The 57,671-nt window shown below is 47.5% G+C and carries 52 protein-coding genes and 2 riboswitches (2 of these 54 cut by a window edge); of the genes, 1 reads left to right on the top strand and 51 read right to left on the bottom strand.

Annotation, left to right across the window (positions count from 1 at the left end; translation table 11 throughout):
• The 50 genes from RUW00_RS01860 to RUW00_RS01615 all read right to left on the bottom strand — a co-directional run.
• On the bottom strand, positions 1-22 hold the start of the coding sequence (locus RUW00_RS01860; protein WP_095271941.1) for a precorrin-2 dehydrogenase/sirohydrochlorin ferrochelatase family protein. It extends 467 nt beyond the left edge of the window; 22 of the gene's 489 nt are visible here — the first part of the coding sequence; it begins with the start codon at positions 20-22; the stop codon falls past the left edge of the window.
• Positions 3-788, bottom strand: a complete 786-nt coding sequence (locus RUW00_RS01855; RefSeq protein ID WP_280145086.1) for a sirohydrochlorin chelatase — start codon at positions 786-788, stop codon at positions 3-5. Before RUW00_RS01855 ends, RUW00_RS01860 begins: the two co-directional genes overlap by 20 nt.
• Positions 789-1,562 carry a uroporphyrinogen-III C-methyltransferase gene (cobA, locus tag RUW00_RS01850; protein ID WP_007409740.1) on the bottom strand — a complete coding sequence of 258 codons (774 nt, stop codon included), beginning with the start codon at positions 1,560-1,562 and terminating at the stop codon, positions 789-791.
• Positions 1,563-1,686: 124 nt separating this feature from the next.
• A complete protein-coding gene (gene cysC / locus RUW00_RS01845) occupies positions 1,687-2,280 on the bottom strand; it encodes an adenylyl-sulfate kinase (RefSeq protein WP_007611313.1) in 594 nt (197 codons plus the stop codon).
• Positions 2,281-2,293: 13 nt separating this feature from the next.
• The gene (gene sat / locus RUW00_RS01840; protein WP_039063057.1) at positions 2,294-3,442 is read right to left on the bottom strand and encodes a sulfate adenylyltransferase; all 1,149 of its coding nucleotides are present in this window, start codon (positions 3,440-3,442) and stop codon (positions 2,294-2,296) included.
• A gap of 48 nt (positions 3,443-3,490) precedes the next feature.
• The gene (locus tag RUW00_RS01835; RefSeq protein WP_315956447.1) at positions 3,491-4,555 is read right to left on the bottom strand and encodes a sulfate permease; all 1,065 of its coding nucleotides are present in this window, start codon (positions 4,553-4,555) and stop codon (positions 3,491-3,493) included.
• Positions 4,556-4,567: 12 nt separating this feature from the next.
• On the bottom strand, positions 4,568-5,269 hold the full coding sequence (locus RUW00_RS01830) for a phosphoadenylyl-sulfate reductase (RefSeq protein WP_003154369.1): 702 nt from the start codon (positions 5,267-5,269) through the stop codon (positions 4,568-4,570).
• Positions 5,270-5,396: 127 nt separating this feature from the next.
• Positions 5,397-5,501, bottom strand: a riboswitch (SAM riboswitch).
• 101 nt (positions 5,502-5,602) lie between these two features.
• Positions 5,603-6,235: an orotate phosphoribosyltransferase gene (pyrE, locus tag RUW00_RS01825; RefSeq protein ID WP_303621157.1), complete on the bottom strand. Its 633-nt coding sequence runs from the start codon at positions 6,233-6,235 to the stop codon at positions 5,603-5,605.
• Positions 6,232-6,951, bottom strand: coding sequence for an orotidine-5'-phosphate decarboxylase (gene pyrF / locus RUW00_RS01820; protein ID WP_095271928.1), 720 nt, complete (start codon positions 6,949-6,951; stop codon positions 6,232-6,234). Before pyrF ends, pyrE begins: the two co-directional genes overlap by 4 nt.
• Positions 6,920-7,855: a dihydroorotate dehydrogenase gene (locus tag RUW00_RS01815; RefSeq protein WP_017417749.1), complete on the bottom strand. Its 936-nt coding sequence runs from the start codon at positions 7,853-7,855 to the stop codon at positions 6,920-6,922. The genes pyrF and RUW00_RS01815 overlap by 32 nt, the downstream gene beginning before the upstream one ends.
• On the bottom strand, positions 7,855-8,625 hold the full coding sequence (locus RUW00_RS01810) for a dihydroorotate dehydrogenase electron transfer subunit (protein WP_063636628.1): 771 nt from the start codon (positions 8,623-8,625) through the stop codon (positions 7,855-7,857). The genes RUW00_RS01815 and RUW00_RS01810 overlap by 1 nt, the downstream gene beginning before the upstream one ends.
• Complete coding sequence (gene carB / locus RUW00_RS01805) at positions 8,622-11,837, bottom strand: carbamoyl-phosphate synthase (glutamine-hydrolyzing) large subunit (protein ID WP_095271923.1); 3,216 nt, start codon at positions 11,835-11,837, stop codon at positions 8,622-8,624. The genes RUW00_RS01810 and carB overlap by 4 nt, the downstream gene beginning before the upstream one ends.
• Positions 11,822-12,916, bottom strand: a complete 1,095-nt coding sequence (locus tag RUW00_RS01800) for a carbamoyl phosphate synthase small subunit (RefSeq protein ID WP_007409730.1) — start codon at positions 12,914-12,916, stop codon at positions 11,822-11,824. Before RUW00_RS01800 ends, carB begins: the two co-directional genes overlap by 16 nt.
• Positions 12,913-14,199 carry a dihydroorotase gene (locus RUW00_RS01795; protein WP_095271918.1) on the bottom strand — a complete coding sequence of 429 codons (1,287 nt, stop codon included), beginning with the start codon at positions 14,197-14,199 and terminating at the stop codon, positions 12,913-12,915. The genes RUW00_RS01800 and RUW00_RS01795 overlap by 4 nt, the downstream gene beginning before the upstream one ends.
• Positions 14,183-15,097: an aspartate carbamoyltransferase catalytic subunit gene (locus RUW00_RS01790; protein ID WP_014417729.1), complete on the bottom strand. Its 915-nt coding sequence runs from the start codon at positions 15,095-15,097 to the stop codon at positions 14,183-14,185. The genes RUW00_RS01795 and RUW00_RS01790 overlap by 17 nt, the downstream gene beginning before the upstream one ends.
• 141 nt (positions 15,098-15,238) lie before the next feature.
• Positions 15,239-16,549 carry a uracil permease PyrP gene (pyrP, locus tag RUW00_RS01785; RefSeq protein WP_007409727.1) on the bottom strand — a complete coding sequence of 437 codons (1,311 nt, stop codon included), beginning with the start codon at positions 16,547-16,549 and terminating at the stop codon, positions 15,239-15,241.
• 154 nt (positions 16,550-16,703) lie between these two features.
• Positions 16,704-17,249 (bottom strand): bifunctional pyrimidine operon transcriptional regulator/uracil phosphoribosyltransferase, encoded by a 546-nt coding sequence (pyrR, locus tag RUW00_RS01780; protein ID WP_003154392.1) that lies wholly within the window; start codon positions 17,247-17,249, stop codon positions 16,704-16,706.
• A gap of 188 nt (positions 17,250-17,437) precedes the next feature.
• Positions 17,438-18,352: an RluA family pseudouridine synthase gene (locus RUW00_RS01775; protein ID WP_280145084.1), complete on the bottom strand. Its 915-nt coding sequence runs from the start codon at positions 18,350-18,352 to the stop codon at positions 17,438-17,440.
• 1 nt (position 18,353) lies between these two features.
• The gene (lspA, locus tag RUW00_RS01770) at positions 18,354-18,815 is read right to left on the bottom strand and encodes a signal peptidase II (protein WP_014417726.1); all 462 of its coding nucleotides are present in this window, start codon (positions 18,813-18,815) and stop codon (positions 18,354-18,356) included.
• Between the two features lie 101 nt (positions 18,816-18,916).
• Entirely contained in the window at positions 18,917-19,288 is a 372-nt protein-coding gene (locus RUW00_RS01765; protein WP_003154399.1) for a TraR/DksA family transcriptional regulator, read from the bottom strand.
• A gap of 149 nt (positions 19,289-19,437) precedes the next feature.
• A complete protein-coding gene (gene ileS, locus RUW00_RS01760) occupies positions 19,438-22,203 on the bottom strand; it encodes an isoleucine--tRNA ligase (protein ID WP_280145083.1) in 2,766 nt (921 codons plus the stop codon).
• Between the two features lie 341 nt (positions 22,204-22,544).
• Positions 22,545-23,039: a septum site-determining protein DivIVA gene (gene divIVA, locus RUW00_RS01755; protein ID WP_003154406.1), complete on the bottom strand. Its 495-nt coding sequence runs from the start codon at positions 23,037-23,039 to the stop codon at positions 22,545-22,547.
• 94 nt (positions 23,040-23,133) lie between these two features.
• Positions 23,134-23,904: a YlmH family RNA-binding protein gene (locus RUW00_RS01750; RefSeq protein WP_025649480.1), complete on the bottom strand. Its 771-nt coding sequence runs from the start codon at positions 23,902-23,904 to the stop codon at positions 23,134-23,136.
• Positions 23,905-23,965: 61 nt separating this feature from the next.
• Positions 23,966-24,244, bottom strand: a complete 279-nt coding sequence (locus RUW00_RS01745) for a YggT family protein (RefSeq protein WP_003154408.1) — start codon at positions 24,242-24,244, stop codon at positions 23,966-23,968.
• Between the two features lie 6 nt (positions 24,245-24,250).
• Positions 24,251-24,709, bottom strand: coding sequence for a cell division protein SepF (gene sepF / locus RUW00_RS01740; protein ID WP_007409719.1), 459 nt, complete (start codon positions 24,707-24,709; stop codon positions 24,251-24,253).
• Positions 24,706-25,398 carry a YggS family pyridoxal phosphate-dependent enzyme gene (locus RUW00_RS01735; protein ID WP_012117511.1) on the bottom strand — a complete coding sequence of 231 codons (693 nt, stop codon included), beginning with the start codon at positions 25,396-25,398 and terminating at the stop codon, positions 24,706-24,708. Before RUW00_RS01735 ends, sepF begins: the two co-directional genes overlap by 4 nt.
• Positions 25,399-25,402: 4 nt before the next feature.
• Complete coding sequence (gene pgeF / locus RUW00_RS01730; RefSeq protein WP_255247554.1) at positions 25,403-26,239, bottom strand: peptidoglycan editing factor PgeF; 837 nt, start codon at positions 26,237-26,239, stop codon at positions 25,403-25,405.
• Positions 26,240-26,393: 154 nt separating this feature from the next.
• The gene (locus RUW00_RS01725; RefSeq protein WP_003154415.1) at positions 26,394-26,645 is read right to left on the bottom strand and encodes a YlmC/YmxH family sporulation protein; all 252 of its coding nucleotides are present in this window, start codon (positions 26,643-26,645) and stop codon (positions 26,394-26,396) included.
• 60 nt (positions 26,646-26,705) lie between these two features.
• Positions 26,706-27,986, bottom strand: a complete 1,281-nt coding sequence (locus RUW00_RS01720) for an acetylornithine deacetylase (protein WP_095271906.1) — start codon at positions 27,984-27,986, stop codon at positions 26,706-26,708.
• Between the two features lie 74 nt (positions 27,987-28,060).
• A riboswitch (TPP riboswitch) is annotated at positions 28,061-28,165 on the bottom strand.
• A 4-nt stretch (positions 28,166-28,169) separates the two neighbouring features.
• Complete coding sequence (locus RUW00_RS01715; protein ID WP_007611292.1) at positions 28,170-28,967, bottom strand: ABC transporter ATP-binding protein; 798 nt, start codon at positions 28,965-28,967, stop codon at positions 28,170-28,172.
• Positions 28,968-29,095: 128 nt separating this feature from the next.
• On the bottom strand, positions 29,096-29,878 hold the full coding sequence (gene sigG / locus RUW00_RS01710; protein WP_003154420.1) for an RNA polymerase sporulation sigma factor SigG: 783 nt from the start codon (positions 29,876-29,878) through the stop codon (positions 29,096-29,098).
• 140 nt (positions 29,879-30,018) lie between these two features.
• Complete coding sequence (sigE, locus tag RUW00_RS01705) at positions 30,019-30,738, bottom strand: RNA polymerase sporulation sigma factor SigE (protein WP_007409714.1); 720 nt, start codon at positions 30,736-30,738, stop codon at positions 30,019-30,021.
• 57 nt (positions 30,739-30,795) lie between these two features.
• Complete coding sequence (gene spoIIGA / locus RUW00_RS01700) at positions 30,796-31,725, bottom strand: sigma-E processing peptidase SpoIIGA (protein WP_014417723.1); 930 nt, start codon at positions 31,723-31,725, stop codon at positions 30,796-30,798.
• 215 nt (positions 31,726-31,940) lie between these two features.
• Complete coding sequence (locus RUW00_RS01695) at positions 31,941-36,236, bottom strand: S8 family peptidase (protein ID WP_280145082.1); 4,296 nt, start codon at positions 36,234-36,236, stop codon at positions 31,941-31,943.
• Between the two features lie 272 nt (positions 36,237-36,508).
• The gene (gene ftsZ, locus RUW00_RS01690) at positions 36,509-37,657 is read right to left on the bottom strand and encodes a cell division protein FtsZ (protein WP_029973501.1); all 1,149 of its coding nucleotides are present in this window, start codon (positions 37,655-37,657) and stop codon (positions 36,509-36,511) included.
• 35 nt (positions 37,658-37,692) lie between these two features.
• Positions 37,693-39,006 carry a cell division protein FtsA gene (gene ftsA, locus RUW00_RS01685; protein ID WP_003154425.1) on the bottom strand — a complete coding sequence of 438 codons (1,314 nt, stop codon included), beginning with the start codon at positions 39,004-39,006 and terminating at the stop codon, positions 37,693-37,695.
• 549 nt (positions 39,007-39,555) lie between these two features.
• The gene (locus RUW00_RS01680; protein WP_007409710.1) at positions 39,556-40,344 is read right to left on the bottom strand and encodes a cell division protein FtsQ/DivIB; all 789 of its coding nucleotides are present in this window, start codon (positions 40,342-40,344) and stop codon (positions 39,556-39,558) included.
• A 129-nt stretch (positions 40,345-40,473) separates the two neighbouring features.
• Positions 40,474-41,385, bottom strand: a complete 912-nt coding sequence (murB, locus tag RUW00_RS01675) for a UDP-N-acetylmuramate dehydrogenase (RefSeq protein WP_015388267.1) — start codon at positions 41,383-41,385, stop codon at positions 40,474-40,476.
• A gap of 25 nt (positions 41,386-41,410) precedes the next feature.
• Positions 41,411-42,502, bottom strand: coding sequence for an undecaprenyldiphospho-muramoylpentapeptide beta-N-acetylglucosaminyltransferase (gene murG, locus RUW00_RS01670; protein WP_014417719.1), 1,092 nt, complete (start codon positions 42,500-42,502; stop codon positions 41,411-41,413).
• A gap of 116 nt (positions 42,503-42,618) precedes the next feature.
• Positions 42,619-43,719 carry a stage V sporulation protein E gene (gene spoVE / locus RUW00_RS01665; protein ID WP_003154430.1) on the bottom strand — a complete coding sequence of 367 codons (1,101 nt, stop codon included), beginning with the start codon at positions 43,717-43,719 and terminating at the stop codon, positions 42,619-42,621.
• A gap of 58 nt (positions 43,720-43,777) precedes the next feature.
• On the bottom strand, positions 43,778-45,133 hold the full coding sequence (gene murD / locus RUW00_RS01660; protein ID WP_095271887.1) for a UDP-N-acetylmuramoyl-L-alanine--D-glutamate ligase: 1,356 nt from the start codon (positions 45,131-45,133) through the stop codon (positions 43,778-43,780).
• On the bottom strand, positions 45,134-46,108 hold the full coding sequence (gene mraY, locus RUW00_RS01655) for a phospho-N-acetylmuramoyl-pentapeptide-transferase (RefSeq protein WP_007409707.1): 975 nt from the start codon (positions 46,106-46,108) through the stop codon (positions 45,134-45,136). It abuts the gene before it with no gap.
• A gap of 107 nt (positions 46,109-46,215) precedes the next feature.
• Positions 46,216-47,688: a UDP-N-acetylmuramoyl-L-alanyl-D-glutamate--2,6-diaminopimelate ligase gene (locus tag RUW00_RS01650; RefSeq protein ID WP_017417733.1), complete on the bottom strand. Its 1,473-nt coding sequence runs from the start codon at positions 47,686-47,688 to the stop codon at positions 46,216-46,218.
• A 195-nt stretch (positions 47,689-47,883) separates the two neighbouring features.
• The gene (locus tag RUW00_RS01645; protein WP_095271884.1) at positions 47,884-49,803 is read right to left on the bottom strand and encodes a stage V sporulation protein D; all 1,920 of its coding nucleotides are present in this window, start codon (positions 49,801-49,803) and stop codon (positions 47,884-47,886) included.
• 112 nt (positions 49,804-49,915) lie between these two features.
• Positions 49,916-52,060, bottom strand: a complete 2,145-nt coding sequence (gene pbpB / locus RUW00_RS01640; protein ID WP_095271881.1) for a penicillin-binding protein 2B — start codon at positions 52,058-52,060, stop codon at positions 49,916-49,918.
• Positions 52,061-52,066: 6 nt separating this feature from the next.
• Positions 52,067-52,420, bottom strand: a complete 354-nt coding sequence (gene ftsL / locus RUW00_RS01635; protein WP_003154442.1) for a cell division protein FtsL — start codon at positions 52,418-52,420, stop codon at positions 52,067-52,069.
• Between the two features lie 39 nt (positions 52,421-52,459).
• On the bottom strand, positions 52,460-53,395 hold the full coding sequence (gene rsmH, locus RUW00_RS01630; RefSeq protein WP_007409704.1) for a 16S rRNA (cytosine(1402)-N(4))-methyltransferase RsmH: 936 nt from the start codon (positions 53,393-53,395) through the stop codon (positions 52,460-52,462).
• Between the two features lie 69 nt (positions 53,396-53,464).
• Entirely contained in the window at positions 53,465-53,896 is a 432-nt protein-coding gene (gene mraZ, locus RUW00_RS01625) for a division/cell wall cluster transcriptional repressor MraZ (protein ID WP_007409703.1), read from the bottom strand.
• A gap of 125 nt (positions 53,897-54,021) precedes the next feature.
• Entirely contained in the window at positions 54,022-55,641 is a 1,620-nt protein-coding gene (gene bshC, locus RUW00_RS01620; protein WP_315956446.1) for a bacillithiol biosynthesis cysteine-adding enzyme BshC, read from the bottom strand.
• A gap of 86 nt (positions 55,642-55,727) precedes the next feature.
• Positions 55,728-56,609, bottom strand: a complete 882-nt coding sequence (locus tag RUW00_RS01615; protein ID WP_280145081.1) for a 2-dehydropantoate 2-reductase — start codon at positions 56,607-56,609, stop codon at positions 55,728-55,730.
• A gap of 162 nt (positions 56,610-56,771) precedes the next feature.
• Between RUW00_RS01615 and RUW00_RS01610 the strand changes: the two genes are divergently transcribed.
• Positions 56,772-57,254, top strand: coding sequence for an N-acetyltransferase (locus RUW00_RS01610; protein ID WP_007611262.1), 483 nt, complete (start codon positions 56,772-56,774; stop codon positions 57,252-57,254).
• A 39-nt stretch (positions 57,255-57,293) separates the two neighbouring features.
• Here RUW00_RS01610 and gerR read toward each other — a convergent pair whose 3' ends face one another.
• A protein-coding gene (gene gerR, locus RUW00_RS01605; protein WP_014417712.1) for a sporulation-specific transcriptional regulator GerR crosses the window boundary here: on the bottom strand, positions 57,294-57,671 show its 3' portion. It continues 198 nt past the right edge of the window; 378 of the gene's 576 nt are visible here — the last part of the coding sequence; its start codon lies off the right edge, out of view; the stop codon is at positions 57,294-57,296.

The raw sequence follows: 57,671 nt of genomic DNA, 5'->3' as shown, positions 1-57,671 counted from the left end.
AATTAATGTGCAGAGGCAGCATACTGTCCCCCCTTAAAATCAAACTGACCGCCGGGGTTTCGAACAGCTTCTGTCACACGGTTCAAAAACGCCTGCTTAATATGCGGGTGAAAACCTAAGTATGAAGCGAGATGAACATTTTGATTGATCGTTTGAAGCTTTTGAACTTCCCGTTCAATCTCAGTCATTAAAAGCCCGGTAAACAAAAGATATGGAACGATAAAAACGGGTGCTCCGTCATCCTCTTCAAGGCCGGCAAACACTTCTTTATAGTGCGGGTCACATGCTGTTAAAAAACAAGGGATGACTTCTTTAACAGGTGTAATCGCCTCAAGTTTTCCGGCAATCTTACTGACTGCGTTTTTAACTGCCGGATCTGTGCTTCCTCTTCCGATCAGCACCACTTTCGCCTGCTCAATGGGCACTCCGGTATCTTCAATGCGATGATGCACCGCTTTTACGACTTCATCGTCCACTCCGATCGGAACACCATATGTCACTTTTATATCGGGATGCAGGGCCGCCGCACGGGCGATTTCAGCCGGAATGTCATGTTTTGCGTGGGCAGCGGTCAACAGCAGCAAAGGCACGGCCGCAATATGAGTGGCGCCTTGTCTGACACATGCTTTAAATCCCGCTTCAATAGACGGTTCCTGCAGTTCTAAAAAACAAATTTCCTGAATGGGAGCGTCAGCGTGCGGCATGCACCCTTTTAAAAACGCCGCCGACTCTGTCTGCGCTTTTTTCAGCCTGCTTCCGTGCCCGATGTATAAAATCGCCTGCTTCATTTACAACGCCTCGCTCAAATCCAGATTTTTCTGTTCAGATGCATACCAGTCCAGTTTGCAGTGATAATTGACGACATCACCGATAACAATTAAGCTCGGGTTTTTGATTTCTTCTTTTATCACTGTGTCTGAAAGCGTGCCGACGGTGCAGACGACAGTTTTTTGCCTGTCCGTCGTTCCCCAATGAATAAAGGCTGCCGGGGTGCCGGCGTCTCTGCCGTTTTCCAGCAGCATTCTTTCAATCTGCCGGATATTTTTAATTCCCATATAAATCACCAGCGTATCAATACCCGTCGCCAGCGCTTTCCATTTTTCTTCAAAGTCGTCTTCTTGTTTATAATGCCCCGTAACGAATGCAACATTGGAGCTCGCCTCTCTGTGCGTCACGGGAATGCCGGCATAAGCAGCAGCCGCGATTCCTGATGTAATGCCGGGAACGATCTCAAACGGAATGGCGTTTTGCGCGAGAGCCTCCGCTTCTTCGCCCCCGCGGCCGAAAACAAACGGGTCGCCCCCCTTTAGCCTTACAACGGTTTTTCCTTTTTTCGCATACTTCACAAGGAAACGGTTGATCGTATCCTGTTTCATAATGTGAAAATCCGGGAGCTTGCCGCAGTAAATCAGATCCGCTTCTTCTCCGGCATACTGTAAAATCTCTTTGCTTACCAATCTGTCATATAATATAACGTCCGCTTTCTGTATGGCTTTCATTGCCTTCACCGTTAATAAGTCCGGATCTCCCGGACCGGCTCCAACGATAAATACTTTCCCCATAGCATGTCTCCCCGATCCGTTTTGAAATCTTCCCAGAACAGCCGCGAGGCCGCACTTCAGCTATTTTACCATATCCCGCCATTAGGGGGGATATCCGGCTGATTGCGCGGCCTTTTTGGACCTATTATGCTAAGCTGTTTTTCACAAAGTCAACCAGTCTTCCCGTGCATTCTTCGCGTTCACATTTGCCTGAATCAAGTACGAGCTCAGGCGCTTTCGGCTCTTCATACGGTGAGTCGATCCCCGTAAAGAACGGAATTTCACCATTTCTTGCTTTTTTATATAAACCTTTCGGATCGCGCTTTTCACATATATCGAGATCGCATTTCACGTAGATTTCATTAAATTCGCCCTCTGCCACAAGCTCTCTCACCTGATCTCTGTCCTCACGGAACGGAGAAATAAACGCCGTGATGACGATGGTTCCCTGCTGAACGAAAAGCTTCGCCACTTCCCCGATGCGGCGTATATTTTCCTTGCGGTCATCATCGGAAAAACCTAAGTCCTTGTTTAAGCCGTGGCGGATGTTATCACCATCAAGCACGATGACTTGATAGCCTTGTTCAAACAGCTCGCGCGCTGCGGCGTTTGCAATCGTGGATTTCCCTGAACCGCTTAAGCCCGTCAGCCAGAGGATAGAGCTTTTATGCTTGTTTTTCTGCTGGTATTCTTCTTTCGTTATTGAGGCTTCATGCCACACGATATCACGATTTGTCACTCTATTTTCCTCCTTAAGAAACGCCTGCTTCTTCTTTCGTTTTCAGCCCTTTAATCAACACCTCAACAACTTCAGGACGGCTGAATTCCGCCGGCGGCATGACGCCGCTCCGCAGCATTTCTCTGACCTTTGTTCCTGACAGAATGACGTGGTCTTCTCTGTCATGCGGGCATGTTTTGGCCGTTCCCATGTTGCCGCATTTCCGGCAGAAGAAGCTGTGCTCGAACTTCATCGGTGTAATCCCGAGTTCATCCGCTGTAAATTGATCAAACAGCTCTTGCGCTTCATATGTGCCGTAGTAATCACCGACGCCGGCATGATCGCGGCCGACGATAAAATGCGTGCAGCCGTAGTTTTTGCGGACAAGCGCGTGGAAAATGGCTTCTCTCGGCCCCGCATACCGCATTGCCGCCAAAAATACGCCGAGGAAAACGCGGTCTTTCGGATAATAATGATCGAGCAGCACCTGGTAGCTTTCCATTCTGACATCCGCCGGAATGTCATCTGATTTTGTTTCACCGACGAGCGGATTCAAAAACAGGCCGTCAACCGTCTCAAGCGCGGTTTTTTGGATATATTCGTGGGCGCGGTGAACCGGATTTCTCGTTTGGAAACCGACGATGGTTTTCCAGCCCTTTTCTTCGAAGCTTCGTCTTGTATCGGCAGGTTCAAATGTAAACTCGGGAAACTGCTTTGACGCTTTTTTAACTAATGTGATCGGCCCGCCGACATACGTATCACCGCGTGAAAATAATTTTTTCACGCCCGGATGCGCGGCATCATCGGTTTTATATACGTGAACGGCTTCTTTTTGTTTATCCGGCGTATAAATATCTTCGATGTCGACGACGCCGTATGTTTCTCCGCCGTAAGTCAGTTTCACCGTGTCGCCGACGGCAAGCTCAGCCGCTTTTTCTGAATCGACCGGAAGCGTGATCGGCAGGGACCAGACAACCCCGGATGCCAGACGCATATTTTCAACGACTGACACGTAATCTTTTTCTGTGAAAAATCCTTCAATCGGGCTGTATCCCCCGATCCCGATCAGCTCTAAATCAGCGAACGAAATCAAATCAAGCTCAATTTCTTTTTGGACGGATGTAAGATCATACTGCTCATTCACCCGATTAATTAATGTTCCTCCGTGCGGTGCTAAACTCATAATACACGATTCCTCCCAGTTAACAGATAAATAAACTCAGATTAATAGTTAAATGCCTCCGCCTTGTTCATGGACAGAGCGTTTCTCTTTTCGGATGGCTTTCATCAGACTGGCGGCTCCGCCAGCTGCCAAAAGCACGCTGGCCATCATAAAGATGGAATAGTAATCTCCTTTTAACAGCAGGGAGACAAGCAAATACGAAATCGACAGTGACAAAAACGGCGAAACGACCCATACTTTGAGCATCGTTTTCACGACTTCTTTATGAAAAACGTTCGGCCCGTTTTTGGCCATTCCGATACCGATAATTGATGATGATGTGACTTGCGCCAATGGGACCGGCAGACCGAAGACGGAACTGATAATGACAAGCCCCGCGCCGGTTCCTGAAAGCAGTATGCCTTCTCCGGCTGAAAATCTCGTAATCTTTTTCCCGTTGGTTTCAAGCACTTTACGTCCTAAAAGCAGAGCGCCGAGAGCGACAAAGATGCCTCCGTACAGCGTTCCTTTGGACACGCTGAGCACGCCCGCAGCAACCAGAGGGCCCACCGCATTTGCGACATTGTTCATTCCGGCTGAAAAAGCTTCCCAAAACCCCGCAATCAGCAGCACAATCCCCAAAATCTTCTGTTTCCGATTCGAAATGACTCGAATATTCAGAGAACTGAATACCTTCGAGACGAGAAACGTGAAACAGAACGCGACAAACGGTACAAGCACCCAAAAACTCACGATGACCAAAAGATGCTGTAAAAACAATATTTTGTACGCGACGCCGACACCGACAATCGCCCCGACAGTGACCTCACTCGTCGACAGCGGAATGCCGAGCACATTCGCCGTGAATAACGATAGCGCCGCCGATCCGATAATAATGCAGACAATGGTGAGCGTAATGGTTTGTTCGGGAATGATTCCGCCGCTGATCGTCTTAACAACTTCACCGCCGCCGATAACTGCCCCTGACAGGACTCCGGCCGCGCAGATGATCAGCGCATACGTTTTCTTTTTAACGGCGCCGGACCCGTAAGCGACTCCCATTGAAGCCGCGGCTCCGCTGGCTCCGATATTCATGGCAAAAAACAGGCAGAATAAAATAGCGGCTAATTCCATCGTGCAGCTCCTTTATTCATGCAGTCCGCATTCTGTTTTCGCCATGCCGTTCCATCTGCCGCTCCGCAAATCTTCCGCGGTAAATGCAGGTGAAGTGCACGGTTCACAGCCGATGCTCGGATACCCCTGATCGTGGAGGATATTGTAATCCAGCTCATGCTTGGAAGTATATCTCCAGATGTCTTTCCATGTCCAATGGATCAGCGGGCATACTTTAATCGATTGAAACTTGTCGTCTTTATTCAGGAAATTCGTATTCGCCCGGCTCGGCCCTTGATCCCGGCGAAGACCGGACAGCCATGCCGGATGCCCCGCGAGCGCTTCTCTTAACGGCAGAATTTTTCTGATGTAGCAGCACTGGTTCGGTTCTCTTTCCCACAGTTTATCTCCGTGAGCCTCGGCCTGTTCTTCAAGAGTAAGGCTTGGCTTTTTCAGGATAATGTTCAGTCCCGGGTAACGCTCTTTCACTTTTTCGATCGTTTCATATGTTTCTTTAAAGTGAAGACCCGTATCGAGAAACACGATTTCCGCGTCTTTCTTTACTTTAGAAATTAAATCGATCAGGACGATGCCTTCAATCCCGAAGCTGCACGCGTAAACAAGCTGGTCTCCGTAGTGGCCGTATGCCCATTTTAAAACGGACAGCGCGCCTTTATAGGAATCGTCTTCCGGAAATGTAATCGCCGGCTCTTCCCATGTGTCATACGTTAGCATTTTTTCTTTCCTCCTCCCGGAGACAATCAAACAGCTGTTGTTTTCTGCCGGTTGTCTTATCCCTCAATCTTTTTTTCATATAAAAAACTTTCAATCCAGCGGAATGAAAGACAGTGACCCGGTATAGCCCTTATCTTCAAAATGCTGTGCATTTTTCTGGATGCGGCACCTTGCAATTCACGCAGGTTGCCGGGCGTCATCGGTCCAGTCCCTCAGCCGCTCTTGATAAGCTTTTTAGATTTGTACTAAATTTTAGCACAATTCTAACAGAAGTCAACCCGAGTTTTTTGATAGGAATAATAAAACAGGCCCTGAGGCCTGTTTTTATTGTCATTATTTTTTAAACCAATCTTTTGACTCGGGATTCAATTTCCATGATTTCAGTTTCTCAATGTCATCTGAATGAATCGTTCCGTTTTCAAGCGCGACTTCAATCAGCGTGTCATAATCCGTTAACGAGTAATAAGGAAGACCCGCTTTTTTAAAGGCTTCTTTTGCTTTCGGCAGTCCGTATGTAAAAATGGAAATGACACCGAGGACTTCCGCGCCCTCTCTTTGAAGGGCCGCCGCAGCTTCAAGCACGCTGCCCCCGGTAGAAATCAAGTCTTCAATCACGACTGTTTTTTGTCCTTTCTTAATGGCGCCTTCTATTTGATTTCCTTTGCCGTGCGCTTTCGGTTTGCTTCTGACGTAGCACATCGGCGCGCCTGTACGATCTGCGAGAAGCGCAGCATGCGGAATGCCCGCCGTTGCAGTGCCCGCGATCATCTCCGCCTCGGGGAAATGCTCTTTCAGCAGTTTGCCGAGCCCGTCCGCCACATCATTTCTCACTTTTGGATACGACAATGTCAGACGGTTGTCACAATAGATCGGTGATAAAATGCCGCTCGCCCACGTAAACGGCTCATTCGGGCGTAAAAAGACAGCTTCAATGTGTAATAGATGTTTTGCGATAGCCTGTTTCATCGGCGAACGCCCTCCCATTCCAGTTTAATTGCTTCATATGCTTTAACGGGGTTTTCCGCTTTTGTAATTGAGCGGCCCACGACGATGGCTGACGACCCGTTTTCTTTCGCAAATAACGGAGTCGCCGTCCGGACTTGATCGTCAGCTGCGTCACTGGCCGTGCGGATGCCCGGTGTGACTGTCAGAAATGAAGGCCGGACCGCTTCATAAATGGCTTTTGTTTCATGTACCGAACATACCACTCCGTCCAGCCCGCACTCTTCCGCCATTTTGCCGTAATGCACAACCGTTTCTAACAGCGGCTTATGCAGCAGAAGCTCTTCCTTCGCCACCTGCTCTGAAGTGCTGGTCAGCTGAGTCACCGCGATTAAAGACGGTCGTTTTCTGCCTGCCGGCGTGCCTTCTTCAAGCCCCTCTAGGGCCGCGCGCATCATGCGTGCGCCCCCTGCCGCATGCACATTGACGAGATCAACGCCGAGGCCGGCAAGCCGCTTCATCGCTTTATTGACCGTAGTCGGGATATCATGAAGCTTTAAATCTAAAAATATATCACAATTCCGTTCTTTTAATTGGTGAATGATGGCGGGGCCTTCCTGATAAAAAAGTTCCATCCCCGTTTTGACAAAAAGCCTTTCCTTTTCAAACAAGTCTAAAAACGTTAAAGTCTCTTCCCCTGATGCAAAATCAAGCGCGATGATGGGCAGGTTGTTTTTCATGTTTCCAGCTCCTTCCGATGCATTCACTTACAGATTGAAAGCCGTGTTGGCGCAGCACACGGGGGAGCTGTTCTATGATTTCCGGGCAGACGAACGGATTGACGAAGTTCGCCGTGCCGACGGCAACTGCACTCGCTCCCGCAAGAAGAAATTCTAATGCATCCTCTGCGGTCTGAACGCCGCCCATCCCGATAATCGGGATTTGAACGGCCTGGCTGACTTCGTATACCATCCGGATGGCGACCGGTTTGATCGCCGGGCCTGACAGTCCGCCCGTTTTATTTGCTAAGATCGGCCGTCCCGTCTTGAGATCGAGCCTCATCCCGATGAGTGTATTAATCATCGTCAGACCGTCAGCACCGGCCGCTTCAATCGCTTTGGCAATTTCGGCTATGTTTGCGACATTAGGCGAAAGCTTCACATACACAGGCACTGCAGAAACTTCTTTCACCGCTTTTGTCAGTTCGGCCGCCATGACAGGATCAGTGCCAAAAGCAATCCCCCCCGTTTTGACATTCGGACATGAAATGTTAAGCTCAAGCGCATGCACATTCGGCGCTTGGCTGATGTGCTCGGCCACTTCTTTATAGTCGTCCACCTGAGAACCGGCGACATTTGCGATAATCGGCGTGTCAAATTGTTCGAGCCAAGGCAGCTCATGATTGAGCACATGCTCAAGGCCGGGATTTTGCAGTCCGATGGCATTCAGCATTCCCGCGCTTGTCTCCGCCACTCTCGGCGTAGGATTTCCGAAGCGGGCTTCGTTCGTCGTGGCTTTAATCATAATGCCTCCGAGGCATGATAAATCGTAAAATCCGGCATATTCTTTCCCGAAACCGAAACATCCGGAAGCGGGGATGATCGGATTTTTCAATTGGAGACCCGGCAGATTCACTTCTAACATTACAGCGCCACCTCCTCAGCTTTAAATACCGGCCCGTCAAGGCAGACCTTTACATAGGATGTATCGCTTTCACCCGTGCGGCACACGCAGGCGAAGCAGGCCCCGATGCCGCAGCCCATCCGCTCTTCCATCGAAAGGTAAACCTCTTTATGGCCGTACTGCTGCTTCAGAGCTTTCAGCATCGGTGTCGGTCCGCAGCTTAGCAGGACATCGAATTCGAGCTGCTTTTCACGGATGATATCGGTGACAAATCCTTTCTCTCCATATGTTCCGTCAGCCGTCGCCACATAGGTGTCTCCGTACGCACGACATTCCTGTTCGTAAAAAACATCCTTTGCTGATTGAAATCCAAGCACATGAATGACGTTTACGCCTTTTTCCGTCAGGCGCTTTGACAGTTCCTGCAAAGGCGGAACCCCGACTCCGCCTCCGACTAACAGCGCGGTTTTGCCGGGTTCAATCCGCCGGACGGGGAATCCGTTGCCGAGAGGGCCGAGAACGTCTATCCTCCCGCCCTCTTTTTTCTCGGACAAAAGACGCGTTCCCTCACCGTCAGCTCTGTAGATAACGGATACTTCATTCGCGGCGAAATTGACGTCCGCAATGCTGAGCGGTCTTCTTAATAGCGGCGTGACCGCGTCACTCACCTTCAGATGAAGAAATTGACCCGGCTCGGTAAGGTGCCGGACAAGCTCTCCTTTCAGCACCATCTTATAAATCCTGTCGGCAATCTCTAAGTTGGATTGAACAGTCAAATGCGCTTTTTTCATATCGTGACTGCCGCCTTTTGATTGGTTTCGGATGCAGGCATATGATCCGTCCGGAATGTCATGCTTTCCAGTACCCGCAAAATGGCTTCGGCCGTATCTAAAGATGTCAGGCAGGCGACTCCGTTCTCAACGGATTCGCGGCGGATTCTGAAGCCGTCTCTGGCCGGCTGTTTGCCCTTTGTCAGCGTATTGATGACAAATTGCGCTTCGCCGTTTCTGATGACATCGAGCAGATTTTTCCCTTCTTCGCCGATTTTTCCGACGACCTGAGCCGGAATCTGAGCGTCTTTCAAATAAGCCGCCGTTCCTTCCGTTGCCAAGATTTTATAGCCGATGGCGTGGAACCGCTTGGCGATCAGCAGTCCTTCTTCTTTATCTTTATCGGCAACGGTCAACAGCACTGAGCCGTAGTTCGGGATTTGAATGCCAGAAGCAATCAGCGCTTTATAGAGCGCTTTTTCCAGGGTTGAATCTTTGCCCATGACCTCTCCCGTCGACTTCATTTCAGGGCCTAACGTGATATCCACTCTTCTCAGCTTCGCGAATGAGAAGACAGGCGCTTTCACGAATACCCCCTGCTGTTCAGGCTGCAGCCCCTCTTGATAGCCGAAATCAGCAAGCTTTTGACCGAGGATGACCTTTGTCGCCAGGTTCGCCATCGGGATTTTTGTGATTTTGCTTAAGAACGGCACGGTTCTGCTTGACCGCGGATTTACCTCAAGCACATACACCTCACCTTTCGACAGTACGAACTGGATGTTCAGCAACCCGATGATGTTAAGGCCTTTTGCCAAGGCTACAGTGTATTGTTCGATTTTTTTCTTTATGTCTTCGCTTAAAGACTGAGGCGGATATACGGCGATTGAATCCCCTGAATGGACGCCGGCCCGCTCGATATGCTCCATAATTCCCGGAATAACGACTGTTTCGCCGTCAGATACGGCATCGACTTCGATTTCTTTCCCCGTCAGATAACGGTCGATTAACACCGGATGCTGCGGGTTGATTTTGACCGCATTTTTCATATAGTGAAGCAGCTCTTCTTCGTGATAGACGATTTCCATCGCCCGGCCGCCGAGCACATACGAAGGGCGGACAAGTACCGGATAGCCGATGGATGCGGCGATTTTGACAGCTTCGTTCACCGACACGGCGGTTTTTCCAAGAGGCTGCGGCACATTCAGCGCCTCAAGCGCCTGCTCGAACTTATCCCGGTCTTCCGCACGGTCTAAATCTTCAAGTGATGTGCCGAGAATTTTGACGCCGCGGGCGCTCAATTCTTCCGCAAGATTGATCGCCGTCTGCCCGCCGAATTGGACAACAACGCCTTCCGGCTGTTCCAAATCAATGATGTGCATGACATCTTCAACCGTCAGCGGTTCAAAATACAGTTTGTCTGATATGCTGAAATCAGTGGACACCGTCTCAGGATTGTTGTTGATAATAATCGCTTCATAGCCTGCCTGCTTGATCGCCCAGACAGAATGAACGGTCGCATAGTCAAATTCGACGCCCTGTCCGATACGGATCGGCCCGGAACCGAGGACGACGACGCTTTTTCTTGAAGTAACCTCAGACTCGTTCTCTTCCTCATATGTGCTGTAGAAGTACGGGGTTTCTGATTCGAATTCCGCCGCGCATGTATCCACCATTTTATATACAGGCTTGATGTCTGCTTCTTTTCGCATTTGATACAGCTCTTGTTCCGGCATATTCCATTCCCGGCTGATATATTTGTCGGAGAAACCGAGTTCCTTCGCTGTTTGAAGGACGGCGAGGCTGCCTTTTTCCGCTTTCAGCTCTGTTTCAAAAGCGACCAGCTTCCAGAGCTTGTGCAAAAAGAATACGTCAATTGCGGAAAACTCATGAAGCTGCTCCACTGTATAGCCTCTTCTGAACGCTTCAGCAAGATAAAACAGGCGTTCATCCCCGGCTTTTCTGATCCGTTTTTCCAAAAGTCCGTCAGAAATCTCTCCCGCATCCTTCAGTTCCAGGTGATAGACATCGGCTTCCAGTGAGCGGACCGCCTTTAACAGCGATTCTTCAAGGGTGCGTCCGATGGCCATGACCTCTCCGGTGGCTTTCATCTGCGTCCCGAGCCTGCGGTTTGCCGACTCAAATTTGTCGAACGGCCAGCGCGGGATTTTAGAAACGACATAGTCAAGCGCGGGCTCAAAAGCCGCATATGTTTTTCCTGTTACGGGATTCATCATTTCATCAAGAGAAAGCCCGACTGCGATTTTCGCCGCAAGCTTTGCGATCGGGTAACCCGTCGCTTTTGAAGCGAGGGCAGATGAGCGGCTCACCCGCGGATTCACTTCGATAATGTAATATTGGAAGCTGTCGGGATCGAGCGCGAGCTGAACATTACAGCCGCCTTCAATGCCGAGCGCGCGGATCAGCTTTAATGAAACATTGCGCAAAAGCTGATATTCCCGGTCGCTCAAAGTCTGGCTCGGGGCAACGACGATGCTGTCGCCCGTATGGATGCCGACCGGATCGATATTTTCCATGTTGCAAACGACGATCGCGTGATCTCTGCTGTCTCTCATGACTTCATATTCGATCTCTTTGTAACCGGCAATGCTTTTTTCCAGAAGGCACTGATGGACGGGGCTGAGTTTTAATCCGTTTTCGACGATCTCTTTCAGTTCTGCTTCATTCGAGCAGATGCCGCCGCCCGTTCCGCCTAATGTGTAAGCGGGGCGCACGATAACCGGAAACCCGATCCGGCCGACAAATTCCTCGGCTTCCTGTAAAGTGCGGATGATCTCACTTTCCGGCACCGGTTCATTCAGCTCATTCATCAGCGTACGGAATAAGTCGCGGTCTTCCGCCTGCTGGATGGCGGACAGCTTTGTGCCGAGCACTTCCACCCCGCATTCCTCAAGAACCCCGAGTTCAGACAGCTCGACGGCAAGATTCAGTCCGGTCTGTCCTCCCAGAGTCGGCAGGATGGCGTCCGGCCGTTCTTTTCTGATAATACGCGTGAGAAACTCCGGCGTCAGCGGCTCTATGTATACCCGATCAGCCATTTCCGTATCCGTCATAATCGTTGCCGGATTCGAGTTGACGAGAATGACTTCATAGCCTTCTTCCTTTAAAGCGAGACACGCCTGTGTGCCCGCATAATCAAATTCCGCCGCCTGTCCGATAATAATCGGGCCTGATCCGATCACTAAAATCTTTTTAATATCTACGCGTTTTGGCATACCGCTTCCCCTTCTTTCTCAGTTGTTTCGATCAAGTCAATGAATCTGTCAAATAAATGATTGGCGTCTTCCGGCCCCGGTGAAGCTTCAGGGTGGTACTGAACCGTAAATGCCGGCAATGTTTTATGCTTGAGTCCTTCGATCGTTTGGTCATTGATCGCAATGTGCGTCACTTCAAGCTCTGTCTCATCTATTGAAGAAACTGTATATCCGTGGTTTTGGGCGGTTAAAGCGACTTTCCCTGTCGCAAGCTCTTTAACCGGATGATTGGAACCCCTGTGTCCGAATTTCATTTTTTCCGTTTCCGCTCCGGATGCCAGCGCAAATAATTGGTGGCCGAGGCAGATTCCGAATAACGGCACCTTCCCGAGTATGCCTTTTATCATTTCAATGGCTTCCGGCACATCTTTCGGATCTCCGGGTCCGTTAGAAAGCATGATGCCGTCCGGCTTGAGCTGAAGCACTTCTTCCGCCGTTACATTGTACGGCACAACGATGACATCGCATTTTCTTTTGTTTAACTCTCTTAAAATGCCGTGCTTCATACCGAAATCGACGAGTACGATGCGCTTGCCGCGGCCCGGACTCGGATATGCCGTTTTCGCAGATACTTGAGCGACTTGATTTCTCGGCAGTTCCGTTTCTTTCAGCCTTGCAAGAACCTCTCCGACATTCTCCTCGCTTGAAGCAAACGTTCCTTTTAATGCGCCGGCCGTGCGGATCATTCTTGTGAGCTTTCTCGTGTCAATCCCTTGTAAGCCGGGGATATTTTTCATTTTCAAATACTCGTCAAGCGTGTAAGCCGAACGCCAGTTGGAAGGCAGCTCGCACAGTTCTTTTACGATCAGCCCTTTTACAAAAGGAGTGATGGATTCAAAGTCATCTCTGTTAATTCCGTAGTTGCCGATCAGAGGATACGTCAGCGTCACGATCTGCCCGCAGTAAGAAGGGTCTGATAAAATTTCCTGATAACCGGTCATTCCCGTGTTGAATACGACTTCACCCGCTGTATGTTCCAGGCTCCCGAATGCTTCACCCTCAAATACCGCTCCATTTTCCAGCACTAGTCTTCTTTTCATTTGACGAGTCTCCCTTCTTCGTATGCAAGCTTACCGGCTGCCATCGTTGCAACAGGCCAGCCGAAGCACTTCATCTTGTTGAATGGCGTATTTTTTCCTTTAGATAAAAATGTATCTTTGTCAATGGCCGCTTCTTTTTCCAGATCAATCAGGGTGATGTCAGCAGGCGCGCCCGGTGCAAGCGTTCCGTACGGAAGACCGAATGCCTCGCAAGGTTTTACCGTCATGAAATCAACCAGCTGCTTCAGCGTCCACGTCCCGTTTTTCACAAAATGTGTGTACAGAAGCGGAAAGGCTGTTTCTAAACCGACGATACCGAAAGGCGCAAGCTTCATATCCGTGTTTTTCTCTTCTTCCGTATGCGGCGCATGGTCAGTGGCGATGAAATCAATCGTACCGTCTAACAGCCCTTCAATCAGCGCCTCTCTGTCCTCTTTGCTGCGAAGCGGCGGATTCATTTTAAAATTGGTATCAAGTCCCGGGATATCTTCGTCACAAAGCAGCAGGTGGTGCGGCGACACTTCCGCCGTCACGCGGATTCCCGCTTTTTTTGCGTCTCTTACGGCTCTGACGGATTCTTTCGTGCTGATATGACACACATGGTAATGGCAGTCCGCCGCTTCCGCCAGCAGGACGTCACGGGCGATATGTACCGCTTCACAAATGGAAGGTATGCCGTTCAGGCCGTTCGCTTTTGAAAAAGATCCTTCATGCACGCTTCCGCCGTAAATAAGCGAGTTATCCTCACAATGAGCGACAATCGCTTTATTCATTGAAGCCGCCCGTTTCATGGCTTCATACATCATTCCCGACGTCTGAACGCCGACGCCGTCATCGGTGAAGGCGAATGCGCCCGCTTCATGAAGCGCCTCAAAATCTGTCATTTCTTCGCCGGTTTGTCTGATCGTAATTGATGCGTAAGGAAGGACCCTGACAGATGAGGTTTCTTTGATCCGGTTTTGCAGCCATTCCATCTGCTCTTTCGTATCCGGCACCGGCCTTGTATTCGGCATGGCTGCGACTGTGGTAAAGCCGCCCCGCGCCGCGGCTTTAGAGCCCGTCTCAATGGTTTCTTTTTTCTCGCCGCCCGGTTCTCTGAAGTGGACATGAAGGTCTACGAGCCCCGGTGAAACGAACAGTCCCTCAGCGTCGATCACCGTTTCTCCGTCTTTCGCTGTCAGAAGCCCGGTTTCCGTAATGAATTCACCCGTTACCCGGATATCCTGTGCCACTTTTTCTCCCTGTTCATTTAACATCCAGCCGTTTTTAATGAGATAAGACATAAGCCGCTTCTCCCCTTTTCACATTGGTTTGCAGTGCTCTTTTTAAGACTGCCATTCTGATATACACACCATTTTCCATTTGTTTAAAGATTCTTGATTTTCCGCATTCCACTAATGTTGTGTCAATTTCGACTCCTCTGTTCACCGGTGCGGGATGCATGATGATGGCATGCCGCTTCATGCTCTCCGCCCGCTTTGCGGTCAGCCCGTATGCTTCCAGGTAGCCTTTTTGGTCGGCTTCTGTCTGATGCCTTTCATTTTGGATGCGGAGCAGCATGACGACATCTGAAGCTTGTATGGCTTCATCCGTCTGAACACAGGTGCCGAAGGCGTTTTTCTCATCCTGCCATTGCGGCGGACCAGAAAACAGCACACGTGCGCCGAGCCTTGTCAGCACCTCGGCATTCGACCTTGCCACCCTGCTGTGTTTGATATCGCCATGAATGGAAACCGTCAGGCCCTGAAAGGTCTCAAATTCCTCTTGAATCGTCATTAAATCGAGCAATGACTGAGTCGGGTGCTGGCCGCAGCCGTCGCCGGCGTTTAAGATCGGAATATTGACTCTGCCGGTCAGATCTTTGTAATATTCATCCGTGCTGTGCCGGATGACGCAGGCGTCCGCTCCGATTGATTCCAGTGTTTTGACCGTGTCATATAAGGACTCGCCTTTTTGAACGCTTGTGCTCGTATCGTCTAAGCTGAGCACGTTCATTCCGAGTTTCTTTTCCGCCACTTCAAAGCTGAACCGCGTTCTCGTGCTCGGTTCAAAAAACAGATTCGCAACAAATTTTCCCGCGAGATCGGGGCGGACTGTTCCCTCTTTTATCGCTTTTGCCTCACGCAGCAGTTCTGTAATTTCAGCAGTGCTCAGTTCAGACATCGCCGTTAAATGATTCATGTTTTTCTCCTCCGTTTCCGCTTGAAGGCCGTAAAAAACACCCCGGTCTATAGACTCGGGGTGCGGTTAAAGAGAGAAGCAGCGTACAGCTTCTTCCCGTTATAACCCTTCCAAGCCTCTCTGGACTTTCTTTAAAAGGTTTTACATATGATTTTGTTTTTCTGATGCAATCGCGTCTTCTTCATTTGCATGCGGCAGGATAAGGTTCAGGATGACTCCGACGATTGCCGCAAGCGCCATGCCGGATATTTGGAACCCGCCTTTTGATACTTGAATAAAAGCCCCTCCGACGCCGATCACGAGGATGACGGATGTGATAATTAAATTTCTCTTGTTTTCATAATCAATGTTGTTGTCAATCAGCATTCTTAAACCGCTGGAGGCGATAATTCCGAAGAGCAGGAAGGAAACACCTCCCATAACCGCGGACGGAACAGAACTGATCAGCGCTGATACTTTTCCGATAAATCCGAAGCACAGCGCAATCACTCCCGCGCCGCCGATGACAAAGACGCTGAAAACTCTCGTAATTGCCAGGACGCCGATGTTTTCGCCGTATGTTGTCGTCGGCGGGCCGCCGATTAACGAAGCGATAATCGTCGCTACGCTGTCCCCCATTATGGAGCGGTGCAGTCCCGGCTTTTTAATGAAATCCTGTCCGACGACTTTACTCAGCACCATTTGGTGGCCGATATGTTCTGACATCGTCACGAAAGCGACCGGCACCATCGCAGCCGCAATGCCCAATGTCACTGACGGCGTATAGTCTTTGAAAGGGATGATAAATTCAGGAACGGCGAACCACTTTGCATCAATGACCGGCTGAAAATTGACGATACCCTGTGTCAGCGCAAACAGATATCCGCCTATAATGCCGATCAATACCGGAATCAGGCTTAAAAATCCTCGTAAAAAGATGGCGCAGATAATGGTGATTGCCAAAGTGACGCCGGCTACACTGAAATGTTTCAGGCTGTAGACGAGTTCCTTCGCATTCGGATCAGCATACATTGCCATATTGACGGCTGTGCTTGCCAGTCCGAGGCCGATGACGATGATGACCGGCCCGACGACCACCGGGGGCAGCAGCTTCATCAGCCACCCCGTTCCAAGCTGCCTGATGAGAAGTGCGATCAGGCCGTACACAATTCCCGCCAGGAAAGCGCCGACCATGGCAGCCCCCGGCCCTCCCGTCGCCTTCACCAAGATAATCGGTGATATAAAGGCGAATGATGAGCCGAGATAAGCGGGAATCTGGCCTTTTGTCACCAAGAGATAGGCGAGTGTCCCGATTCCGCTTGTGACAAGCGCCACTGCCGGGCTCATTCCGACCAGTTTCGGCACGAGTATGGTTGAGCCGAACATGGCGAATAAATGCTGCAGGCTGAATGACAGCCAGGACAATGGATTGGGGACGTCCCTGACTCCCAGGTTTACTTTTTTCTTACTCATGGCGTTTTCCTCCCGGTTGACTTTCAAATGGTATAAAAAAACCTCTTTGCTTTTTGCGCAAAGAGGCATACAAAACCCGGCCGCGTCGATCCGCCCGGCTTTGTGTTTTAAAATCCTCTTTGCAAACTCTCTGGAATGCATTTAAAAAGGGTGATTATTCATTTTCATAAATGGCGACCATATCAGTCTGATCAACTTCGCTCAGCTGAACCATCACTTTTTCAGCTTTTGAGGTCGGAATGTTTTTCCCGATATAGTCCGCTCTGATCGGCAGTTCCCGGTGCCCTCTGTCGACAAGCACGGCAAGCTGTATCGATGACGGCCGCCCGACATCAACGAGGGCATCCATCGCAGCTCTCACCGTCCGGCCGGTATAAAGCACATCATCAACCACAATGACCTTTTGGTCTGTGATATCGGCCGGAATGTCCGCGCCTTTTACAAGCGGCTCTTCATTGCTCGTTTTTTTCGTGAGATCGTCACGGTAAAGGGTGATATCGATTTCCCCGACGGTGACCGGATTCCCTTCAATCTGTTCGATCCGCTCGGCCAGCCGCTTTGCTAAATAAATGCCTCTTGTTTTAATCCCTACAAGAATGCAGTCATTCATTCCTTTATTCCGTTCGATCATTTCATGGGCTATCCTTGTGAGCGCCCTTCTGATGGCCTGTTCGTCGAGAATAACAGCTTTTTGATTCACTCGTGACACCTCTCCATTCGTATATAAGAAGAAAAAACCCCTCCTGCCAGAGCATAGAGGGGTTCCTTTCCAGGACGAAGACACACGTGTATCTCTTCTGTCCTATCCGTTATCCTTCTCAGCCTCTCTGGACTGTGTTAAAGAATCTATTCAGCTTGTTTTTATTATTTCAGAAAAGAAACTCGCTGTCAATGGCTATTTCTTAAATCTTCAATGAGTTTTTTCATATCTTCAGGAAGGGGCGCTTCAAACTCCATGTATTCGCCCGTCCGGGGATGATCAAAACCTAATATTCCGGCATGAAGCGCCTGACCGTTAAAATCAACGGTTTTTCTCGGTCCGTATTTCGGATCGCCTGCCAAAGGAAACCCGATATATTTCATATGAACACGGATCTGATGCGTTCTTCCGGTCTCAAGACGGCACTCTACGAGCGTGAAATCTTGAAAACGCTCAAGCACGTGGAAATGCGTGACGGCGTTTTTGCTGCTTTCTCTTGTTACGGTCATGCTTTGACGGTCTTTTTTATCTCTTCCGATCGGAGCGTCAATCGTTCCGTCATCATGTGAAATCAACCCGTGGACAACCGCTGTGTACTTTCTGGTCACGGTTTTATTGACAAGCTGATTAACGAGTGATTCATGCGCCATATCGTTTTTAGCGACCATTAACAGACCGGAAGTATCTTTATCAATCCGGTGGACGATTCCCGGGCGCATGACGCCGTTAATGCCGGAAAGGTCGTTGCAGTGAGCCATCAGTCCGTTTACAAGCGTCCCTGTCACATGGCCGGGCGCCGGGTGTACAACCATGCCCCGCGGTTTGTTCACAACCAAGACGTCCTGATCCTCATAGTAAATGTCCAAATCCATCGGCTCTGCAAGCACGTCCAATTCTTCCGGTTCAGGAATGGTGACGTTTACCTGATCGCCGGGCTGCATTTTATAATTCGCTTTTACGGATTTGCCGTTAACAGATACCAGTCCCTCTTTTACCCATTGCTGTACTTGAGTGCGTGACCAGTTTTCTCCCGTTGAAGCCAAAAATTTATCAATCCGTTCGCTCTTTTGTTCAGGCTGAACGGTTATCTCAAATTGATTCATGTTATTGCTCCTTCTTTTTCCCGCTGTCAAACAGCATATGAATAAATAAAAGTATTACACCGACGCACAGTGAGGAGTCCGCGATATTAAAAATCGGATAGTGATAATCCACGATGATGACATGAATAAAATCCACCACTTCCTGGCGCGCCGCCCGGTCAATAAAGTTTCCGGCCGCACCGCCCAGCATTAAGCCGAGAGAAATTCCGAGTAACATCTGCCCTTTTGCATAACGCTGTATGTAATAAACGATTCCGATAATCACGGCGATGGTAATGACGTAGAAAAACCACATTTGGCCGGCTAAAATCCCCCACGCCGCTCCCGTGTTGCGATGAGATGTGATATAAAGCACCTGATTGATGACAGGTATGCTTTGTCCCAATTCCATATGGCTGACGACAAGCCATTTGGTCAATTGGTCGGCAATAATAATAAAAAGAGCGATAAGATAATAAAGCACACACGTTCCTCCAGTATACAGTTACTTTTATCCTTTATGAATTTTATCAGTAAAAGATGCCAGAGTAAAGGCAGATCATAAGCGCATGCAAACAGACGCTGTCACTCATACAGCGCCTGATCATATGCATAATCTCCGGGTTCCCAATATGGAAGGGTTTTCTTTTCAAATTGAGCGGGATAATAAAAATCATCAGCGGTTCTGGCCGTCGGCAACACCGCAAGTTTTTCAATCGGAATGGGGGCGCCTGTTTTTTCACAATAACCGTACGTATTGTTTTCAAACTTAGACAGGGCAAGAAGAACGTCCTGAAGTTCTTCTTTTATATGATAGATCAGAGTTGCTTCTTGGTCGTTCATTGAAGGTTCAACAGATGCTGACATTTGAAAGCAAGAATATTCGAATAATCTTGATTGAAGTTCTTCTTTCATCATGAGAAGCTCCGTGTGGATTGCGGTCAGTTGATCATTCATTCATCACAACTCCTGCTCTTGATGTTATGGCTTTATTGTTGCCCCCAGAGTGCCATTTGAAGCCCATAAGATTTTTCCTGTCGTTCTAATCGATGACATTGCTGGCATGTAAAAAAGCGCCCGGCTGACACCGGGCGCTTTCCCATTTATTATTTTTGATAATATTTTTCAACGATTTCCGCATTGCGCAGTGATAATGTCGGATATTTCGGATTGGCTCCGACATCTTTAGAAATGACGCGGGAACGTTCACACATCTGGCCTTCCGCTTTTTCTACGGTCATTTTTCCTGTTGTGAAACTTTGCGCGTTTTCAGGCGCTTCACTTTCGTCTTTTACTGTCAGTTCTGAGACGATAAACAGCTGCGCGATATTTTCTTTAATGGATGACAAGAGGTCGCGGTTTTCTTTGTTCGGATACAAAGTCAGGCTCGCTTCCAATGATCTTCCGATAATTTTTTCGTTACGGGCTGTTTCCAAAGCTTTCAGCACGTCGTTTCGAAGCTCCATGAAGCGGTCGAATTTTTCTTCTGTCGCTTGACTGTCCGGAACTGCAATGGTTTCCGGCATATCTGTCAGCTGCACGCTTGCTTCTTCAACAAATGATAAGTGAGACCACATTTCATCCGCCGTATGCGGGAGAATCGGCGCCGTCAGCTTCACTAACGCCAGCAGCGTTTCATAAAAGACGGTCTGCATGCTGCGGCGGTCCGGATGATCCGCATGCTCGATGTACACAACATCTTTTGCAAAATCAAGATAGAAGGAGCTGAGCTCGATCGTACAGAAATTGTGAATGCTGTGATAAACAACCGCAAATTCATATTCATCGTACGCTTTTTTCACCTTATCAATCAGCTTATTCAGCTTGACCAGCATATATTGATCCACTTCGCGGAGATCTTTTACATCCACGGCATTGACGCTTGGATTGAAATCGAACAGGTTGCCGTGAAGGAAGCGGAACGTGTTGCGGACTTTCCGGTATACTTCCGCAACCTGCTTCAGAATGGCGTCAGACACGCGAACGTCCGCCTGATAATCCACTGACGATACCCATAATCTTAAGATGTCGGCACCAAGCTGTTTCATGACTTTAGCCGGAACAACAACGTTACCGATTGATTTACTCATCTTGCGTCCTTCTCCATCCAGTGCGAACCCATGGCTGAGCACACCTTTATACGGCGCTTTTCCTGTTACGGCTACTGCTGTAGAAAGAGAAGAGTTAAACCAGCCGCGATATTGGTCAGATCCCTCTAGGTATAAATCAGCCGGGCGAACGAGGTCATCACGTTCTTCAAGCACTGCTTGATGTGAAGAGCCTGAATCAAACCAAACATCCATGATATCCTGTTCTTTTGTAAATGTGCCGTTCGGGCTGCCAGGATGCGTAAAGCCTTCCGGAAGAAGATCCTTTGCTTCTTTTTCAAACCAAATGTTTGATCCGTGCTGTCTGAACAATTCAGAAACATGTTCAATGGTTTCATCTGTAATAATCGGTTCTCCGTTTTCAGCGTAAAATACCGGAATCGGCACACCCCACGCACGCTGTCTGGAAATACACCAGTCTCCGCGGTCCCGAACCATGTTGTGCAAACGCTGCTCACCCCATTCAGGAACCCATTTGGTTTCTTTAATGGCATCCAGCAGGTCTGATCTGAAATCTTTAATAGACGCAAACCATTGCGCTGTCGCTCTGAAAATGGTTGGTTTTTTTGTTCTCCAATCATGCGGATAAGAGTGAGTAATGAATTCAAGCTTCACAAGTGCGCCTTTTTCATCGAGCTGCTGTGTGATCGCTTTGTTTGCATCATCATAGAACATGCCTTCAAACCCAGGAGCTTCGCTAGTCATTACACCTTTTTCATCGACCGGGCAAAGCACATCTAAACCGTATTTTTGGCCAATGATAAAGTCATCTTCCCCATGTCCTGGCGCTGTATGAACACAGCCTGTTCCGGCATCAGTTGTTACGTGTTCACCAAGCATAACGAGAGAGTCTCTGCCATATAGCGGGTGTTCAGCGATAATGTTCTCAAGGTCTTTTCCTTTGACCGTTCTTGTCACTTCATACTGATCAAATCCGCATGCTGATGCAACATTTTCGACTAAGGCACTTGCTACGACAAAGCGGTCTTCACCTACTGCAATCAAGCTGTACTCAAGATCAGGGTGCACTGAGATTCCGAGGTTCGCCGGAATTGTCCAAGGCGTTGTTGTCCAAATGATGATGCGCTCGCCGTTTTCAAGAACGCCTTTTCCGTCTTTTACACCAAAAGCGACGTAAATAGATGCTGAACGTTTGTCTTGATATTCGATCTCGGCTTCAGCCAGAGCAGACTCACTTGAAGGTGACCAGTTAACCGGTTTAAGGCCTTTGTAAATGTAGCCTCGTTTTGCCATTTCACCAAATACGCGGATTTGCTGCGCTTCGTATTCCGGTTTTAATGTCACGTATGGGTTTTCCCAGTCACCGCGGACACCAAGACGTTTGAATTGCTCACGCTGTCCCTCGATTTGCTTCCAAGCGTACTCTTCGCATAGTTTGCGGAATTCCGCTACTGACATTTCTTTGCGGTTGACCTTTTTGTTTTTCGTCAGCGCCGTTTCAATCGGCAGTCCGTGCGTATCCCAGCCCGGCACGTACGGTGCGTTGTAGCCGCTCATTGATTTATAGCGGACGATGAAGTCTTTCAGGATTTTGTTCAGGGCATGGCCCATGTGGATGTCTCCGTTTGCATAAGGAGGTCCGTCATGCAGCACGAATTTCGGGCGGTCTTTCGTCCGTTCTTGAACAAGACGGTAAATGTCCTGCTCCTCCCAGTCTTTTTGCATGTCCGGCTCACGATTCGGCAGATTTCCGCGCATCGGAAAATCTGTTTTCGGCATTAACAGCGTATCTTTGTAATCCATTTTCATTCCTCCACAACATTTTTCAGAAAATAAAAAAAGCCCTCTCATCCCATAAGGGACGAGAAAGCTTATCTCGCGGTACCACCCTTTTAGAAAAAACGGATCATCCGTCTTTTCCTCTCGAACATCGTAACGTGATGGAACGTCCTATCCTACTCTCGGTTCAGAAAGGAAACTAAAGGGCTGATCTGCATGATTCCGGCCATCCCGGGCTTTCACCTTCCCCGGGTCGCTTTATAGCCTGTTTTGAGTCATGCCGGTCCCTTTCAATCGTCTTTTCATCTGAATTTATGAACGTATTATATTCGAACGGGCCGGAGAATGTCAAGAAAATCAGAAAATTATTCTTTTTCCTCAAAAACCGCGTCGACTTCATATTCCAGCAGATGATCCCAATCATCGTTCTTCAGCAGGTCGAGCTGCGCCTCAATCAGCATTTGGAAACGTGTTCTGAAGACTTTAGACTGTTTTTTCAGCTCTTCAATTTCCATTGCGATTTTTCTTGATTTGGAAAGCGACTCATTGATGATGCGATCAGCATTTTTTTCTGCTTCACGGACGATCAGCTTCGCTTCTTTCTGCGAGTTGCGCTTTACGTCTTCTGCGGCTTCCTGGGCTACGAGAATTGATTTATTCAGCGTTTCTTCGATATTGGCAAAGTGGCCGATTTTTTCGTCCAGCTCGTTCACTTTCGCCTCAAGCTCCGTTTTTTTACGGAGTGCGATTTCGTAATCTTTTCTGACCTGCATTAAAAATTCATTTACTTCATCTTCATCATATCCGCGAAAACCTTTTGTAAACGTTTTGTTATGGATATCATTCGGCGTTAATGGCATATTGCCACCTCCATTTTTACATTTCAGTACGGTTATCTAGTTCACATTATAAAACAAATACGGCACAGATGGAGAAAAAAACTGAAAAAACGACTTATTTTTGCCGTTCAAATGTAACTTTCCATTTGTCTTTTTTCGTTTTTCCGTCAACTTTTGCCAAACTGCATCGTCCGAAGCCGCGAATCGAGAGCATGTCCCCTTCAGCAACCTGAAAAGACGGATCTTCAATGGCTTTCCAATTCACCTTAACGAGGCCGTTTTTCACAAGCGCCTGCGCTTTCTGACGGGATTGCCTGCTCATTGAAGCGCAGACGGCGTCGAGACGCAATGAAGAAACCGTGTCATCCCTTATTTCGACATCTGAAGCGGGAATGTGAAGAGCGGAAAGCTCGATTTTCTCAAGCTTTACCGGCGCTTTGCCCGCTTTGGTCAGCTGAGTGCTGACAAAATCGGCGATTTCACCGGAGACGATGAGCTGCACGGCTTCCTCTGAGAAAATCAGATCGCCGTATTTCTGCCGCTTTAAGCCGATCCCCATTAATGATCCGAGAAGAGAGCGGTGGTCAATGCTGACGAATTTTTCAGCGTATTGAACGTCAAAAGCCCGAAGCTCAAAATCATCCTGTTCAGGTTCCATATATTCAGGGTATAAAATCGCGCGTTTGCGCTCAGCTCTGTCATATCCTCCGAAAAACGCAAGACCGCAGGCGTCGCCGATAACGGCTTTTACAATCACCTGTTCTCTGGGATCTAAGAAATCAGTCAGCTTCATCCGATACTGGTCCAGGACAATCTGTTTCCATTCAAGCGCCTGATCAATAAAAGGCCGCTCGTCTTGTCTGAAGTGCTGGTAAATATCGCTCATGTTCTTTCCTTTCTATGTAAAGAGGCTTGGCTGGTGCCAAGCCCGTATCAAACTGTCGCATTCAAGTATACATTGCGATCATGCGGTATAGGCCCCAAAGTCCCGTCGTGGCAAACCGAAGCACGATAATCGCTACAATCGGGGATATATCCAGCATGGCAATGGGCGGAATGATCCTTCTGAACGGCTCTAAATACGGTTCGCAAATCGCTGCGAGAAACCGTCCGACCGCCGTTTCTCTCGTACTCGGCACCCATGACATAAAGATATAGATGATCAGGGCAAACGAGTAGATGTAAATTAAATAACTCAGAACGGAAAAAATTTGATAAAGAATCATCCTGCTTTACCACCTCTGATGTTCGTCTTCATTTATAAGCTCCGAAATCGTGCCGGAAACGTCGACATTATCAGGCGTGCACAGAAAAATATCTGAACCGATTCTCTGAATGTCGCCGCCGATGGCGTAGACGGTACCGCTTAAAAAGTCGACGATTCTTTTCGCCTGATCATGCTGGATGCGCTGCAGATTGACGACAACCGCCCGCCTGTTCTTTAAATGATCGGCGATTTCCTGTGCTTCCGCATATACACGCGGTTCACTCAACACCACTTTAGAGGATTTCTGAACACTTTGCAAGCTTACTACGTTCTGCTTGCCCTGCGGCTTCTGAGCGTAAGCAGGCTGTTTATCTTTCTGCTGTTCATGCTCTTCCGGATGATCCTGCTCCGTTTCAATGTATTCGTACTCGTACTCCTCCTCATCCATTGAGAAAAAGTTTTTCAGTTTATTTTTCATGCTCATTTGTTTACACCCCCCGGTTCATTTCCGACTAATGAAGAGCCGATTCTGATAAAAGTTGCGCCCTCTTCAACAGCGATTTCATAATCATTTGACATGCCCATTGACAGTTCCCGGCACGGTGCGTTTGTCTGATTCAGTTTTTGCACCTGATCCCTCAGATCACGCAATTGCCGGAAGCAGGCTCTGATCGTTTCTGTATCGTCTGTCAGGGGAGCCATCGTCATCAGGCCCTCTACAGAAATGTTTCTAAACTCAGAAAGCTCTCTGATAAAGGGGATGACCTCCTCTGTTTTCAAACCGTGCTTTGACGGCTCAAGCGAAGTATTCACCTGCACAAAACAGCGAACCGCATGCTGCGCCCGTTTTTCAATCTCTTTTGCCAATGACAGTCTGTCTAAGGAATGGATATAAGATACACGGTCAACGACGGCCTTCACCTTTCTGGACTGAAGACTGCCGATAAAGTGCCACTCCGGGCTGCCTTTGATGACTTCCTGCTTATGGATAAGCTCGGCATCCCGGTTTTCTCCCAGACTTGTAATACCGGCATCAACGGCCTCTTGAGCCCTTTCGGCTGATACGTATTTTGTAACCGCGATGACGGTAACATCTTCGGGGCTTCGGCCCGATCTGTTACATGCTTCGTTTATTCTTTCGTTTATATGTCGTAATTGATCAGCAACACGCAAGATCTTACGCCTCCTTCATTCCGATAAAGGACATCATGCGTCCCGTTTTCCCTTTGTCGCGGCGGTGTGAAAAGAATAGTTCACGCTCTCGTTCAGTGCATAAACCGCTGACTGAAATGTTTTCTTCCGGAATGCCGCAATGTATCAGAAGAAGACGGTTGACCTCTTTTAAATCAAGCTGATACTGGCCTTTTTCCGTTTCGCATATGGCGGATTCAGCCGTAAAAGGCAGCGCCCGCACTTCATTGATGACGCGGTCGTCGACTGTATAGCTTCCCGCGCTGATGGACGGACCGATGACAGCCTGAATATCTGTTAAACGGGAGCCTTCTTCGTTTACCCAGCGTTCCGTCATGATGCGTCCGATTTGTTTGACCGTCCCCTTCCATCCGGCATGGGCAGCGCCGATAATGGATTGCACCGGGTCATAAAAATACAAGGGCACACAGTCCGCAAAACAAAGGGCCAAAAAAAGATTCGCATCTTTCGTGTAGAGCCCGTCCGTCCCGCGGAATGCGGAAGAATAGTCTCTCGCTCCTTTTCCTTTATCCCCGGCTGTCACGCGCCGGACGCGGTTTTCATGTGTCTGGTCGGCGAACACCCAGGAATCCAGATCAGTACCGCATAAGGACGCTATGACTTCACGGTTTGTCACAACATCATGAGCCTCGTCCCGGACGTGCAATCCGGTATTTAATGACTCATACGGAGGATTGCTGACCCCGCCGTTTTTCGTCGTGAATCCGGCGATGACCTTTGTGTTAAGCTGATTCACACAGTTCCAGTCTTCTATCATGAGTGCCGAGGGGGTGGTAAGACTAAACGGGTGATATGTATTCATGGAGATCCAACCTTTCGACAAACATTAAAAAAGCGTAATTTCCCACTCATTTTAACACAATTTTAAGCATACGTTTAGCGGCTGATTGAAAAATGAGATAAATAAATGTGCCGGAAACATTGAGATTTCCGGCTTTTTACAAGTGAAGGGAGGATTACGCTCCCCCCTTTGGTTCGTTTACACGCACTAAGATGACATCTTCCCCAATTTTAACTATATTTCGCCAAGGAATGATCATTTCCTCTTCTTTTCCGAAAAAACCGAGAACTTTTCCGCTTCCGCCTAAAATAATCGCCTGAATTTTTCCCGTTGTCACGTTAATATCAATATCACCGATGCTTCCGAGTTTTTTTCCGTTCGACACGTTTACCACATCTTTTATTTGAAATTCAGATATGCTGATCATCCGTATCACGCCCTTTGCCCGTTCTTTTTCCTATTATATGAACGGCCGGGCTGAACCTTGTCACATCGGGCAATCTTTTTTGCGGCTGCACCAGCCGAGGATAAATCTCAGCATGATTTTCGTATAGTCCATAAGCTCATCAACGGACACTTCCTCGTTTACGGAGTGGGCGTTTTTTAAATCGCCGGGGCCGTATATGACGCTCGGAATCCCGGCATGATAAAGCCACCCTCCGTCTGTTACGGTTTGGGAAACATCAATGACGGGCTCCTGTTTTTTGACGGCTGAGTGTGATGCAGCCAAGACAGAAACTGCCGGATGGTCCGGGTCGATTTCCAGCGCCGGGAACACCTCTCCTCTGTCTTCAATCATCGAAGATCCGCCCCATTTGAACACCGGCCTGTTTTCTTTGAGCCACAGATCACTGTCAGCGACACGATTAACATAGTCTTCGATTTCTGCGGCTGCTTGTTCGTGCGTTTCGTTCGGATAAAAGTGGACGGTGATCCATAAACGGCATTCATCGGCGACAAACGCTGCGTGTCTTCCGCCTTCAATGACGGCGGGGTTGATCGTATTGGTGCCGGGCGCAAAGCCGGGATAGCTTTTCGTTACCGCCCAGTGGCGCTCCAGCTCTCCCAAGGCAGCAATGATTTTCGCCATTTTTTCGATGGCGCTCGCTCCGAATGTGCCTCCGCCTGCATGAATCATATTGCGCCTCATGCCGTCATGAAATGTTTGTTTGCTTTTCAATTCTATCCAGCCGGTGATGACACCGCCCTGCCCTTGAATATGCAGGCTGCTCGTATCCGCGACAACCGCAAAATCCGCGTGATAGCCGTGTTTGCAGCATTCCAGCGTCCCCGCCTCACCGACTTCTTCTCCGATTACAGACTGTACAATGAGGTCGCCCGGAAGCTTAATGCCGGCATCATGGATCAGCTTCAGAGAGAAAAGAACACACGCCAATCCCCCTTTCATATCAGCGGCGCCCCTTCCGATCAGCATGCCGTCTTTTACGAGCGGCTGAAAAGGATCAGAGTGCCAGTCTTCGCCCCCGGCTTCTGCCACATCAATGTGTCCGTTTAAAATCAGGCTTTGATGCCTGCTTGAATCTGTCCCTTTTAAAACACCGACTACATTCGGGTCTTCCGGATACACATCCCACATATCGACCGAGCAGCCCGTTTCTTTTAAAAAGCCGGCCACCCACTTTTGGGCTTCTGCCGTATTTCTTGCTGGCGGGGCCGGAGTGGGAAAGGCTATCAATCTTTCAGCAATATGTATTAAGTCGTGCCGCCGTTTCTCCGCCTGGTGTAACAGCATATCAATCTGATGCATTGGAAATCTCCCCTTTGGCTGTATCAAAAAACCCGTTCATTCATGAAATGAAACGGGTAAAAAACGGATCTTCCTCCGCTTTTTCACCGCTTCCCTCCGCCGGCATGATCCGGATCAGGTCCGTTAAGGGTTGAGACAACGTCTCTCTCAGCCGCGTGGCAGCACCCCCAGGGTGAATATATGTTATTTTACGGATGATGCCTCTTTTGCACGTGTTAAAAACGGGCGGCCATTGTTCCATAAGACATTGACAGGCATATCGAAAAACGCTGTAAGCCGCTCGTCAGAAAGCATGTCCCTGATTTTCCCGGAGGCGAACACCTCGCCCTGTTTTAAAAGAAGCGCCTGATCAAATACCGGCAGAATTTCTTCAGCGTGATGGGTGACATAAAGGATGGACGGCGCATTTTCTTTTTCGGCGATCGACGTAATCGTGTCCAGCAGCTGCTCCCTTGCCATAAAATCAAGACCCGTCACGGGTTCGTCCAAAATCAGCAGTTCCGGATCAGCCATAAGCGCCCGCGCAATCAGCGCTCTTTGTCTTTCCCCTTGTGATAATGTTTCATACCGTCTGTCGGCGTAACCGATGGCGCCCAAATCCTTCAGAAGACCGATCGCTTTTTCCCTTACTTGCTCACTCGGAGTTTCGTACAGCCCGATTGAGGCGTACGCGCCGCTGAGGGCGATTTCAAAAGCGGAGTCCGCGGCATATAATTTGTGCTGAAGACCTGCCGAAACAAGGCCGATTTTCCTTCTGAGCCTGTCACCGAGCTCTGTTTTGCCGAATTGATGGCCGAGCACCTGCATCTCTCCTGAAGTGGGGAAGTAATAAGAGCATAACATATTCAGCAAAGCCGTTTTCCCGGCTCCGTTTAATCCGTACAGCACCCAATTTTCGTTTTTCTCGACGCGCCAGTTGATATCTTTCAAAATCCATTTCCCGTTTCTTTTTAATGACACACTGTCCAGCTGTAAAATCATTGCAGTTTCCCCCGTTTACTTTATTTAAATTTTCTAAAAACTTTTACACATTAGAATACATCACTTCTTTGCAAACGTAAACCATCGCATGAAAAAAGCCTTTAAACAAGGTTTAAAGGCTTTTTCCGTTATTGATGGATATTCTTATTCATTTGTTTAATGGCTGCCTTTTCAAGCCTTGAGACCTGAGCTTGGGATATGCCGATTTCTTCAGCGACTTCCATTTGGGTTTTCCCTTGGAAAAAGCGCTTTCGCAAAATCATTTTTTCCCGTTCGTTCAGTCTTCTCATGCCTTCTTTCAGAGCCAGCTCCTCAATCCATTGTGTATCCTTGTTGCGCTCATCGCTGATCTGGTCCATCACGTAAATCGGATCGCCGCCGTCATTATAAATCGGCTCAAACAGTGAAACCGGATCCTGGATGGCGTCAAGGGCAAACACAATTTCTTCATGGGGCACTTCAAGAACTTTGGCGATTTCCTCTGCTGTCGGCTCCCTGCTTGTCTCACTGATTAACCGCTCTCTTACTTGAAGCGCTTTATATGCGATATCGCGAAGCGACCTCGAGACGCGGATCGGATTATTATCCCGCAAATATCTGCGGATTTCTCCGATGATCATCGGTACAGCGTATGTTGAAAACTTAACATTATGGCTTAGGTCAAAATTATCAATGGATTTCATTAGTCCGATGCAGCCGACCTGAAATAAGTCATCAACATACTCTCCTCTGTTGTTAAACCTCTGAATGACGCTTAAGACAAGGCGCAGATTGCCGTTTACAAGCTTTTCCCTCGCTGAATCATCGCCCTCATCCTGTAATTGCCTAAACAGCTTTCTCATCTCTTCATTCTTGAGCACCGGTAATTTGGAGGTATCCACCCCGCAAATTTCGACTTTATTTCTTGACACGTTTTTCCCTCCCACTAGGAGCTGCTGTACAACGTTAAGTATCTCCTCGGGTGGGAAAAATATGCACCGCCATTTTACAGAAATAAACATCCGGCTGCGGCAATCCTTGCAGCAGTAAGGGCTGTCAGATGGAAAAAATTTTACACCATTTTGTTAAACTCTTTTCTCAGTCTTTTGATAATCCGCTTTTCGAGCCGGGAGATATAAGATTGTGAAATCCCCATCATGTCGGCTACATCTTTTTGTGTTTTTTCTTCTTCTCCGACAAGCCCGAAACGCAGTTCCATAATCTGCTTTTCTCTTTCGTTTAATTGCTCAAGCGCTTTTTTCAGAAGTTTTTTATCCACATTGGCTTCAATGTCTTTTGTAATAATATCATCATCTGTGCCGAGCACATCCGAAAGCAGCAGTTCGTTTCCGTCCCAATCAATGTTCAGCGGTTCATCAAATGATACCTCTGAACGGATTTTGTTGTTACGGCGCAAGTACATTAAAATTTCGTTTTCGATACATCGCGACGCGTAGGTGGCGAGTTTGATTTTCTTTTCCGGATTAAAAGTGTTTACCGCTTTGATCAAACCGATGGTGCCGATGCTGATTAAGTCCTCGATATTGATGCCGGTGTTTTCGAATTTGCGGGCAATGTAAACGACAAGACGTAAGTTTCTCTCAATCAGGATGGCCCGCGCCGCCTGATCCCCGCTCGGCAGCTTTAATAAGAGCACCTGCTCCTCTTCTTTAGACAAAGGCGGCGGCAACGCCTCGCTTCCTCCTATGTAATATACTTCATCGCTTTTCAGTCCGAGTTTCATCAGCCATTTATACCACAAATATGTCAGACGCAGCTTAAGTTTTTTCATCTTCCTCCCCCTTCTAAATACAATGCATTTTGAGTATGATGAATAACAGACTTTTCGTCAGGAAACATGTTTTACAGCCTTCCCTGTCAGCATCTTCGGATGAACGATTCCGTCAAATTCACCGTCCGCGGATAATGGTTTCGTGCTGATGCCGATCAGGCATTTTTCACAAGCGATCATTTCGTCTTTTGTTAAAATCGTGACGTAATCCGGCTTTAAACAGAGTAAAAATTGATTGTCCTGGCCGACGCCCCTGTACGGAATCAGCCTCAGCTTATCCGCATGGCGGAACGAATCATCAAGCTGCTCTATCACTTCAAGCGGACTGGCGGATTTGATGAGGTCCGTTTCCTTTTCGCTGAGAATCGGAGCGAATTTGTCAATGCAAAGGATCATGACCGGCGTTTTCGTCAGCGGATCATACAGCTGATTCCCGGAATCCACCAATCCTTTCGCGCGGATTGTCTGTCCGCTGAATTCCGCCTGCACCATGACAAGTTCATCGTACTGAATGGACTTCGTCTCGATGTCTTCAATTCTCTTTTTCGAAAAAAACCATATGGCCGGAAATCCGATAACTACAAACATCCAGCTGATCGGGTCGCCGAATCCGGTCTGGCTTGTGACCATTACGCCTTGCTGCACAATTGATTCTGTCTGCAGCAGGGAATGTACGCCGATCATTCCCCCGCCGACGAGAAAAGTCGCGAAATAAAAGGCGAACAAATTTTGAAAAAAGTATCGGAACCGTTTAAAGCCAAAAGCCGTAAGCACGATGACTACTGAAAACGCCATTTTTCCCGCCGGATGCTCCACAAAGGGAGAAACAGGCGTAAACATCAGAAGCACAATGGCTGACCCGATGAAACCGCCGGCGGCCACTCTTCTTTTTTTCACCTGGCGTTTTAAAATAAAGGCGGTCAATAAAAGCAAAAGAGAATCAAAACAAAAGTTCAACAGCCAAATGACATCCAGATAGATTTTCACATCTGACCCCTTTCCACTTTTGTCTTACTTATCTGTTTCTCTCTCTTGTTTCATAAGTATAAAGCAAGCTCTGTGGGAAAGTCTGTCAATTAATGTTGAGGGTAAAGTACAATTTTTAAGGGATAACCGTTTTATTTGTCGAGGGCCGAAAGGGTTGATTTCCTATTGTCCCCTTCAACTAAAAAAGCGCTGCCGTGATTTGGCAGCGCTCTGTTTTACTCATTGATATAAAGTTTTCCTTTAGCCGTCTGTCTCGTTTCATTTCCGTAGTCATCTCTTGCGATAACGTCAATTTTTGCTCCGCTTGCTTTGATGGAAGAAGTCGCCGTCCAGTAACCCTCATATCGTCCCGGAGAAATTTCTCTCAGCGGAAGCTCTGTTGCGTTTTGGCTCCCTGCCCGGGCGTTTGTCAGAGGCAGACGGATCACGAAGGAAGCGTCTAATTTCTTTCCGCTTGAAAAAGCGATTTTCACTGATTCTCCGGCTTTTAATTCCTTATCCGCTCCGGGAACCAATCCGGAAATGACGGGAGCATTGTAATTGACATCGATTACCGTCTTTTTCGTTGTTTTGTTACCCGCTTCATCTGAGGCCGTGACCTTGATCTCATTGCTGCCGTTTTCCAGAAGGGTTCTCGCTTGATAAGAACCGTTATTTACTTCAGCTTTTTTTCCGTTCACCTTTACCCATTTTAAATGGGCGTCGTGCACTTTTCCTTTTACAGTCACTGCTTCTTTATTTGTTTTATCACCGTTTGCCGGACTGTCAATCGTCACATCCGGCTTATCCTCATCTAGTATAACCGTGACAGGGCGTGACTCATCGGTTGACCCGCTGTCTGTCACAGATGCCGCTGTCAGCCGATTGGCATCTTTAGTGAGTGTGACATCAGCCTGGAAATTGCCGTCTGCATCTGCTTTCGTTTCTGCGGCGGTTTTACCGTTATTGGTAAGACGGACAGCGGTTTTTGGTGAAGCCGTTCCCTTCACCGTGATTGACTTCTTGTTTGTAAATGACTGATCTTCAGGCGACGTTATGTCAGGCACAGAAGCTTCGTAGTCGACCAAAGCTCTGATCATATAGTTTCCGTCTGATTTATCGGCTTTTGACCAGCGGCCGTCGAGGTATTGCCAGTTTCTGTTCGAGTACGGACTGCCGTCATCAGATGACAGGGCAGGTGTATAAGGATCGGGTTTCGTCTGGCGGAACACAAGATAAAAATCCTTTCCGACCTCGATTCCTTTTGAGCTGAGATCCACTTTGGTCCATTCTCCGTTTCGAAGCGCTTCAGCTTGGAACGGGCCGGCAATTTTGCTGCCCGGAGCTCCATCAGGGCCGGATGCATCATATACTTCTGCTTGAAATTCGGTACCTCCCGGATCAGGCCAGTCTGCGCCCCAAAATTTAAAAAGGCCTCCCGTCAGCATACCGTGTTCTTTTCCGTCTTTAAGCGTCATCTTAACGGCAGATTTGCTGCCGGCTTTAAAATATGACAGCGCGGCTTCTTCTGTCCCGTTATCATAGGCAATTTCCCCTTCATAACCGATATACGGCTTAAGCTTGACGTTTTTTTCAGCATCCCCTTTGATGTCAACAGAAAATTCGCTATTGTAAAAGCCTTTTGCCGCTACTTTGATTGTGTAGGAGCCTTCGTACGCCTTAAGCGAATATTCCCCTTTATCGTTTGTCACCGCCGGTTTAATTGCGGCATCCTCAGCCACATAAAGCGCAGCCCCTTTTACCGGTTTACCTGTTGACTGATTGGTGATGGTTCCTTTTAGCGTGCCGGACGGCATTTGCTCCAGTGTAAAGTCTGCCTGTGCGGTTTTGTCTGATTGAATAGAAACTTGTTTCGAAGCGGACTTAAATCCGTAAGCCTCGGCTTTCAGCGTATAGCTTCCCGCCTTATGTGACAGGTTGTAGCTTCCGCTTGCAGGGTCGGAATATACGGATTTCCCCGTCTCGGAGACACTGATTTGCGCTCTGAGCGGCAGGAGGTTTGTTTCACGTTTCACTCTTTTTCCGGGTGATTTCACTGCCGGTTTGGCCTGTTTCGGACTGACGGCTTTTTTCTTCAGGTGGCCGGGAGGTGTTTGTCTTTTGTGTTTATTTTTTTTGGCCGCCTTGCCGAGAGGGCTGCTTGAAAGCCGGACATCATCGATATACCATCCGTTTTCATTCAGTACTTCGTCTGACTGCATATTAAACATGAGCTTTATGTTTTGGCCTTTATACGCAGATAAATCAGCCTCTTCATCGTTCCATCCTGCGGAGTCACCATTGTAAACGGCCGCCTGCTCCCAATTTGATTTTCCTTCCGGCAGAACGAACACATACCCGTAATCAAAAAATTCTTCGAGCTTGTGCCAGCTTTTAAATTGCAAAAACAGCCGTCCTGTTTCCGGAACTTGAATCGGAGGCATCACCAAATTCATGTTGGCTGAATCGGCATAAGGGCCGGACAGATTCGTCGCATACACTTTATCTCCGGAAAATGCGGTGCCGGGCCCTGAACCCGGGGTACCCCATTCCCATTGGTCATGTGTCCCGTAACTGGACCAGCCCGCCGGCTGTGATTCAAAATCCTCTTTGTATCCCGCCGTAATGCTCGGTTTCACGTCAGCCCGGTACGTATCAGATTCTACAGAATGACCTCCGAAATCTTTTATGGTCCATTTATAACTTATCTTGCTTCCCGTTACATCCGGAATTTCCGCCTGGTATGTTCCCTTTTTTTCATCACCGCTTTTTTGAACGGCGGCTGTCGTTTTCCACTCTCCTTCATCAAACTGATAGGAAAGGATGACTTCAGTTACGCTTACATCGTCTTCTGCTGTAACCGTTAACGGAAGGTTTGCCCCTTTGTAAGCCACTGAGACCGGTTCATGATGAAAGCTGGGCGGATTGTGGTCTTCGCCCGCAGAAGAGACCTTGCCTTCTACGCTTCCGATTCCGTCCGTTACGGCAGAAACGGCATCAAAAGCGTTAACGAGACCGTGGCCGTAACCGTTATTCGGTGATTCCGGAAAAACGGAATCTGTCAGCTTTTCCGCGGTGCGCGTCAAAACGTCTTCCATTTCATCGACCGTAATAGAGGCGTTCGCCTGCCTTAACAAAGCCGCCGTCGCCGCCACATGGGGCCCGGCCATTGAAGTTCCGTCCCAGCCGCCTTCGTATGTTCCTCCAGGAATCGAAGAACGGATATTCACTCCCGGAGCCGAAATGTCCGGTTTTGTTTCATGATACGGTGAGGGGCCTTGAAGTGAGAAATCAGCGAGTTTCTTGTCGATGTCAGTCGCACCTGTCGCAAATGCTTCAGGATAATTGGCCGGATTTGCGATTGAACCCGGTCCTCCCGGTGTAAATAAGTCTTCATTTCCCGCAGAGAATTCCGGAAAAATCCCTGCCGCTCTCCACGCATTCACCATATCGCGGTACCACTCGTCCATTCCCGAACCGCCTGCCCAGGAATTATTAACAACATCCGGCGCCATCTCGGGATGCGGCGTGCCGTTTTTATCTTTAGGCGCGAGCACCCATTCACCGGCATCCAAAATATCGGCATCGGTTCCTCCGTCATCTGAAAATGCTTTTACTGCGATCCATTTCGCCCCCGGAGCCACACCGATTTGATTTGAGCCGTCAGGTTCTGAACCCGTCATGGTCCCTGTTACATGAGTGCCGTGTTCAAGATCATCGTAGGGAGCGTCTTTATGGGACACGGCATCATACCAGTTCATTTCATGATTCGGCGCTGCGGGATTTGCAGGATCGTAACCCCGGTATTTTTCCTTAAGCGCCGGATGATCCCACTGAACTCCCGTATCAATGGAGGCGACAACCGTGCCGGTTCCGTCGTATCCTGAGGCCCAGGCCTGCGGCGCATCAATTTGGCTGATATTCCATTCGATGCCTTCCTTTGCTTTGATCTCTTTTTGTTTTTTCTTCATTTGAAAAGGAGCTTTTGATTGTCGTTGAGTAAGCTGACGTTTTTCATTCGGAAGAACTTTTTCTACTTCAGGAAATGAGGCGGCTTTTTCCATTACCTCTTTCGAAGCAGTGACTGCCATTCCGTTAACAATATAATAGGAATGGATGTGATCAGCCTTGCCTTTCTTTTTTTGTTTTTCCAAATATGTTTTCAGATTCTGCTGCGCATCATGAGCCGCCAGTTTTAAAGAAGAAACGACGGCTGACCGCTTTTGATATTCGGTTTTTGCTGCGGAAAGCGATTGGGACTTGGCGTTTTTTTCTGCTTCTTTGACCGCTTTTTTCGTATTGGCTTTCTCTTGAAATTTGATAAGAAACGTGACTTTATCATTTTTTTCAAAACGCTTCTTGACTGAATCGGAAATCTTATGCTGAATGCTCTTAGAGGAAGAAAGATCTTTGGTGAAAGAAACTGCTCCCGGTGCGCTGTTCGCTCCGGCTGCACCCGGAAACAACAGGGAACTGACGACAATCGCGCTTAAAACGGAGCCTGTCCATCTGTTTCTCGTTTTTTTCTTCAATCGTATCCCCCCTTATTTGGTAACGCCCTATAAAATGTGTATCCCTCCTTCATAATTGGAATCGTTTGTCATTTCGATGCTGTACGTTAAATGTAGACAATCTTCCATCCAGATATTGTCACATTCTGTAGAAAGCAGTATGAAACTAAAAAACAATCAATTCGTCATAGGTATAAAGTTGCTTTTTTCACCGTATAGATCATGGGGGTAGGAAGGAAGACTGGCACAAAAAAGAAAAAGGACAAAACCATGTGGTCTTGTCCTTTTTTACATCAGCCGCGTTTGTTGCGGTTTCTTAAAAATGTAGGAATGTCGAGGGCATCATCCGCAGGCTGTGATGTATGGCGGTTCGACGTGTTTTGATGCTGTGTTTCTTCTCGTTTCGGCTCACGTTTCGCAGCGTTTTGGCTTTGAGACTTCAATCCTTGGTTTAAAGTCGGGCGCTGCGGTTTTGAGTCATCTTTTTCCTGTTCGATAAAACCGGTCGCAATAACGGTGACGACGATTTCATCTTTCAGATTTTCATTGATAACTGAACCGAAAATCATATTGACATCAGGGTCAGATGCAGAAGCGACGATGTCGGCTGCTTCCTGCACTTCGTAGAGGCTCAGGTTTGTACCTCCCGTAATGTTCATCAAAACACCTTGCGCTCCGTCGATTGCCGCTTCCAGTAACGGACTGGAGATCGCCTTTTTGGCGGCTTCAGCAGCACGGCTTTCGCCCGTAGCGATCCCGATACCCATCAATGCTGAACCTTTGTTGGACATGATGGTTTTGACATCGGCAAAGTCCAAGTTGATTAAACCAGGCGTTGCGATGAGGTCAGAGATACCTTGCACCCCTTGGCGAAGCACGTTATCAGCTTCACGGAATGCTTCAAGCATCGGTGTGTTTTTATCGACAATTTCAAGAATGCGGTCATTCGGAATAACGATCAGTGTGTCAACGGCTTCTTTCATTGCCGTGATACCGCCTGCAGCCTGCAGCTGACGTTTTCTTCCTTCAAATGTAAACGGTCTTGTTACGACACCGACAGTCAAAGCGCCTAAGTCCTTTGCGATTTGCGCGATAACCGGTGCGGCTCCCGTTCCGGTACCGCCTCCCATTCCGGCTGTAACGAACACCATGTCAGCGCCTTTTAGCGCTTCTTCGATTTGTTCCTTACTTTCTTCAGCGGCTTTTTTGCCGACTTCCGGATTCGCACCCGCTCCGAGACCGCGGGTCAGCTTTTCCCCGATCTGCATTTTCACTTCCGCTTTTGACAGGTTAAGAGCTTGCGCGTCCGTGTTTACCGCAATGTACTCTACACCCTGTACTTCATTTTCAATCATTCGGTTGACCGCGTTATTACCGCCGCCTCCTACTCCGATTACTTTAATTGATGCTAAGCCGTCTATGTTTGTTTCGAAATCCAACATGCTAAATCCTCCTAATCTGCCGAATGACTATCAATCTATTCCCAAAACATGCTTAATAGTTTTTTCATTTTGCTCGGTTTGTTGTGTTCGGCTTGTGTTTTTTGTTTTGCTTTTGGACGCTGCTGCGCCTCTGGCCGCTGATGATGTTCTTCTTCGTGAGAGACCGCGATTTCCTGCACGGCTTCTTCCGGCATATGAAAGCCTATTTTTCTTCCCTGAATTCTGGCATTTCGGCAGGCAAATTGTATCAAGCCGACACCCGTCATATACTGAGGGTCTCTTACACCGATATAATTCGGGCTTGCGACCCTTACATTGTGCCTCAGCACTTCCTGTGCCAATGAAAGCACTCCGGGCATTGCGGCCTGTCCGCCGGTCAGCACAAAGCCGCCGGGCAGATCTGTAATTCCCATATGCTCAATTTCGGCTGCGGCAATCTCAAGAATCTCTTCCACTCTTGCTTCAATAATATTGGCAATTTCCTGCTGTGTAAAAGATTGCTTTTGATTCGTTCCTATGACGGTGACTTCAAATACTTCATCTTCTGAAGCCTCATCGTAGAATGCATGTCCGAATTGTTTTTTTACTCTTTCAGCCTCTTCGGTGGAAGTGCGCAATCCGATCGATACATCTTTCGTGATGTTTTCGCCTCCGAGCGGAATGACGGCTGTCTCCTTCAGGTGCCCCTGTTCAAATACCGCCACCGTCGTCGAGCCGCCGCCGATATCAATCATGGCGACTCCGAGGTTTTTTTCGTCTTTTGACAAAGCCGCCGAACCGGCCGCAAGCGGCTGCAGGCAGATATCAGTAATTTCAACGCCCGCTCTCTCCACACAGCGAAGTAAATTATGTAAGATCGTTTTGGATCCGGTAATCAGCGTGCCTTCTACTTCCAGGCGCACGCCGAGCATTTTTTTCGGATCGGTAATTTCGTCTCTTCCGTCAACGATAAACTGTTTAGGAACGACGTCAACGATCAGCTGCTCATGCGGAACTGACACGACCTGTGCCGCTTCCATTACCCTGCGGACGTCTTCAACGTGAATTTCTTTGTTTTCACTGGAAACAGCGACAACGCCGTTCGTATCTTGAATATGAATATAATTTCCATTAACGCCGACAATGGCTTTTTTCAGCGGAAAACCTACCATTCTTTCAGCTTGGTCAAACGCTTTTCTTATAGAATGAACGGTTTCATCTATATCAACGATTGAGCCTTTTTTCAACCCTTCAGACGGTACATTTCCCACTCCGATAATGTTAAGGGAATCATCTGTCATTTCTCCGACGATCACTTTTGTATTGGACGTACCGATGTCAAGACTGACGTAAAGTTCATTGTTGTTCATTCTATGGCACCTCCTCACATTTCGATCAAATTCTATTCTATTATTTGCGGAACAACAATACAATGAATGTGGCTTTACAAGTGTGTAACAAAAACAACAGCATCAACAAATTCTTATCTGATTTCTCACAATTTATGTTTAATGAAACTATTCGTTATATTCTATGTATATCCTCTTTTATATCGCATTTTTTTTATTTTTTTTAGAGACGGCCCACCTTACCGTAAGATTTCCTGTCACGGTGCCATAATGTGCAAACCAGATGCAAATATACCCGCTTTCCATTAGTCTACACTAAGATGAACCTCCAGAAAAGCTATAGATATTGCCAGAAACATCCGAAAAAAGAAGAAACAGGAGGAAAATTCCAAATGCAATGCTCATTGCAGAAGACACGCCCATTGCATTGAGAATTTTCCGCTTGTCCGGCAGCCATATCCCGGGCAAAAACAAACATAGTCATAATGATTCCGCTATCGGTTATATCGGCTGCCCCGCTGATTGTAATAGATTCTTTTGAATCACCTTTAAATTAGTTCTTTAGAACTATTAATCATTTTCTTTTTTCTTGCCGGATTTACCTTTGTTAAATTCTTCAAAATACGTAGCGACTTCTAAGTGGATAATCCCCTTTTTCCCGCCGTCCAGCTGGGAAACGATAGAAGGATAGGTCTTCATCCGGCCGGCAAACGTTTTAATAGAAGCGGTAACTACATACCCGTCGTTCATATACAGCTTGATCCGGTCCTGATCCATTTTTACCGGTGTATAATAGATTTCAGAAATCGACTGCTTAAGCGAACCGGAAAGCTTATCAAGCTGCTCCGCCATTTTGACCCGCTTTTTCGCGTTTGTCCAGTCAACCAAAATCGGGCCCGCGTCATCCGGTGTGACTTCGTTCGGCAGCACGGTGCCGTTTTCGAGCACTTCATAATACACATCATGTCGCTGCAGATACGCGATCGTCTTGTATTCTTCAATGTGAATGCTGACTTTGTTAGGAAATACTTTTGAAAGTTCCGCCTTTTTCACCAGCTTATTCTGCTCAATCTTTTCTTCTGTTTGTTTCTTGTTCAGACTCCAGAACTCGGTTTGTCCGTTATGTATATCAGAAAGCGCGTTGATCTCTTTTACAGACACGTTTTCGTTTCCGGAAACGGTGACAGAAGACACTTTGCTGATCGGCATCTGCAAGTACACGATGATCAGCACCATCATAAAAAAGAGCACAATGAATGAAATCAGCCGGCGGTTTGCTTTTTGTTTCCGCTGCTCTTTGATTTTCGGAATCCGCTCTTCAATATTTACGATTTTTTCTCTTTCATGATTTGGGTTCACTGCCTGTCCACCTCACTAAGAATGAAACAGCTTGACATTCGTCTGATTGAAAAACAAACGGCATGCTGTGATGCCGTTTGACATTTGTTAAAAGTATATCACATGAGCTCATGTAAATCAGAGAACCTTTTAACGATTCCCTCCGATGATTTCAACTTCTGTATGCATGTCAACATCATACTGCTCACGGATTGTCTTTTTCACATACTCAATCAGGTCTAGAACGTCCTTGGCAGTCGCTCCGCCGGCATTGACGATAAAATTCCCGTGCATTTCGGATACTTTCGCTCCGCCGATCTGATGTCCTTTTAATCCCGCTTTTTCAACGAGGTTTCCGGCATGATTCGGCAGCGGATTTCTGAATATGCTTCCGGCGCAGGGGCTTGAATACGGCTGAGTATTTTTTCTATAATCTTTGTTCTGCTGCATTTGCGCCGTAATGGCTTCCCGTTCCTTCTGCTCAAGCTGAAGAACTGCCTCGAGACAGACGCCGGGGCGTTTTTTCTGCAAAACAGACGTTCTGTAGCTGAAATCCATCTCTTCGTTTGTCAGCCATTCGATTGTGCCGTCTTCAAATAAGATACGGGCTTTCACAAGAATCTCACTCATATCAGATCCGTGCGCCCCGGCATTCATATAGACGGCTCCGCCGATTGATCCGGGAATGCCCGCTGCAAATTCGAGACCGGACATTCCTTTTTTACTCATGGAAGTCGCAAGCCGGACGACCGAATAGCCGCCTCCGACCGTCACTTGATCACCGTCAATCTCCAAATGATCCAGACCCGCGCCCAGTTTGATGACAACTCCTCTTATGCCTTCATCAAGCACGAGCAGATTTGAACCGCGGCCGATAACCGTCCATGGCAGATCATGTTTCTTCACAATATCCATAATATCTTTGACCGCTTCCACACGGTTGGGGATGATTAAAATGTCCGCCGGACCGCCGATTTTCATCGTTGTATGGTTCGCGAGCGGTTCTTGTTCCAGCACTTTGCCGACTTCGCGGTCTCTTAATTCCTGAATTACGTTCTCCATCATAAACCTCCGCATTCCATTTGCTCTATTTTTTTATGTCTTCCATGATACTGTACAGTCTGGCTGCCGCATCCGGAACACCGAGTGATTTTGTCCGCTCACTCATGTCTTTTAAGGTTTCTTCATTCATGACGATTTTGTCCAGCGCAGCGATCAGTTTTTCTCCGCTGAGCTCGGTTTCCTTCAGTACGATTGCAGCGTCATGCTGGCTGAGCGCCTTCGCATTGACTTCCTGGTGATTGGCTGTCACATACGGGCTCGGAATAAGCACGCTCGGAATGCCGAGAGCGGTGATCTCCGCAATCGTCGTCGCTCCGGCTCTGGCCACAATGACATCAATTGATTGTAAGTACTCCGGCATTTGGTGCAAAAACGGTTTTGTCACCATATTATCAGCGGCTTTTCCGCCTTTCAGCTCAGCCGTTACCTTCTCGTAATGCACTTCCCCGGTAATATAAAGGACTTGGTAAGGTCTCGTTTTCAATTCTTCCTGCATATCTATAACGGCACGGTTAATGGGAGCCGCGCCTCTGCTTCCGCCGAAAATGAGCACCGTTTTTTGATTGTCTTTCAGCCCGAACTCAGTTAATGAGCGGCCTGTCTTAATTGAGACGACTTCAGAGGCTCTCGGGTTTCCCGTAAACACAACTTTTTCAGCAGGAAAATGCGATTTTGCCTCTTCAAAGCAAATTGCCACCTTATTAACATATTTCGAGAGAAACTTATTTGTGATGCCGGGCAGGCTGTTTTGCTCATGAATGATCGTCGGAATCCCCATTTTTGCCGCCGCGTATACGACCGGACCGCATACATAGCCGCCTGTACCGATAACGGCATCCGGTTTAAACTCTTTTAAATATGATTTGCTTTTCGTCACGCCTTTTAAGAAACGCATGACGGTTTTTACATTTTCAAAAGAAAGTTTTCGTTTGAAACCTGTAATTTCAATGGCGCGAAACGGAATATTTTCCCGTTCAACAATTTTTTTCTCAAGGCCGTTCTCTGTTCCGATATACAAAAATTCCACATCCGGATGCCGGCGCTGAACTTCTTTAATAAAGGCCAGGGCCGGATAAATATGTCCTCCGGTTCCGCCTCCGCTTACTGCAATACGCATTCGTATGTCCCCCTTAATCACATAGCGATAACCCTGTTTTTTAGGACAGGGTTATTGATGTTGTCTGTTTTTTTATAGATAACGAATAAATCATGAGTGATGAGGCAAGATACAGATCAATACCTCGAGTACCGGCTGACATTTAAAAGCACGCCGACCGCTGCGAGCATCAGCGTCAGTGATGAGCCTCCGTAGCTTAAAAACGGCAGCGTAATTCCTGTTACCGGGATCAGCCCCGTCACAACGCCGATATTAATCATGACTTGAATAGCTATCATAGAAATAATACCGATGGCGACAAAGCTTCCGTATAAATCCGGCGCGCCGAGGGCAATCCTGACGCCCCGCCATAATAAAATACTGAACAGCAGCAATATGAGCGAACCGCCGATAAAGCCGAGTTCCTCAGATAAAATAGCAAAAATGAAATCGGTTTGCGGCTCCGGCAGGTAAAAAAACTTTTGCCGGCTTTGACCCAGCCCCATCCCGAACAGTCCGCCCGGACCTACGGCATAGAGCGACTGAATGATCTGAAATCCGCTTCCAAGCGGATCCTCCCACGGGTTTAAGTAAGAGGTAATCCGTTTAATCCGATAAGGAGCGGACAGAACTAGTGCCGCAAATCCGCTTAAACCGATGAGTCCGAGGAACGCAAAATGAGCGATTCGCGCACCGGAAACAAAAATCATCACGATGCACGTGCCCACCATTACCGTCCCCGTTCCCAGGTCTGGCTGGCACATAATAATAATAAATGCAGAAAACACGATTCCGAGCGCGGGAACGAATCCGCGTCTGAATGACGTAATATTCTTCTGTTTTTCAGAAAGAAATTTAGCCAGAAACGCAATCATCGCGAGTTTCATAAACTCCGAAGGCTGAATGCTGAACGCTCCCACTCCGATCCAGCTTCTTGAACCGTTCCGCACCATTCCGACTCCCGGAATCAGCACAAGCACAAGCAGAAAAAAACAAATAATCAGAAGCAGCTTCGACCATGTGCGCCATGTCCAATAATCCACATTCATAATGAAAAACATGGCAATGACGCCGATCCCCGCAAACAGCAGCTGCCGTTTCGCGAAGAAAAACGAGTCGTCAAATTTATAATCCGCCCATACCGCACTTGCACTGTAGACCATAATTAATCCTATTGTTAAAAGCAATAACGTAATGATAACTAATAACAAATCAGGCGCTGTTTTTTTAGTAGTCAAAGCAATCGACACCCCAAGCATAAGTCATTTAGGGCTGCCGATGAACAGAGACAAGCCCTTACTTAAGCATATGCACGGCATCTATAAACATGTCACCGCGTTCTTCAAATGTTTTGAACTGATCCCAGCTTGCACACGCGGGTGACAAGAGGATGACGTCTCCTTCATTTGAGAGCGCAAACGCCGCAGATACTGCTTGTTCAACATTATCGACACGTTTGACATGTTGTATTCCCAGCTCATTGCCCAGTTTTTCTATCTTCGGCGCTGTCTGTCCGAACGTCAGGACCGCTTTGACATTATCCATATACGGTTTCAGGTCGTCAAAACCGTTGCCGCGGTCCAGTCCGCCTGCAAGCAGAATAACCGGTGCTTTGAATGCGGAGAGCGCTTTGCTTGTGGCCAAAATATTCGTCGCTTTGCTGTCATTATAAAATTTACGATTCTGGATCGCAGTTACATACTGCAGACGGTGTTTGACACCGGTAAAGCTTGTCAGCACCTTCTGAATCGCTTTATTAGACGCGCCCGCCGTTTTTGCCGCGGCTACAGCGGCTAAAATATTTTCTAAATTGTGCGCGCCCGGCAGTACGATGTCATCAACAGGCAGAATCACTTCATCGCCGAACATCAGCATTCCGTCTTTAATGAATGCGCCGCTTGACAGTTCCTGGTGAACTGAAAACGGAACGGTGCCGGCTTTTCCGCTTTCGGCAAGCCGCACGACTGTTTCATCGCTTTGATTCACGATGGCCGTATCACTCTCAAGCTGATGAAGATACACGTTCTGCTTGGCTTTTTCATAGTTTTCACGGCTGTGATGGTAATCCAAATGAGCGTCGAACACATTTAAAATCAGGCCGATTTCAGGTCTGAACGCATGAGTCCCCATAAGCTGGAACGAAGAAAGCTCTGTGACGATCCATTCATCACCGTCAGCATGATAAGCCACTTCACTGGCGACAGTGCCGATATTCCCTGCGATCAGCGCCTTTATCGAGTCAGCTTTCAGCATTTCATAAATCAGGGTCGTCGTTGTTGTTTTCCCGTTTGAACCTGTAATGCCGATAAATTTTGCATTGGTGATATAATACGCAAGCTCGATTTCCGTCCAGACCGGGATGCCTCTTCTTTGCGCTTCCTCCACCATGATATTTTCATACGGGATTCCGGGATTTTTGATCAGAATGGTAATGTGATGCTGATCAAAAAGTGACGTCGGATGCTCACCGCAGATGACTTCAATTCCTCTTTCTGAAAGCCTTTGGGCAGGTTCGTTCTCTTCAAAGGCTTTTTGATCATTCACGACGACGTTAACGCCTTTTTCATGAAGAATCGACGCAGCCGCATATCCGCTTTTCGCCAGTCCGAGGACCAGAAAGTTTTGTTTTTGCAAAAAAAGTTCGTTTTCCACTTATAACCACACCTCGATGTAAATTCCTAAAACGGCAAGCAGCAGTCCCGCAGTCCAGAATGTGACGACAACTCTCCATTCAGACCATCCGACCAATTCGTAATGGTGGTGAAGCGGACTCATCTTAAAGATTCGTTTTCCTGTCGTTTTAAAGCTGATGACTTGTAAGATAACAGATAAGGTCTCAATAACAAATACTCCGCCGATAATGACGAGCAGAATTTCAAGCTTCGTCAGAATGGCAACGGTCACGATCGCTCCTCCGAGCGCAAGCGAACCGGTATCCCCCATAAATACCTTGGCGGGATGGGCGTTGAATACAAGAAAACCAAGAACGGCGCCGACAACGGCAACCGAGAAAATCGCAACGTCATATTGTGACTGGTTCCACGCAAGGATGGCGAAAGCGCCGAATGCGATAGCCGCGGTACCGGACAAGAGACCGTCCAGACCGTCTGTCAGGTTGACGGCATTTGAACCTCCGACAAGCATAAAGAGAACGAGGATAAAGTATCCCCAGCCGAGATCGATTGACAGATGTGTGCCCGGCACCCTGATACCGGTTGAAAAATGGCAATAATGATATACTCCGTAAAATACAATGGCAATAATGATCTGGCCGATCAATTTCTGCTTCGACGTCAATCCGAGATTCCGTTTCATTACTACTTTAATATAGTCATCCAGAAAGCCGAGCAGGCCGTATCCGATCGTGACAAACAGCAGAAGAAACATTTCCGCGCTCAGATGCGAAAATTTCTGCGTCATGACAATCGCCGTAATGGCGATGGATACGATAATCATGACTCCGCCCATCGTCGGCGTCCCTGATTTTTTCATATGTGATTTCGGCCCCTCTTCCCTGATGCTTTGGCCGAATTTTAAACGTCTTAAAAACGGGATAAGAATCGGAGATATCAGAACACTGATTAAAAATCCCATTATTATTGTAAATAAAATCACTTGCTCAAGCATTGCTCTTTTCTCCTCCCGTTTCGTTCAAACGACATACGTATTTATCATATTCACATTGTGTCCCCGTAATTCTTTTCATTTCCCTCATTCTAACACTCTTTCCTGTTTTACTTTTTATTCAGCTCAACAATAGCTCTACCCGCTACTTCGGCGTCATCAAAGTCGAATGTTTCATTGCCGATCTGCTGATAGGTTTCATGCCCTTTCCCGGCAATCAGAACCACATCTCCCTTTTTCGCGTTGGCAATGGCAAAAAAGATAGCCTGCTCGCGGTTTGCGATACTGTGATAGTAAGTGCCTTCTACCCCTCTTTCCATATCTCTTAATATGGCCAGCGGGTCCTCGCTTCTCGGGTTATCTGAAGTGAAAATCGGTTCGTCGGCAATCCGCACCGCAATTTCGGCCATTTTCGGGCGTTTCGTTTTGTCCCGGTCTCCGCCGCAGCCGACGACGACGAAAAGCTTGCCCTCTGTCATGTCTTTACATGTATTCAGAACGTTTTCCAGACTGTCAGGCGTGTGCGCGTAATCGACGACCACAGGAAACGGCTGATTATGATTCACCAGTTCAAACCGGCCTCTGACACCTTGAAGCTCTTCAAGAGCGCTTGCGATCGTATCAAACGGCAGTCCCGCTGCGATCGCTGTCGCCGCTGCAGCCAGTACGTTATACACGTTGAAGCGGCCGACGAGTGAAACCGTGATCTGCTTTGTTCCTTTTGGCGTAACGAGTTCAAAGCTTGTGCCTTGCGCAGAGATCTCGATTTGTTTCGCCATGACATCGGCATCGTTCTCGATTCCGTATGTAAGGATGTGCGCCGCCGTCACTTTTTCAAAATAAGCACTGGCTTTGTCATCTGCGTTTAAAACGGCCCGCTTCGGCTTTTCGTGGTTAAAGGAGCCGCCCAGCTGGGAAAACAGGAGGCTTTTAGCCTGTCTGTAGTCTTCCATCGTCTTGTGATAGTCTAAATGGTCCTGCGTCAGGTTCGTGAATACGGCGATATCATAATCGCAGCCGTGAACCCTGCCGAGTGACAGAGCGTGAGAAGACACTTCCATAATAGCTGTGTCAACATGCTCATCATTCATTTTCTTGAACGTTTTTTGCAGTGTGACGCTTTCGGGCGTTGTATTTTTGACCGGGAATGTCTCATCCCCGATTTTAATGTACATCGTTCCGATTAAACCGGTCTGCCTTCCCGCTTTTTTGAAAATCTCATCAACCATGTGCGTCGTTGATGTTTTGCCGTTTGTGCCGGTGATGCCGATAAGCTGAAGCTGCTTTGTCGGCTGCCCGTAAAACGCGTCAGAAAGAACGCTGAGCGCCCGCTGTGACCGGCGGACGATAATGACAGGAACATCGACGTCAAGCTCTTTCTCGGCAACGATGGCCGCTGCGCCGTTTTCTGCGGCTTTTTGGGCGAAATCATGTCCGTCTACCGTATACCCTTTTATACATACAAAAAGACTCCCTTTTCTCACTTCCCTGGAGTCCATCTCAATTGAAGTTATGTCAGGGTCATGAAAGTCATTTTGAACAGGTTCGGCCATTAAATATGTAAGCAGCTTTGTAAGTTTCATTGTATCAAACCTCTCAGAAATTCTATTCATTCTTTTATCATGATAACCGTTTATAAAAGTCAGAATGGCTTTTAAACATACAGTTCATATTTTAGCGTAAATAAAAGGATACATCCAGTTAATCTTAAAAGTTATCTTCTTTTTTTCTCTTTATGATAAGAGGCAGCCGAAAACAATCGGCTGCCTCAAAAAGACTCATTCTTCACTCAAGTAAACACGGATCTTTGAGCCTTCTTTTACTTTCGTTCCGGCTGCAGGTGATTGTTTCACAATTTTGCTTCCTTTTCCTGAGGAGTCTATATTCAAATTGACAAGCAGCGACTCAAGATCAGAGACAGACATCCCTACAACATTCGGAACCTCTATTGTTTTTGTGTCGTTCCATTGATATTTTTTCTCGATTTGATTTTTTCGCGGTTTGACGCCGAGCTCAGGCAGACTGTCTCTCATCATATTTCCGACAATCGGCGCGGCGACGGTTCCCCCGAATTGAATCGTGCCTTTCGGATTATCAACCGCGACATATACGACAAGGCTCGGGTCATCAGCCGGCGCAAAACCGATAAAGGAGACGATATGGTTGTTTTCGAGATATTTGCCGTCTTTAACCTTTTGTGCGGTACCTGTTTTTCCGCCGACGCGATATCCTTCCACAAAGGCATTCCGCCCCGTTCCCTGAGCGACGACGCTTTCTAAAGCATATCTGATCTGCTTTGACGTTTCCTGGGAAATAACTTGCCTTTTCGCAATCGGCGATTGTTTCTTAACGGTTTTTTTCGTAACGGGATCAACCCACTCTTTGGCGATAAACGGAGTATAAAGCGTTCCGCCATTTATTGCTGCGGAAACGGCTGCCACCTGCTGAATCGGCGTGACGGAAACCCCTTGTCCGAAAGCGGTTGTCGCCTGTTCGACCGGTCCGACTCTGTCAAGCGGGAATAAGATCCCCGTTCCTTCCCCTTGCAGATCAATGCCTGTTTTCTTTCCAAAGCCGAAGTCCTTAATATATTGAAACAGCTTTTGTTTTCCGAGCCGTTCCCCCAGCTGTACAAACCCGGGGTTGCAGGAATTTTGAACGACTTCAAGATAAGATTGCGAACCGTGGCCGCCCTTTTTCCAGCATCGGAGGCGGGCGCCGTCGACCTCGGCAAATCCTTTGTCATAAAAGTGGTCTCTTTGCAAGTTTACTTTTTGCTCTTGGAGAGCCGCCGCAAGCGTAATAATCTTAAAGGTCGAACCCGGTTCATATGTGCTCCATACCGGCAGGTTCCGGTTGTAAACGGACGAATCCACCGATTGATAGTCAGCCGGATCAAAATCAGGACGGCTTGACATGCCGAGCACTTCCCCGTTTTTCGGATTCATTGCGACCGCAATCATTCCGTCCGGGTTATATTTCGCCGCTGCATTGTCGAGCTCCCTTTCTATAATCGTCTGAACCTTGGCATCAATCGTCAATTTCATATCAAGTCCGTCTTTCGGAGGGGTGTAATCATCCGCTTCATCAGGCATTTTCTTCCCCTTGGCATCCGTATAAAATTTCACAGATCCCTTGACACCTTTTAAGTCATCATCATAATAAGCCTCCAATCCGAGAAGGCCCTGGTTATCAATACCGGCAAAACCGAGAACATGGGACAAAAAGCTTCCGTACGGATAATGGCGGATGCTGTCTTCAGCCACATAAACCCCTTTTAAGTCGAGCGCTTTGATTTCTTTCGCTTTTTTATTGGAAATTTTCCGACCCTCGGGTGAGATTTTTTCTATGGAGGTTTTCTTAGTAATGTGTTTGTAGACCTTCTCTTCCGACATATTTAAAACTGACGCGAGAAGCTTGCCCGTTTTTATGGGATTTTGGATCTGGCGCGGTACGACAAAGACGGTCGGCGCGCTTTTATTAGTAGCCAGCTTCACGCCGTTTCGGTCAAGAATCTCTCCCCGCTCAGGCTCAAACGGCAAATTCCGGCTCCAGGAATCCTTAGCCAGTGAAGTCAGCTTTTCTCCCATCACAAATTGGACATAGCCTAATCTGCTGTCAATGATCAAAAAAATGATTACGCCAAAAAGCAAAACCAGTAATAAACGTTTTCGAACCGTTACATTTGAAACGCGCAAGGGACCGTCCACTCCTTATTTAGGCTTGTTTCAATTTATGCCTCAGCTTGGACACATAGAACGGCGGCGCATAAAAAAGAAGCCCGCGGCATCCGCGGACTTCTCTCTCCCGTTAATCAGGATTTTTAAATTTCACCTTAATCACGGTATTTTCTTTCAGTTCTTTGCCCTTTTTCACACTTTGGCTTGAAGCGTAACCTTCACCGCTCACATCAATGTGAATGCCTGATACTTTGCTGAATTGAAGCACTTCCCGTCTCGACCATCCGGACATATCCGGCATCGTCATCTTTCCGTCTGTTTTTAAGAAGATTTTCTGATTGGTGATCACATCTTCTCCGGCTTTCGGATACTGCTCTTTTACGGCAACATCGCTGCCGATGACAATCGGTGTGAGATGTTCATTTTTCGCTTCCTTCTCAGCGCTCGTGACCGTCTTATCTGTCAGGTCAGGCATCTTTTGGCTTTTCGTTTCTTCCTGACCGGAATCTGTTTTTTCCGTCGGTTCAATATTCAGGTAGTGGAGGCTGTTTTTCATCGTCGGGTTAAAGATTTCCGCGACAGGATCAGTGCTGCTTTGGCCCGCTTTTAATTGCGGCTGCTGCACGGCTACATAGATGACGAGCTTAGGATCATTTTTCGGCGCCATGCCCATGAATGAAAACACATAGTTGCTCGTTCCCTTTAAATATCCGCCCGTCCCGGCGATTTGCGCGGTTCCCGTTTTACCCGCGACGTCAAATCCTTCAATTTTATAAGGTTTTCCCGTTCCGATGTCTGACGTCACGACTTCTCCGAGCAGGTTCCGGACTTTTTTCGCCGTATCGGCTGAAATCGGCGTGCCTACTTGCTCTGGTTTTGTCTGCTTGACGACTTTTTTCGTATCGGGGTCGACAATATGATCAATGATGTAAGGTTTCATCATTTTGCCGTTATTGGCAATCGCCGTGACGGCCTGAAGCTGCTGGATCGGCGTTATCGCCGATGCTTGGCCGTAAGCCGTAGACGCTTTGTCAAAATCATATTTGTAGTTAATTTTACTTGATACTTCACCGGGCAGATCAACCCCTGTTTTTTGATAGAGCCCGAATTTGTGCAGGTACTCATTAAACCGGTCAAACCCCAGTTTTTCGTTGGCCAGTTTGGCGAAAGCAACATTCGATGACCTCATGAGGCCGTCACGGAAGCTTGTCATACCCCATCCGGCGCCATCGTTCCAATCTTTAACAGGTTTGCCTCCCACTTTATATGTTCCTGATTTATATTTCTCGTTTGCAGAAAACACATTTTCCTGAATCGCCGCGGCAAGCGTAAAGATCTTCATCGTTGAACCCGGTTCATACGCGTACGACACTAAGTCGTTGTAATAATTGGTGACGTTTCTGATATTCGGGTCAAAACTCGGACGCTGCCCCATCGCAAGCACTTTGCCTGTTTTCGGTTCTACGACAGCCGCCATAATTTTTTTCGGTTTATATTTTTCCGCTACTTTCGTCATGCTGTCTTCTAAAAAGGTTTGAATTTTCTGATCAATGGTTAAATATACATTGTCACCGTTTTTAGGTGCGGTGATTTTTTCTTTGCTGTTCGGAAGTTTCCAGCCGGATTTATCACTTTCGTAAGTGACGGATCCGTCGCGTTCCGTCAGATAGTTATTCAGTATTTTTTCAAGCCCTAAAGAGCCCTGTATCTCGTTTGTTTTTTCATTCACATCGGCATAGCCGAGAACATTTGACAAAAATACACCGTTCGGATAGTAGCGCTTCGTATCTCTTAAGAAAGAAATACCCGGAAGATTCATTTTTTCGATCTTTTGTTTTTTCGCATAAGAGATATCGCGGCCGGCTGAACCGAATTCCACCTGCTTCGCGCCATCCCTGTTTAAGATGTCCAGAATCTCGCTTTTATCAAGATTGATAACGGTCGCCAGTTTTTCCGCCGTTTTCTCTTTGTCTTTGACATGCTGAGGATGCTTCTTGTCGGTCGTCATCTTTTTATCAAGCACGGCAATGAGCTTATATGTCGCCGTGTCCTCTGCAAGCACTTTGCCGTTCCGGTCAAGAATAGAGCCGCGGCTCGCTTCTATCGTCCGCTTTTTTTCGTGCTGCTCGGTCGCTTTTGTTGCAAGTTCTACACCGTTTGCTTTACCGGTTAATTGAATGTACGCCATTCTCCCGAGAATGACAAAGAAAAAGAGAGCGAAACAAATACTGAGTATCGCTGCTCCTCTGTTCATAAACTTATTTTTTTTCGGCATGGGTTATCATTCCTGTATGTTTTTCACTTTTTTATCTTTCAGATTCAAACCGTGCTTTTTGGCGATATCCATCAGGCGCTGCGGCTGGCTTAAGTCAGCAGCCGTCTTTTCGAGATCACCGATCTGCTTATTCTTCTCAGATACTTTCTCCTCCAGTTTTTGCACCTCAATATTGGATTGGTACGCCGCGTATGCCTTTGATACGATAAACATTGATGTGGAGAGAACGGCAATGGCAAACAGGACGAGCAGCACCTTTTCCCCGAGTGTAATGGAAGCCCTCTTTTTGACAATCACCTTTTTTTCGGGACTTATCACTGGCCGTTGTTGTTTTTCCTGCTGGTAAGCTAAGTTGCTCATAGGCTGATGACCTCCTTTAATGTTGTCATTTGCTGCCCGTTATTTTCGTTTCTCCGCAATGCGGAGCTTCGCTGACCGGGCGCGGTTATTTTCTTCAAGCTCCTCTTTTGATGCCGTAATGGGCTTTCTCGTAATCAGTTTTAATTCCGGTTCAAATTCTTCCGGTATCACGGGAAGACCCGGAGGCAGTTCGGGAAGTGATGATTTTTCCTTGAATGTCGTCTTGCACATTCTGTCTTCCAGCGAGTGAAAAGTGATCACAGACACCCTTCCGCCCGGCTTCAGCACCTCTATCGCTTGCAAGAGGGCCTCTTCAAATACTTGAAGCTCGTCGTTTACGGCGATTCGAATGGCTTGGAATACACGTTTGGCCGGATGACCTCCGCTTCTTCTCGCCGGAGCCGGTATCGCGTCCTTTATTAGATCGACCAGTTGGCCGGTTGTTTGAATAGGCGATTTTTCTCTAGCCTCTTCAATTTTTCGGGCGATCTGCTTGCTGAATTTTTCTTCTCCGTATTTAAAGAAAATCCTCACAAGGTCCTCATACCGCCATTCATTTACGACTTCTTTCGCCGTAAGGGCGGCCGACTGGTCCATCCTCATGTCCAGCGGTGCGTCATGATGATAGCTGAATCCCCGTTCCGGTGTATCAAGCTGCGGAGAGGATACTCCTAAATCAAATAAAATTCCGTCAACACTCGTAATGCCGTGTTCATGTAAACACTCTTTTAAATAACGAAAGTTGCTTTTCACCAGAATAAGCTGTCCTTTGTATTCGGACAATGTTTTCTTTGCGTTTTCAAGTGCTGTGTCATCTTGGTCAAAGGCGATCAAGCGTCCTTTTTCCGATAATTGCTGCAATAAATATGTACTGTGCCCGGCGCCGCCAAGGGTGCAGTCCACATAGGTTCCGTCCGGTTTGATATTTAAACCGTCGACGGTTTCACGAAGAAGTACTGTCTTATGCTGAAACATTTGTGTCGGTCCCACCTTTATCAGGAATGAATTGAATTGTCAGTTGTTGTTGTGATGCACGAAGATCCATTATATATCAAATCCAATCATGTTTTCAGCAATTTCAGCGAATGAATCTTCTTGCTCTTCTGTGTATTGTTCCCATATTACCTTACTCCACAATTCAATTCGATTGGAAACCCCGATGACAACACATTCTTTTTCCAGTTTTGCGTAATTCAGAAGAGATGACGCAATATTAACCCTTCCCTGCTTGTCCAGTTCGCATTCGGTCGCACCGGAAAAAAAGAATCGGGTAAATGCGCGGGCGTCTTTTTTGGTGAGCGGCAGAGCCTTCAGCTTTTCTTCAATCAGCTTCCATTCATTCATCGGATAGCCGAAAAGGCATTGGTCCAGTCCTCTGGTCAGCACAAACTGCTCACCGAGGCCTTCTCTGAATTTTGCGGGTACGATCATGCGGCCCTTTGCATCAACAGTATGCCGGTATTCACCCATAAACATGATAAGGACCCCCACTTTCTCCCCTAAACTCACCACTATCCGCCACTTCTCTCCACAACCTCATTTTACACTGTTTACACATAAAAAAAAACCCTGAACTATTCAGGGTTCTTTAAAACTTTATTTCAAAGTTTGACAATCTGATGTTGGTTTTGAAAAGAAAATGGCAGATGTTTGAAGGTTGTGAAGAATTTTGGACCGTAGCGGTTCAGATAATACATCACATTCCAAATCCGTTCCTGCGGAGCGCCGAGCGGTCTGATGCTGTTTTGGATTCTTTCATAGTCACGCAGCACAAAGCCTTCTTTTTCTTCAATTCTTTTCGTTACCGTCCGTTCTAAAAACAAGAGCTGATCTTGAATGAAAGCGGCATTCTTCTGTAAGAGCGGCTCAAGGCTTGAATCGACCTTCAGCGCTTCGTCCCTTGCGCTTTTATGGACAGCTTCAATCTGCGACTTCGCCTGCTCCATTACAGAAGAAAACTCTTCCGGAATCTGCTCTTCAAAATAATTGTCTTTCAGGTGTCCGGTGCCGTGTTCGATCGCTTCCTGAAGCGGGATATTCCGTTCTGAAAGCTTCTTTTCAATATGGCGCTCAAGAATCGTAATGTTCAGTCTCGGCACTACCGGCGTCATGCGAAAGCCCATTAATGAGAAAGCCTGCTTCAGCTCCCCCCAATAATTGATCTCCCCCGGTCCCGCGATAAACGCCAGAGTCGGGATGAGAAACTCCTGCATAAGCGGCCTTGTCACAACGTTATTGCTGAAACATTCCGGTTTTTCTTCCATATGGGTATGAAGCTCGTCGTTCGTCCACTTCAGGTCAAGCTCTTTAATCATAAAAACGCCGTTTTCTTTTTCAATTAAGAAACGCTCTCCCTCATGTTCGTAAAACAGATTTGCCTGATCTTTGTCCGATTCAATAATCGGGTGATAACCGGCTTCCCGCATAAAACGCTGCTGGTCTGACACGGCTTTGGCAAGCTCATGATTGTGTTTTAAAATCTGCTGAAACATACCCGTTTCCAGCTTTTTAATCCCCGGATCTCCCGAATTCATCAGAATAAGGCCTTCTTCTTGAAACAAGTCGGCGATCAACAGCTCAAAAAAGTCCGTGAATGTCTCTGATGAGCGTAAACATCGCTTCACGTTTTGAAGGAGTGTGTTTGTGTGATCCGTTTCCTCAAAAGCAGCGAACACTTCATCAATCCAAGCCGAGCATTTTTCCTGATCAAGCTCGGTTTTAGCCGCCGATGTTTTTTTCCAGTACGACTGCGGCAGTTTCTGTTTCACCGGACCTTTATTCTCTGTTGACATATGCACAAAATTGATTTCTTCCAGATCGTGATCTTCACCCGCCACCCAGAAAATCGGAACGACAGGAATCTGTAACGCCTCTTCCTGCTGTCTGGCAAGTACAATAATGGAGATAATTTTATGTATGGTGTAAAGAGGCCCCGTTAAAAGACCGGCCTGCTGGCCGCCTACAACCGCTGCGCTTTTTGGATCTCTCAGTTTTTCGACGGAGGCCTGCATGGCGGCGGAGTGAAATTTTTCGTGATAGGAAGATAAATAATCCGCTAATTCCTCTCTGGCAAACGGCCGCGAAGACAAGTCATGGAGCCGCTTTTGCCATACGTCCTCTGAATGAATATCATAATCAAAAAATGAAGACATGTTTTCTCCATCTATATAGTGCTGCACAAACTTATTTTGACTTTTGATGGAAAGTTCAGTTAGCTGCATCTGTCTGGAACTTCCTTTCTCCAATAAATAGTTAGGTTTCCGAAATGAGTATAGCATGTTACCGGAAAACCTCAAAAGACTTTGTTTCAGTTTCTTTCTAACGCTTTTATGCTGCGGTGTAAAAACGTGAGATGAACGGCCGGCAATCCGCGGCTTTCCGCTTCTTTTACAAGGTAGCCGATAATCGCATCAACCTCTGTCCGCCTGCCTGCCATGATATCGACGAGCATGGAAGAATGATTTTTTTCCGTCAGTCTGCAAACTTCGCAAACCTTGTTCCACGCTTTTTCTCTATCGGCGAGGCCAAGAATTGTCTCCGCTTCTTCAAACACGTTTCTCATATACTTTTTGTAAGCATCATTTCTTAACAGCTCTCCGTTTTTCACGCGCAGCAATGCAGTTAACGGGTTGATGCATACATTTATGATCAGTTTTCCCGTTAACAGCCGATACCAGTCGTTTTCATCATATACGGGAAAATCCCGGTGCATGCCGGAAAAGATGCTTTTGATCGTTTCCGGCCGGGATGCGCTGAATACACTCCATCTTACGGCTCCCGCTCCCGTATGTTCAACGGCATGATCTGATATCTTTTTTGCTCCGTGCTCAACAGTGCCGGCATAAAGCGAATGATCCGTATGCCAATCTTTCATGTCGTGTATGTGTCCCATACCGTTTTGCAAAAACAGCACATTCGTCCCTTTTATCGTCTCAAGGTCCCGCAGCACAGCACTGAGCTGATGCTGTTTAACGGCTGCGATTAAAAGGTCGAATCCGGAAGTGATGCCGGTTTGCGCTCTGCATGCCGCCGTACATTCTATTCCGTCTTTCAAAAGCCGTATACCGCCTGAGTTAATCGCATCAGCCTGCTCCGTCCGCCGCGTAATGACCGTTACCTGATGGCGGGACGATAAGTAGTAAGCACATAAAAGGCCTACCGCTCCGCCGCCGATAATTCCGATTTTCACACTGTCACACCCTATATCTGCATTTTTCCATATTATCATAGCAGAAGCCGCCGCAAATTACTTCAATTTCGTTTTGAGCAAAAAGACTGGCAAGCATATTATAGTTGGAATTTTCAATTAAAGCGTTTACAATAATGGTAGAACACAACAAAGGGGGAGTTTGTGTTGAAAATAGAGCGACTGCTCATCAACTTTAAGACACTCGAAGAATTTAAAAGGTTTAAGGAATACGGGATGCAGGAGCTGTCGATGCTTGAAGATCTTCAGGATAATATCATTGAAAATGACAGCACCTCGCCTTTTTACGGGATTTACTTCGGGGATAAACTAGTGGCGAGAATGAGTTTATATCAGGTAAATGGAGGTGCGAATCCGTATTTTGATCAGCGTCAGGACTTTTTGGAACTTTGGAAGCTTGAGGTTCTTCCGGGCTATCAAAATAACGGATACGGAAAAGCGCTTGTTGATTTTGCAAAATCCTTCAGAATGCCGATCAGGACAAATTCACGCATGAAATCAGCAGATTTCTGGGATAAGATGAATTTTGAGCCCGTTAAATATGATATGGCGCGTGATAAAGGAGAAAATCCTTATATCTGGCATCCCGATATGGACGGTGAAATGACATCCGGAGAAACGGCATAATAAAAAACCGGCGGGGCGCCGCCCCCAGGCCGGTTCATTTTACAGGCTCTGCGCCGATTTTCTGTCGTCTTCTTTTGAATTGACCATCCTTCTCGCTCTGTCCATAATGTCAATTAGCGCTTTATAATCTTCTTCCGTCATCTCCAGCTTGTTTCTCAAGCTTTCATTTTCCTCACGCAGATCCTCGACTTCTTTTTGCAGCGCGGTCAGCTGTTCTGTGAGTTTTTCTTTTTCATGACGCACATCCGCTGCGGCCGGCGACTCTTTAAATTGCTGCAGAAACAAAATGACATCATCAATGGACAGCTCTTTTTCTCCTTCCGCCCTGCGGATCGGAGGCTGTTTGACGGTTCCCGGCATATTGGCGGAATGCACCCCGATCTGCTTTCTTAATTCCTTCCGCTGTTTTTTCGCCAG

Source organism: Bacillus sp. IS1 (assembly GCF_032461585.1).
In the GTDB taxonomy this organism is placed as follows: Bacteria; Bacillota; Bacilli; order Bacillales; family Bacillaceae; genus Bacillus; species Bacillus velezensis.
Note: the sequence above shows the minus strand (reverse complement) of the source record. Positions and strands in the feature narration are given on the sequence as shown.

Excerpts from the sequence above, each read along its gene's own strand:
- rsmH (WP_007409704.1), bottom strand. The coding sequence starts at position 53,395 with ATGTTTCAGCATAAGACAGTACTTCTTCGTGAAACCGTCGACGGTTTA.
- RUW00_RS01830 (WP_003154369.1), bottom strand. The coding sequence starts at position 5,269 with ATGCTAACGTATGACACATGGGAAGAGCCGGCGATTACATTTCCGGAA.
- pbpB (WP_095271881.1), bottom strand. The coding sequence starts at position 52,060 with ATGCCGAAAAAAAATAAGTTTATGAACAGAGGAGCAGCGATACTCAGT.
- ftsL (WP_003154442.1), bottom strand. The coding sequence starts at position 52,420 with ATGAGCAACTTAGCTTACCAGCAGGAAAAACAACAACGGCCAGTGATA.
- pyrE (WP_303621157.1), bottom strand. The coding sequence starts at position 6,235 with ATGAAACAGGCTATCGCAAAACATCTATTACACATTGAAGCTGTCTTT.
- RUW00_RS01800 (WP_007409730.1), bottom strand. The coding sequence starts at position 12,916 with ATGAAAAGAAGACTAGTGCTGGAAAATGGAGCGGTATTTGAGGGTGAA.
- cobA (WP_007409740.1), bottom strand. The coding sequence starts at position 1,562 with ATGGGGAAAGTATTTATCGTTGGAGCCGGTCCGGGAGATCCGGACTTA.
- RUW00_RS01650 (WP_017417733.1), bottom strand. The coding sequence starts at position 47,688 with ATGAAACTTACAAAGCTGCTTACATATTTAATGGCCGAACCTGTTCAA.
- RUW00_RS01795 (WP_095271918.1), bottom strand. The coding sequence starts at position 14,199 with ATGTCTTATCTCATTAAAAACGGCTGGATGTTAAATGAACAGGGAGAA.
- sat (WP_039063057.1), bottom strand. The coding sequence starts at position 3,442 with ATGAGTTTAGCACCGCACGGAGGAACATTAATTAATCGGGTGAATGAG.
- RUW00_RS01715 (WP_007611292.1), bottom strand. The coding sequence starts at position 28,967 with ATGATTTTACAGCTGGACAGTGTGTCATTAAAAAGAAACGGGAAATGG.
- RUW00_RS01745 (WP_003154408.1), bottom strand. The coding sequence starts at position 24,244 with ATGATTCTTTATCAAATTTTTTCCGTTCTGAGTTATTTAATTTACATC.
- mraY (WP_007409707.1), bottom strand. The coding sequence starts at position 46,108 with ATGCTTGAGCAAGTGATTTTATTTACAATAATAATGGGATTTTTAATC.
- RUW00_RS01855 (WP_280145086.1), bottom strand. The coding sequence starts at position 788 with ATGAAGCAGGCGATTTTATACATCGGGCACGGAAGCAGGCTGAAAAAA.
- ileS (WP_280145083.1), bottom strand. The coding sequence starts at position 22,203 with ATGGATTACAAAGATACGCTGTTAATGCCGAAAACAGATTTTCCGATG.
- RUW00_RS01815 (WP_017417749.1), bottom strand. The coding sequence starts at position 7,855 with ATGTTAGAAGTGAATCTGCCGGGTCTCCAATTGAAAAATCCGATCATC.
- ftsZ (WP_029973501.1), bottom strand. The coding sequence starts at position 37,657 with ATGTTGGATTTCGAAACAAACATAGACGGCTTAGCATCAATTAAAGTA.
- pyrP (WP_007409727.1), bottom strand. The coding sequence starts at position 16,549 with ATGAGTAAGAAAAAAGTAAACCTGGGAGTCAGGGACGTCCCCAATCCA.
- sigE (WP_007409714.1), bottom strand. The coding sequence starts at position 30,738 with ATGAAAAAACTTAAGCTGCGTCTGACATATTTGTGGTATAAATGGCTG.
- carB (WP_095271923.1), bottom strand. The coding sequence starts at position 11,837 with ATGCCAAAACGCGTAGATATTAAAAAGATTTTAGTGATCGGATCAGGC.
- RUW00_RS01775 (WP_280145084.1), bottom strand. The coding sequence starts at position 18,352 with ATGAATCAATTTGAGATAACCGTTCAGCCTGAACAAAAGAGCGAACGG.
- mraZ (WP_007409703.1), bottom strand. The coding sequence starts at position 53,896 with ATGTTTATGGGTGAATACCGGCATACTGTTGATGCAAAGGGCCGCATG.
- bshC (WP_315956446.1), bottom strand. The coding sequence starts at position 55,641 with ATGCAGCTAACTGAACTTTCCATCAAAAGTCAAAATAAGTTTGTGCAG.
- RUW00_RS01835 (WP_315956447.1), bottom strand. The coding sequence starts at position 4,555 with ATGGAATTAGCCGCTATTTTATTCTGCCTGTTTTTTGCCATGAATATC.
- pgeF (WP_255247554.1), bottom strand. The coding sequence starts at position 26,239 with ATGAATACATATCACCCGTTTAGTCTTACCACCCCCTCGGCACTCATG.
- RUW00_RS01790 (WP_014417729.1), bottom strand. The coding sequence starts at position 15,097 with ATGAATCATTTAACGGCGATGTCTGAACTGAGCACTGCTGAAATTACA.
- pyrF (WP_095271928.1), bottom strand. The coding sequence starts at position 6,951 with ATGAAAAACAACCTGCCCATCATCGCGCTTGATTTTGCATCAGGGGAA.
- RUW00_RS01810 (WP_063636628.1), bottom strand. The coding sequence starts at position 8,625 with ATGAAAAAAGCGCATTTGACTGTTCAATCCAACTTAGAGATTGCCGAC.
- RUW00_RS01720 (WP_095271906.1), bottom strand. The coding sequence starts at position 27,986 with ATGCATCAGATTGATATGCTGTTACACCAGGCGGAGAAACGGCGGCAC.
- sepF (WP_007409719.1), bottom strand. The coding sequence starts at position 24,709 with ATGAGCATGAAAAATAAACTGAAAAACTTTTTCTCAATGGATGAGGAG.
- divIVA (WP_003154406.1), bottom strand. The coding sequence starts at position 23,039 with ATGCCATTAACGCCGAATGATATCCATAACAAAACGTTTACAAAAGGT.
- ftsA (WP_003154425.1), bottom strand. The coding sequence starts at position 39,006 with ATGAACAACAATGAACTTTACGTCAGTCTTGACATCGGTACGTCCAAT.
- murB (WP_015388267.1), bottom strand. The coding sequence starts at position 41,385 with ATGGAGAACGTAATTCAGGAATTAAGAGACCGCGAAGTCGGCAAAGTG.
- murG (WP_014417719.1), bottom strand. The coding sequence starts at position 42,502 with ATGCGTATTGCAGTAAGCGGAGGCGGAACCGGAGGACATATTTATCCG.
- RUW00_RS01765 (WP_003154399.1), bottom strand. The coding sequence starts at position 19,288 with ATGAATGATCAACTGACCGCAATCCACACGGAGCTTCTCATGATGAAA.
- RUW00_RS01750 (WP_025649480.1), bottom strand. The coding sequence starts at position 23,904 with ATGAGCGATATTTACCAGCACTTCAGACAAGACGAGCGGCCTTTTATT.
- RUW00_RS01725 (WP_003154415.1), bottom strand. The coding sequence starts at position 26,645 with ATGATCAGCATATCTGAATTTCAAATAAAAGATGTGGTAAACGTGTCG.